Source organism: Wylensekiella montiformis, assembly GCF_009697385.1.
Taxonomy (GTDB): Bacteria; Bacillota; Negativicutes; order Selenomonadales; family Selenomonadaceae; genus Selenomonas_A; species Selenomonas_A montiformis.
In genome coordinates, this window is the sequence record NZ_VUNL01000002.1 from 171330 (window position 1) to 228809 (window position 57480).

The window sequence follows — 57480 nt, forward strand, 5'->3', positions numbered from 1 at the left end:
AATAATCCCTCTGGCAATCCGCGTCCGCTGTACGCCAAACAAATAGCGGACAATCTTGTTGCTGATTGCGCGGGAAAGATGCTGAAAGGATGCGCCGACATGATATACCGCAACGCCGTCTTCCCTGTCAATCCGGGTACAACGGGCGATCTGGCACATCAGCTCGCCGGCCTCGATGTCGGGAATAGCACTCAACTCGACGGCAGCTTTCGAACCGATTTTCACCGCATGATCCAGCACGAAGCAGATCCCGTTGCCGCTGAGATCCACCATACGGGTGGAAATCGGCTCCATTATGGTACCTTCCTCGTCAACCAGACGCACACAGACAGGCAGGTTCAGCTGAATTCGCACAAACTCCCTGTTCTGATGGCGCTCGACTTCCTGCGGTCTGGAAATATACCAGACCGGTATCTGATTGTCGCTGCTGCCAGCGCCATAGAATTCCGAAAAAAAGCGATAACGGCACTGCTCACCGACAGCCAGCGCATACAAGCGCTCGCCCCTCCGGGGGATAACCGGAATCCGCTTGCTGTCCATGGGCATTGCCACGATCAGACGGTCATCCGTCATATCCTCAATCCGGCTCGCATACCGCACGTCGCTGTCTTCCACAAAAAACTCCACGCGCTGACCGATCCTTAAAACTTTCCCTGCTTTAATTAATTCGCCCGCCATATAAAAGTTCCTCCACGTTTAACGCGCAAAATTAAAAATTTGTCGCAAAAAACCTCTCCATCCCCTCGTCACAGTCATAGGCCGATCATAGAGCAAAGAGGCGGCCATCGCCTGAATGCAGCGGGAGGCCGTCCCGCCGGGACTGGCGACCAAAAACGGAATCTGACGGCGCACAGCCTGCATGACGGACCGATCCTCAAAGACATAGCCGAGACAGTCAATGTTCATGTGAAGGAATCGCTCTGAGGTCTGCTGAAGCTTCGCTGCGACGTCACGGCTCTCCGATTCATCATAAACGCGATTGATCACCAGACGGATTGCCTGCCGGGAGGCATACATACTGTATGCTTTCATGACGGCATACGCATCCGTAAGCGCAGTCGGCTCCGGCGTCGTAACCAGCAGCACCTCATCCGCTGCCAGAACAAAATCCATGACATTTCGCCCAAGCCCTGCACCAGTATCAATGAGGATCACGTCCGCCATCTCCCCGCAGTCCGCCAGCTTCTGCATGAGACACTGACGCTCCGCTGCCGTGAAGTCGACGGCCTTTTCAATGCCTGATCCCCCTGAAATATACGTCACGCCATAAGGCCCCTGAATGAGGACATCCTTCAGCGAGGTCCCCTCATCCAGCAGGTGAAGCAGATGTTTTCCCGACCTTGTACCCAAAACCACATCGACATTTGCCATGCCAAGGTCGGCATCGATTACCAGAACGCGCTGGCCAGCCATCCCCATGGCAATGGCCAGATTAACGGTCAGGTTCGTCTTGCCGACGCCGCCCTTCCCGCTGGTAATAGCCAGCACTCTTGCCTCGCCGCTGGAAGCAGGCGGATTCCATCGCCCTGCTTCATACTCCGTTTTTCCGCCAACCAGCTGGCGTAATCGTTGCGCCTGATCTCCCATGTCATTCCCTCAGCAGAAGCTGTGCCAAATGTTTCGATGTTGCCGGCTCAATATCATCAGGGACGCTCTGCCCATTCGTCAGAAAGGATAATGCGATCTCCCTTTTTGCCAACAAATTGAGAATTAAGCCGACACTGCTCGTTTCATCCGTTTTGGTGAAAATCACACAATCCGGGCGGCAGACCGAAAATTTATCCAGAATATCCGAGGCATCCCGGCCCTTTGTCGTCGCACTCATCACCAGATGGCGCTCAATATGCGGATGGACAGCCAAAAAATCCTGCAGCTCCTTCATCTGATATTCATTGTGCTGACTGCGGCCGGCCGTATCGATAAGAATCAAATCTTTATCGCGATGTTTGTGGATCGCCACCTTGAGTTCATCCGGAGAATAGACAATTTCCAGCGGCAGGCCGATAATATCCGAATAGGTCTTTAGCTGTTCTACCGCCGAAATTCGATACGTATCCGCGGTAATCAATGCGGCCCGAACATGCTGCTCCAAAACAAAGCGCGCTGCAATCTTTGCCAGTGTCGTCGTCTTTCCCACGCCGGTAGCACCGATGAGTGCCACAATCCGCGGGCGGCCCTGACCCAGCTGTATCCCCTTGGAAAAATGAACGGTCTGTCCGAGATATGCCGCCAGCACGTCGACTGCCTTCCCGTCCAGACTATCGAGCAGGGTATCTCCTGCCGGCATTTTCGCCGCCATGTCCTTGAGAATTTCTTCATCGACTTCCTGCCGGCGCAGTGCCTCCTGAATCGATACCTCCCCCTGTGTCTGCTCCCGGCTCATAACCTGAGCCAGCAGGGTTTTCATCTGCGCCAGTTCCTCTTCCAGCTGCTGGATCTTTTCCGTATCTTCCGGACGAGAGGATGCCGCCTCTTTCTGACGGTTCATTTCCCGTTCATCTCCCCTCTGATTCTTCGGTGCATATTCGGTTTTGGGGCCTGTCGGAAGCGGCGGAGCCGCAGATGGGGACTGCGTCTCTGCCATATGTACACCCGTTTCGGTTCCATTCGTCTTGTACCGGGACAGAACCTGATTGGGAAGAACCGGCGCGGCCGGAGAAACGATATCCAGACGTCCGCCGGACGGCCGCCCCGCATGGTCGGTCCGCCCGGTCCGTGCTTGTACACGCTGCTTTTTCACCGTTTTGGTATCCTGATCTTCAATGGCCGCCGTTACTTCCACGACTTCACGGCTGTGATACCCGAGAAAGCCGCCTTCACGATACTTTTTGGTATGCAGGATAACTGCGTCGCTGCCCAGTTCTTCTTTCACCTGCTGCATAGCTTCCTTCATGGTCGGAGCCTTGACTACTTTAATCTGCACTTAAATCTTCACCACCCCAAGGATCTGGATTTCCACACTTTGATCAATTTCCGCATGAGAAAGGACAATCAGCCCCGGCACAGAACGCTCTACCAGCTTGCGGAAGTAAAGGCGCACAGCCGGACTTGTCAGCACAATCGGCTGATACCCCATATCCGTAAGCTTCGGCAGTGTATCATTGAGCGCCTGAATCAGCTTCTGCATGGAATCCGGATCAATGCTTACATAAGAACCATGATCCGTATGCTGCACAGCGCCGGCGATCCGGTTTTCCAAAGCCGGATCCAGGGTAATACACGGCAGCGTTCCATTCTGAACATTTTGCTGGGTAATCTGGCGGGCCATGGCATGGCGCACATATTCCGTAAGGATTTCCGTGTCCTTTGTTGCCCTTGCATAATCGGAAAGCACCTCGAGAATCGTCTCCATATCGCGGATCGAAATGCGCTCCCGGAGCAAATTGGCCAGCACCTTCTGAATCTCGCCCACTGTGAGAAGCTCTGGAACCACTTCGTCCACCAGCGCCTGATTGCTCTTCTTGAGATTGTCGATAAGGTTCTGCGTCTCCTGACGGCCCAAAATCTCATCGGCATGCTGTTTAATCACTTCGGTCAGATGCGTTGCCAGCACAGATACGGCATCTACTACAGTATACCCGTTGAGCTCTGCCTGCTCACGCTCGTTTTCCGGGATCCACAGCGCGGGAAGTCCAAAGGCCGGCTCCGTCGTCTCAATGCCGGGAACTTCCTCGAACACCGTTCCGGAATTCATCGCCAGATAATGGTCCAGCATGAGTTCGCCTTTGGCGATCTCAATGCCTTTCAGCTTGATAATGTAAGCATTGGGCTTGATCTGGATATTATCCCGAATCCGAATAGTCGGAACAACGAGTCCCAGCTCTAACGCGCACTGACGGCGAATCATGACGATACGATCCAAAAGGTCTCCGCCCTGACCCGTATCCACCAGCGGAATCAGCGAATAACCGATTTCCAGCTCCATCGGATCAACCTGCAGCAACGAGACAATATTTTCCGGCGTCGTCGCTTTCTTTTTCTCCTGTACCTTTTTGGCTTCCTGCTGTGTTTCTGCCTTGACTTCCGTACTCTTGCGCAGAAGGCGTCCGATCAGGAAGCAGCATGCCGCCAGAACAGTAAACGGAAGTCCGGGCAGCCCCGGCACCAAAGCAAAGAAAAGCAATACGCCGCTCAGAATGAAAAAGATACGATCATTGCGGAACAGCTGACCGACCATATCGCTGCCCAGATTGCCCTCTGCACCGGCACGCGTAACGATAAGGCCTGTCGCCGTAGAGATGAGCAGCGCCGGAATCTGACTGACCAGTCCTTCGCCGACGGTCAGCAGGGTATATGTCTGCAGGGCCTGAACTGCTTCCAGATTGCGCTGCAGCATGCCGATGACAAAACCGCCCGTAATATTGATGAACATGATAACGATCGCGGCAATCGCATCGCCCTTGACAAACTTGGAAGCACCATCCATCGCGCCGAAAAAGTCTGCCTCATGCTGTATCTTCTCACGCCGTATTCTCGCCTCGGCATCCGTGATCGCCCCTTGATTCAAATCCGCATCAATGGACATCTGCTTGCCCGGCATGGCATCCAATGTGAATCGGGCCGACACCTCTGCGACACGCTCCGAGCCCTTGGTGATAACGATGAAATTGATGGCGACAAGAATGATGAACATGATAAAGCCGACCACCGGATTACCGCCGACAACAAAATTACCAAAAGCCGTAATCACTTCTCCGGCATACCCATCCAGCAGAATCAATCTCGTCGACGAAATGTTCAGGGCCAGCCGAAACAGCGTCGTAATCAGCAGCAGCGAAGGAAAAATGGACAGATCCAACGCTTCCTTATTATAGATGACCGACATAACCACCAGCAATGCGATCGTGATATTCAGACAGATCAACATATCCAGCAGCAGCGTCGGCAACGGAATAATCATCATGACAACGATCGTTATAATCGCGACGGCAATCATAACATCACTGTATTTTTGAACGAAACTGCCTTTGCCAAATACATGGGGCGCGGCAGCTGCCTGTGGTGCAGCCATACACAAATCTCCTTATCCTGAATATGCTTGCGGATCATGCGCGCCGTCGATGTTTCAGACGGTAAACATAAGCCAAAACCTCGGCCACAGCCTGATAGAGCTCTGCCGGAACCAGATCTCCGACTTCCGTGCTCGCATAAAGCGCCCGGGCCAGCGGCCGGTTTTCAACGATCGGCACATGGGCCTCCCGCGCAATATCCTTAATCCGTCTGGCCACAAGGTCCTGCCCCTTCGCGGCGACGCGCGGCGCCGGCATCCCCTTGCTGTACTGGAGCGCAACGGCAAAATGAGTCGGGTTTGTGACGATAACGTCGGCCTTCGGCACTTCCTGCATCATGCGCGACATTGCCATCTGACGCTGCTTCTGCCGGATCTTGCCCTTGATCTGCGGATCTCCCTCCGTCTGCTTCATCTCGTCCTTGACTTCCTGTTTGGTCATCTTGAGGTCCTGAGTCGTCTGCCACTTCTGATAGCCATAATCCATCAGACCGAGCAGAAAAATCACACCGATCACCTGAAACGCCATATTGAAAACGATCTTGGACATCTGCCCGAGACTGGTTGCGAGATCAAAATAGATAAACTGAGGCATAGCCAGCAGCTGCCGGGATAAGAATCGGTAAAGAAAGTAGCCGATGATCAGAATTTTCAGCAAGGACTTAATCAATTCTACCAGTGACCGCTTGGAAAACATCCGGCCGAATCCATTGATCGGATTGAGTTTATCCGGCTTGAAGCTAATTGCCTCTGTATTAAAATTCAGCCCTACCTGAAAAAGATTGACCGCCAGACCGACGATCATAATAGCCAGCATGATCGGCAGTGCCGTCTGCGCCAGCAATTCGATGATACCGATAAAAATACGGATGATATTCTCGGTATCAACCGGCTGATTGGGATGGCTGAGTATATAGGTGGTATACGTCGCGATGGACGTATAGATATGCTCCCACAGCGCCTGAATGATCACAAATCCGATCAGCAGGACAAATGCTGTACTCAGCTCCGTACTGCGCCCGACCTGACCTTTTTTCTTCGCGTCAGATCGTTTCTTGGAGGTCGGCTCTTCGGTCTTGTCTCCGGCAAACCGCTGCAAATCGAAGCAAAACGGCGATTTATTGCAGGGCCTGCAATGCAATTCTGATGTTTCCATACATTTCATTGAACAACACATCCAGAAAAAGCACATAAAACGGCAAAATCATTGAAAGGATCAAAACGCCCACCGTCAGCTGCATCGGAATGCCTACGACAAAGATATTCATCTGCGGCATCGTACGAGCAAGAATCCCCAGCCCGACATTGGTCAGCAGAATGGCAAACGTCACCGGCATAGCAATCTTCATTCCCGTGAGGAAAATCCCCGTAGTGAAATTGGCAATGATGAGCGGAAGCGAAAGGTTCGGGCTCATGGTCAGCATCGGCACGGCCTTGAAGCTTTCAAACAAGGATGCGATAATCATATGATGCCCGTTTGTCACCAAAAACACGATGATGCTCAAATTATAAAGAAAACTTCCGATAAGCGGCATCTGCTGACCGGAAGTAGGATCCATGACATTGACAATAGCAAATCCGACCTGCATATCCATGACCTTGCCCGCCATCGTAATCGCAGAAAACGAAATATAGGCCACAAACCCGATCAGCCAGCCGATAAAAAGCTCCGAGAGCACTGTGCCGGTATAGGCCAGCACAGATGCCGGCGCCTGTATATCCGCCAGATGATCCACAACGGGAAACAGGACAATGGCAAAGGCCAGCGAAGCCGCCGCCCGGAAATATACGGGAATGTTCAGGCTGCCAAAAAACGGAGAAATGACAAAGATGCCGCTGACCCTCGTCAGCAGCAGCAGGAAAACAGCCGCATGCCCCTGCAGAAGCTCAAAGAAATCCATGCCTGCTTCCCTTCCTCATTCAGCCGATATACGACGGCAAATTCACCAAAACATTCGTCAGATATTCCACCATGATCCGCAGCATCCATGGGCCAAAGATCAAAATAGCGACAAACACCGCAATAATCTTCGGAATAAACGCCAAAGTCTGCTCCTGAATGGACGTCGTAGCCTGAAAGACGCTGACCATCAGGCCGACAATCAAGCCCAGCCCCAGCATCGGCGCAGAAACCAGCATAACAATGAACAAGGCTTCCTGCCCCATTTGGACGACGAGATCCCCGGACATTGCACACCGCTCTCCTTCCCCATACTACACTATTTGAAGCTAACAATCAACGACTTGATCAGCAGGTGCCACCCATCTACCATGACGAAAAGCAGAATCTTGAAGGGCAGCGAGATCATTACCGGCGGCAGCATCATCATCCCCATGGACATCAGCGTACTCGCCACAATCATGTCGATGACAATAAACGGGACATAGATCATAAAACCGATCTGGAATGCCGTTTTCAGTTCGCTGACGATAAAAGCGGGGATCAGCGTGAAGGTAGAAACATCCTCCGGACCATCCGGACGCTCCGCGTCGGACAGATTGACAAACAGCGCCAGATCGGATTCCCGCGTCTGTTTGAACATAAACTCACGAATCGGCTCCGCTACATTGTTCAGGGCCTCTTCTTGTGTGATCTGCCCGGCCAGATACGGCTGTATCCCGTTTTCGTTTGCCTGCCCCCAATAAGGTGCCATAATATAGAAGGTCAGAAAAAGCGACAGAGCGATCACCACCTGATTGGGCGGCACGTTCTGCGTAGAAAGCGCATTGCGCAGGAAGCCAATGACCACGACAATACGGACAAAGGATGTCGTCATAATCAAAATGCCTGGTGCAAGCGACAAAATGGTCAGCAGCGCCATAACCTGCAGCGTCACCGCAACATCCTGCGGTTTGCCCGCAGTTCCCACATCGACGTTGACCGTTGGAATCAATGGAGCGGCACATGCGTTTTTTGCAATCAGCAGCAGGAAGAAAACTCCTCCCAGCAGGATCAGAATATCCCGACGTTTCAAGCACCTACAACCCCTTTTTAAGCGCAACTCACGTAAGTTATCCATGTCGGCTATTTCCTGAACAGCGGCGGCACCTTCCGCACCAGCTCAGATAACGTGCCAAACTGCTGGGAAAACATCTCAGGAACAGGCGGACCGCTCCGACCCTCCCGCCGCAGCCGGTCAATCTCCTCCGGATCCGTAATCTCAGACAACAAAGTTATCGAGTGTTCTGTCACCCCAAGAAGAAAGACGCGCCCTGCCATCTCCACCGCACAAACGGAGCGGTTCGGGCCCAGAGGAAGATGCGACAGGATCGCCCCTCCATACCCCATTTTCTGACGGGCAAAATGACCGCCCAGGAAACGGGCAGCAAAATAAGCCAGCCCCACCACAAATGCAAAAATGGCAAAAAGGCTGACCAAATAAGCAATCGTTGACCACCAGGAAATGGACGACGGACGCGGATCCGCATTTTCATAGCCGGCAAGATAGCCCCCGCTGGCGGCCGTATCAGCCGCCAAAGCAGGATCTACCATGAGGAGGAGCAAAAGCCCACCCGCAACAACCGTCAGTACAATGGTTTGCTTCTTCATCAGCCTACAGCTTTGCGAACTGCCTCCAGCACGCGGTCCGCCTGGAACGGCTTAACAATGAAGTCACGGGCGCCGGCCTGAATCGCCTCAATGACCATAGCCTGCTGTCCCATTGCACTGCACATCACGATCTTGGCGTTCGGATCTACTTTCTTGATCTCTTTGACAGCGCTGATGCCATCCATCTCCGGCATCGTTATGTCCATGGTTACAAGATCCGGTTTGAGCTCCTGATATTTTTCCAAAGCTTTCATCCCGTTCTCGGCCTCGCCGACGACCTCATAGCCATTCTTGGAAAGAATGTCTTTAACCATCATTCTCATGAATGCCGCGTCATCAACGACCAATACTCGTACTGCCATGTTTCATCTCTCCTCATCTAAAAGAATTCCAATCAACGTGATCCCATCACAATCTGTTTAATTATATCGAAAAGTCTTGTGGAACACAAGCGCTTCTCTTTTATCTTTCATCCCGACAAACCGGATTACTGCAGCTTGGCTGCACGTTCCGCCGGACTGGCAATTTCCGTGATCCGGACACCGAAGTTTTCGTCGATGACCACGACCTCCCCTTTTGCCAGGAATTTGCCGTTCACCTGAATATCCACAGGCTCACCGGCCAATTTATCCAACTCGACAATCGATCCATTCGTCAGTTCCAGAATATCCTTTATGGATTTTCTGGTGCGGCCAAGTTCGACGGTAATTTCCAAAGGAACATCCAATATCAAGCCGATATTGGCATCATTCACCTGAACCGGCTGCGCATTAAGCGGCGTAAACTGCGCCGACTGAACAGGAACATTCGTCGCAACATGCGGCTGCATCGCTGTCCCATAAAGTCCAGCAGCCGGCGCCGGCGCTGCGGCAGGCGCGGGCGTTGGTGCTGGAGCCGGCGTTGGCGCTGGCGTCGGTGCCGGAGCAGCGGCAGGCGCGGGTGTTGGTGCCGAAGCCGGTGCAGCAGGCTCTGGAGCAGGCTCCGCCTCTCCTGTCGCGCCGCTTGTCAGCGCCTCCACCATTTCCTTTGCCACAGGGACAGGCAGAATCTGCATGATCTCGCTGTCGATCAGCCCGTCCACCTCCATGCGGAACGAGGTCCGCACGACCGGATCATCCTTGCCGACCAGTTCAGTGACCTTATCTTCACTGCCAAAGTCGATCAAATTCACCTTCGGCGGCGAAATATCAATCTTTTTATTGAACATCGTAGACAGGGAAGTCGCTACGGTCCCCATCATCTGATTCATCGCTTCGCCCACAGCGGACATGGCGATTTCATTGATTTCCGTATCCGGATTCGTTCCATCGCCGCCCATCATGAGATCCGCAATGATCGCAGCATCCTGTGCCTGGATAGCGAGAACATTATTTCCCTCAATCCCGATCGTATATCCCACTTCCACAATGAGATACGGCATCGGATACTGCTTCTGAATGATATTCATGGTCGCAACCGAAACCGACGGCGTCGTGATGCTGACCTTATGCCCCAGAAGCACGGACAATGTCGTCGCTGCGCTTCCCATGGAAATATTGCCGATTTCCCCCAGCGCATCCCGCTCAACATCCGTAAGGACATCATCCAACTGAGATGAGTTACTGTCTGCGGCCGGTTCTGCATCGGCAGCCCCTGACTCTCCCGCCGATGTTTCATCGCCGCCCGCACCGGGTATCGCACCGCCGTTCAGCAGGGCGTCAATCTCCTCCTGCGAGATCATATCGTCACTCATCAGTATCTTCATCTCCTTCGTTTATTACTTTCGTAATCTGAACTGCCATCTTTTTGCCGGAGGTACCGGGACGACAGTAAAACTTCGGCCTGTGTCCGACCAGGCAAACCAGATTGTCATCCACCTTCGTATCCATCTGCAGGACATCGCCAAACCCCAGCGTAAGGAACTCATTGATAGTAATATCCACCTTTCCAAGCTGGACAATGAACGGCACATGTGTCCGTTCAATCTTTTTCTCCAGAATCTTGACCTGTTCCGGATCATCATCCTTCGTCACCGAAGAGGCCACCCAGAAGGTCGTAGTCAACTTGGACATGACCGGTTCCAGTACCAGATACGGAATGCAGATATTCATCATGCCTTCCACGTCCCCGACCTTCATCTGGATCGTCACAATGACGACCATATCGCTGGGCGGGACAATCTGGGTAAACTGCGGATTGGATTCCGTCGCCTCAAGCGAGGGCGTAAAATCCACCACTGTCGACCATGCTTCCTTCAGCTGATGGATCGCCGTATCGATGAAGCGGCGCATAACCACCTCTTCGATCTCTGTCAGAACGCGCGGTTTGATACTGGTCGTCCCTTCACCGCCGAACACGCGATCGATAAACGCAAAGGCGATTTCCGTATTGACCTCCATGATAATGTTGCCCTTAAGCGGAGGCACCGCCAGAATGCTGATCACTGAAGGGTTTGCCAGAGACTGAACAAACTCCTGATAAGTCAGCTGCTCTACCGACGCAACCTCCACGTTTACCAATGTACGGAGATGCGTAGACAAATACGTGTTAAGCAGGCGGGAAAAGCTCTCGTGAAGCATGAACAATGTGCGTATCTGATCCTTGGAGAACTTGTCCGGACGCTTGAAATCATATACTTTAATTTTTTTCTGTTCTTCGTCTGCTTTGACTTCCTCTGCAGAAACTGTTCCGTCGGACAGCGCCGAAAGCAGTTTATCTATCTCGGATTGAGACAGGACATCCTCTGCCAACCTTCGTCCTCCTTCCTGCCTTGTTTCATTGTCTTACTGGAGCAGGAAGCTCGTAATATAGACATCATAAACAGAGCCTGCCCCGAGTTTGGCATTGAGCTCATCCTTCAATTTCTTCTTTAAGGCATCCTGTTTTGTCGCATCAAACTCATCCAGCTTGGCGCTCCTCAGGATCTGCATCGTCGTATCCAGAATCTTTGTCTCAGCCATGGGCTGAAGCTTGCCGTCTGCCAGATTGTCCTTTTTGCCGGGATTCATTTCCAAAACGATTCCCGCTTTCAGGAACTTGCCGGCCTTTTGGCCGCCTACATTGACCGTGATCCCTTCCTTGGCATCGCCGAGCTTGATGAATATACCCGGATCATGATGCTCGCTTACCGAATCCGTGGCGGTATCCTTCATCACCTTTGTCGTAATGAAAAAGGAAATCCCTCCCGCCAGGACCAGCCCGACCAGCACCAGCACAATGACAAGGATAATCGGCGATTTCTTCTTCGGCTCTGCTGCGGCCTCTGTATCCTTCTGTTCGTCCGCCATAAATTACTCCCCTCCATAATCTGCTACGTTCTCATTATACCAAGACTCCGGGAATTGTCCACATCAAAATTGATGGAGCGCCCGGCGGTACTTCATGACGCGCCGCACAATCTCATCCATCGGCTCATCTACGATGAGCTTCTTGCCGTTCGTCAGCGTCACAACCGTATCCGGTGTCTCCTCAATCGTTTCTATTATTTCGGCATTGAGCACAAATTCTCCTTTTTTATTCGTCTTGGAATTGAACTTCGTCAGCTTGATCATCGCTCTCCCATCTCCTCATCCTTACTCTGCTCAACACATCGTCATTCTTTTATTTTTCGTCACTTGATGTTCATTTCCCTTTTATTTTTTTCATTTTCTCTAAAAATCCGCTAAATTTTTCCTTATTCTGCTTCCCCAAAAAAGAAAAGAGCCGATACGCTCCTGTACCGGCCCGAAAGAAGTACTGCACCAAATCACTCAGCGCTTCATATTGATCAATGTTTCCAGCATTTCATCCCCGACCGTAATGATCTTGGAATTGGACTGGAATCCGCGCTGCGTGATAATCATATCAGAAAACTCGTTCGCAATATCGACGTTGGACATCTCAAGCGCGGACGGGGTGATCGTAACGCCGAGATCCGAAGCCGTTTTGACATTGGCTGTGCCCGAGTTGTTCGACTCCTGATACAGGCTGCTGCCCGTCTTCGTCAGACCGGCCGCATTCGTAAACTGCGCTACGGCGATCTGCGCCTCGGACTGGCGGACGCCGTTCGTATAGACGCCCGTGATGACGCCGGACGCATCAATCGAGACGCTCTTGAGCGTACCTGCGGCATTGCCGTCGGCATTGCCTTTCACCGTGCTGTTGCCCGAGTACTGCGTCAGCGCGGAAAGATCCAGCGTGACCTGCTGCGTACCGGCTGCGCCATTATTAAGCGTCAGCGTCGCCGTCTGCGGCGAACCGGAATTGTATTTGCCAGACGTCGTAAAATTCAGCTTGACATCGGTCATTTTCACCGCCGTAGTCGAACCGTCACTTTCACTGATTGTGGATGTCCCTGATCCATCCGTATTCACCGAAACGGTCCAGGTATTCCCGTTTGTACTGTCTACGCTGGACTTCGTAAAATAGATGGGAATGCTGTGCGTATTGCCCAGCGTATCGTAGACCGTAACCGTCGTCGTCACCGGCAGACTGGAGCCTTTGGTATACGTACCGGAAGTCTCCGTCACCGTCGTGCCGTCGCTCATGGTCAGTGTGACCGGATTGGACGTTGACGCTGTCGCTGTATCGGCTGCAGCGGACTGTGTGATGGTTTTGATTTTACTCGCGCCATACGTATCGCCCACATTGTAGGTCGTGCCGTTTGTCCCTGTTGCCGTCGTGCCGTCTTCCAGTGTCAGCGTCACCGTATTGTCTGCGCTTGCCGTTGCCTTCGATACCGTACCGCCTGAAATATTCGTAATGGTGAGGGCCGCCGCATTCAGATTGTTCTCGTAGGTCACCATCGCCGTAGCCGCAGAGGCCATGCTCTTGCCGGACTGAATCACGATATTCTGCGTCGAGCCGTTTGTCGTGAGTACACCGTCCGAGGCCATCCATCCCTGTACATAAAGCCCGCTGCCCGGCAGGACATAATTCCCGTCCGCGTCAAACTCAAACGCGCCGTCACGCGTATAATAGGTCTCATTTCCCTGTTTGACCACAAACAGGCCGTTTCCCGAAAGGGCCACATCCGTATTCTTGCCAGTAGACTGCGTACTGCCGTCGGTAAACAGGGTATCAATACTGGCGACTCCGGTTCCCAGTCCCACCTGCTTCGGGTTCGTTCCGCCCTTAGTATCAGCCGGCGCCGACGCGTCGGTCATGGTCTGGGAAAGCGTATCGGCAAAGGTAACGCGGCTGGACTTAAACCCGGTCGTGTTGACGTTGGCGATGTTGTTGCCGATGACATCCATACGGGTCTGATGAGATTTCAGGCCGGATACACCGGAGAAAAGTGAACGCATCATAATGAATCTACTTCCTTTCCTTACATGAAAGAATCTGTTTCTTCACCAATGATGCAGCTTGAGCGGCATCGGTCATTCCGCCGCCCGAAGTTTCCCTGACGGGTCCAACTTCTGTTTCAAAGAATCGCTGCACTATCGATATTGGTGATTATGTTTTCGTTTCCACGCATACCATCCATGGCGGTAATCACGGTCCGGTTCGTCACACTGACCACCAGTGCCACATCATCCAGACAGACGAGTGATTTCCGTGCTCCCTTTTGCGCAAGCCGGTCAACGGTATCTTCCAAACGATGGATCATGTCCTCGCTGACTGGAAGCCCCCGCTGCTGCAACCGCTCCTGTGCATGCCGGGAAAATACAACCTGTCTGCCGGCCTCCCTCAGGAGATCCGAAAAGCTGGCTGTTTCCCGGCTTTGACCGGAGCACTGCAACTTGCCCTTGTGATTGCCGAGGGGCTGGATAGGCTGCGTGTTCAGATAAATTCTGGGGTCAGCCATAACCGGATTCCCTCCTCATTTCATCAGGAATTCGTCGTACTCTGAGATCCTGTTCCGATGCGGGTAAGATCGCCGATCGACACCTGATAGGTCTTGCCGCCGGATTCCGCAATGACCGTCGGCGTGCCATCCGAAATGCTTACCCCGGTCACCTTGCCCTCCAGCTTCGTCGTTGTCTTAGTCGTGTTGCCGTCTTCATCGGTCGAACTCGTCGTCATCGTCCACTGCACGTTTTGACCGATCATATTGCTGAGCTGCCCGACCAATACCGACGTATCAATATTACTGACCAGCTTGGAAACGCCTGTCAGGCTTTCCGCCACATTGGTCATCTGCTCCAACGCGGAGAACTGCGCCAGCTGTGCCAGATATTCGCTGTTGTCCTGCGGGTCCAGCGGGTCCTGATACTGCATCTGCGTAACCAGAAGCTGCAGGAACGCATCCTTTCCCAATGCGCTGTTTGAGGACGATGCGCTGGCGCTGGACGCCTGCGATTGATTATACGCTTCTACCGTCTGCGTCACACCGTCTTTGGTAATCGTATTCAGGGTGTTCGACATGTTGTCTCCTCCTTCATCCTTTGTGATCAAATCCGATAATCCACACCATCCGCAGCAGAACGCTGTGAATCCTGGACTGCAACGACGTTCAGCGGGTCATCGTCCTCATATACTCCGGCATCCATGGCTGCTCCCCGAACCAATCGGCGGTTTCCGCCCTGTCCGTTTTGCCACGCCTGCTGTCCCTGCTCCTGCGGAAGCTGTCCATCTGATAATCCGGCATAGACTTCCACGCTGTCCACCTTGAGCCCCTGCTGATTCAATTCCTGACGAAGCTGAACCAGCGAATTCTCTATAATCGTCCGGACCTGTGCGTTATCGCTGTGGAACGACGCATTCACCGCGCCGTTCTCACTGACGGACACCTTGAGTGTCAACTCTCCGAGATGCTGCGGATTCAGCTTGATCACCATCTGCGTATCGCCGGTGTTCCGGATCAGGCGCGCATGTTCGACAATCTGGCGCGGCACGCCATAATCGCTTTGCATTTGCTGCGGCACGGACTCCGCCGGCGCCGATGACGAAAGGCTGCTTTGAAGGGTCTGCTGAAACGTGCCGGCCGAAACCGTATGCGACGCTCCCGCCTCCGAACGCACCGCGGACGGTGCCGCCTCGCGGAGCGAACGCTCCGGTAAAACCACCGCATCGCCGGTTTTGACCGCCGGATTCTCTGCATCCGCAGCAGCCGGTCTGTCGTCTGCAATCGGCGTCAGTCGGGTATCCTGCCGCCCGTTGCTTTGCTGCATTTCCTGCTGCTCACTCTGCGCATCGCCGTTTCCCTGAGGCATATCCCCGTCAGGCATCACCCTGCGCCGGTCTTCCACCGAAACAGCCGCCGTCCCGAAAAAGCCGGAAAGGTTCTTTCCCTCCGCCTTTTTTTCTGTGTCCGGCGAATTTCCGGCGGATTGCTGCTGTAACGCAACAGCATCCTGCAGCATGCCAATAACGCTGGCATCACCCGCGACGGAATCCGTCTGCAGATTTTGCAATGCAGATGCCGTTATGCTCGCCTGTTGCTGAACCGGATTTGTTTCCACAGCCCCCGCAGCGGAGTTTTCCCTTGCGGCAGGCAGCGCCTGCTGGTCGGACAGCAAAAGGTTCTGCAAAGAAACCGGGTCAGACAGAACCGCTGTATTTGGCAAAGCATCGGCCGCCGGAGAAAGAGAACCGGTTTGTTCGGCCGTCAGCGGCTGTCCGGAAAGCATGGCCAGAAAATTTTGCTGGCGAAGCTTTTGGCCGGCCGGCTGTGGAATCAGGCTTTGAAGATCCCCTGTCGTATTTTGCATGGCGGCGACGCCGTTCCCGGCCGTGTTCATACCCGGCAAAAACGATTCGGAGACCGCGCCGTTTTCAGTCGTCAGGGCCGTGTTTTCCTGCGTCATGACCGTCCCCGTCTCCTGCGGAACCAAGGCCATACCTGCTGCCAGAAGAGTCCGTACAGCCTGTTTCCCTTCATCCGGCTCAGGACTCTCTGCCTTGCCTTCCGCCGGCTTAGACGATTCCGTCGTCAGAGCCGCCGCATCTTTCTCCATGCGGCTCATCGCAGTATCAAAGGAATCCTGACCACGGCTGGTTCCCTTTCCGGTCCGGGCCGCCGCTTTTGTACTCTGCCCTTTTTGTGCGGCCTGCGGCTGAACGGAAACCGCCATCATATCTGCTGTATTCACTATCTCTCACCTCCCCACGATAGTATTATCGTAACAAATCATAAAATCCTTAAATAAAAAAACTCCTCCCCCGCCGGGAAGGAGTTCGTTTACGGAGTGACCGATGGTGAAGCGTCTCCCGTCTGGCCGTTCTGCTGCTCCATCATCTTGCGGATATCTTCTTCCGTATTGACTTTTTTTCTGGTTCCTTCATACATCAGCTGGGTCAGGCGGGCCGTCTTGGACGGCTCGAATTCCGACAAAACCTTCGCGGCATTCCCCTCGTCCATTCGCTGCAGAATGGCGATGCAGAGATCATCATCCAGAGAATCCATGGCTTCCGCTGCATCGCGCGGCTTCATCTCATTATAGAGACGGGCCAGCTTGGATACGCGTTTTCGTTCAGCCGCTTCGCGCTCTTTCATCTGCTTCTCGATTTCCTTTTTGGAGATCACCACTTTCGAAGACTGTTTTTTGTCCGGTTCCGGCTTGACATCCTCCACTGGCGTATTGTCCATATCCTGCTGGCTTGGTGCGGGCTTAACGAAAAGCTGCCCGATAAACGGCAGATTGTACAGTCCCAGCTTTTCATTCGCCGACTGTGTATCAAAAAGCCGCAGATAGATGCCAAGAGCAAATCCTCCAATCACAAGAACCAGCAGCAAAAACAGCATGAGCAGCAGCTTCACGATTTTTTTTCCTTTTTTCTTCGGCGTTTCCTCAGCCATCGTATTCCCTGCCTTTACCTAGAATCAATTCGCGATGCAGATCCCATCAGATCAATGATACAGATCCAGCACCTTGTTCACATAGTTCTGCGTCTCCCGGTAAGGCGGCACACCGCCGTAATCCCGGACTGCCTGCGGACCGGCATTGTAAGCGGCCACGGCCTTGCGGATATCGCCGTCGAACGAATCCAGCATCTCACGCAAATACTTGGCACCGCCCTCGATATTCTGCTTCTTATCATACGGATTCACACCGAGCGATGCCGCCGTATCCGGCATGAGCTGCATAACACCGACTGCTCCCGCTGACGAAGTCGCATCCTGATTGCCGCCGGATTCCACCTGAGCAATGGCCGACAGAAGTTTCGGATCAACCCGGTATTTTTTCGCAGCCCCATCGATCAGTACACCGAGGCTCCGATCGGCCAAGGGCAGATTTTCCGATACCGTCGGAAAAGAAATGCGCTGCCCTGTCTTTCCGCCATCCGACGAAATATTCACCGCAGCCGGATCATCCGGCGAAACGGAACGAGTCCCATCGCTCTTCTGCATTTCCCTCTGCAGATGCTGCTGAAACGTCACGCCCGGGACCCCTCCCGGTATGCCGAACTTCTCCTGAAGCTGAGCGATTCTTGCCTGTACATGACGTATTCCCGAAACATCGATCATGAAGCTTCCCCCACTTTCCTTCTCATCGTAAGCTGCAGCCCGATTTCATCGAGCATCTTCTGCTCTTCCTTCAAAGCTTCCTCCTGATATTCACTGAACCGTTTTTCCCGAAGCTGCTCGATGCTCTTCAGTTTGCTCATGGATTCCATGAGCTCCCTGAGCTTTTTTTGCTTTTCACCGCGAAGCTGCAGATTGATGTTCTGCTGCATCCCGATCTGCTCCCGTTTCCAGGCGAAGAAGCTGTTGAAGGTCATTAACCGTCCGACGGTAACCCTCGTCCCCTCAGAAGAAAGGGCTTCATAATCGCGCTGCCCCTGCTGCATTTCAGCCAGCAGGACAGCCAGCGCTTGTTTCCCTTCCTCCAGATTCCGGGAGGCTTCGGCAAAAGCGGTTTTCGCATCTTCTTTTTTCATGCGCGTTACCTTGAGCAGCGTTTCCAGCTGAAACTTGAATTTTTTCATTTCTTTCACCCGGATATCCCGATCAGCTTTTTCTCCGTTTCTTCATAAGTATCCAACTCGAAAATCCCCTGACAGAGGAATTCGTTGATCGCATCGATTTTCTCAATGGACTCGTCGATTTTGGCACTGGAGCCCTTGACATAAGCACCGATATGAATGAGATCTTCCGCGTCGCGATATACAGCCATGAGCTGACGCATCTGCTGCGCCGCTTTGAGATGTTCCGGCGAGACCACTTCATTCATCACACGGCTGACGCTCGTCATGATATCGATCGCCGGAAAATGATTCTGTGCGGCAATGTTTCGTGAAAGAACGATATGCCCGTCCAAAATACTTCGCACTGCGTCGGCGATCGGTTCATTCATGTCATCGCCGTCCACCAGCACCGTGTAGATTCCGGTGATCGAGCCTTTCCCGCTGGTTCCTGCCCGTTCGAGCAGGCGGGGAAGCATCGCAAACACAGAGGGCGTATAGCCGCGCGTCGCCGGCGGCTCGCCAATGGTGAGTCCCACCTCGCGCTGCGCCATCGCAAACCGCGTAACAGAATCCATCATCAAGATCACTTTGTGCCCCTGATCACGGAAATACTCCGCAATCGCCGTGGCGGTCATAGCTCCTTTGATGCGGACAAGAGCAGGCTGATCCGATGTCGCTACAACGACGACCGACCGCTTCATGCCTTCTTCGCCCAGATCCCGCTCGATAAAATCACGGACCTCTCGTCCGCGCTCACCAACCAGGGCAATGACGCTGATGTCTGCCTCTGTGTTGCGGGCAATCATGGAAAGCAGCGTCGACTTGCCCACGCCGGACCCAGCCATGATACCGATACGCTGCCCCTCGCCCATCGTAATCAGCCCGTCAATGGCCCGCACTCCGACATAAAGATGATTGCAGATGCGGGGTCTGGTCAGCGGCGGCGGCGGATCCGCCTGCAAAGGATATTCCTCCTTGCAAAGCAGCGGCCCCTTGTCATCCATGGGATTGCCCAATCCATCCAGCACGCGTCCCAAAAGCTCCGGCCCTACCTTGGCTTTCAGCAGCTTCTGCGCAGACACGACTTCACAGCCCGGGCCAATGCCCTGCATCTCGCCGACCGGCATAAGCATGACGCGTCCATCCCGAAAACCGACCACCTCAGCGGGAACAGGCGGAACACCCGGAAAATGGGAATGAATATAACAGAGCTCGCCGACGCTGACGAGCGGTCCCTGCGATTCAATGACCAGTCCGATAACCTGTGTAACTTTCCCCGTCAGTTTCATAGACGGGCAGGAACGAACCGCATCCGTGAATTTGTCCATATTCAATTTCCATGTATTGCTGCCGACATTTTCACTCATAGCATTACTTCCCGAACTGCCTGCTTCAGCAGTTCCATCCGGGTCGCCAGACGGGCATCTACACTGCCGTTCGGCGTTTCAATCAGACAATCCCCCGGCTTCAGACTGTCATCGGACTTGACGGACAGGATCGCATCGCCATAGGTCAGAATGGAGCGAAACTCCTCCCTGGCCATTAACACCAGATCGTAGCTGTCCGGCGGAACATGAACGATCAATTCCTTCTGATCCTTAACCTGCTCGATCGCCTCCCGCACCACAGGAAGAACGACCTGCGGCACATCAATAAAATGCTGCGGCAGAATCTTATCGACCACACTCATGACAACAGAAACCACATCCTGCTCCGCCTGACGGACATAATCCTGCGTGGCCTTTTTGGCATCCTGCAGAGTCTTTTCCGCCTTGGCGTTCGCCTCTCGTATCGTCCCGGCCATTTCTTCCCGTACCTTCCGGCTGCCGTCCTCATGTCCGGCTTCATAGCCTTCGCGGCGGCCCTCCTGCCGGGCGTTTTCCCGAAGCGCTTCGATCTCCTGCTGCGCTTCCTGAATCAGGCGGTCATGCTCTGCCTGCGCCTCCTGCCGAAGCACCTCGGCATGAATCCGTGCGTCCTCCAGCATAGACGAGGCGCGCTTTTCCTTTTCTGCAATCTCTGCCAGCATATTATTCATGGATTCATCATCCATAGGGGCAGGAGCCGCCGGCTCCGGTTTTTGGGGAACCGGCGTATCAATATAATGAGGGTTGTCTTTCCAGACGGCTGCTTTGATAACCTTAGACAATCATCTCGTCTCCCTGTCCACGCGAAATAACGATCTCGCCCTTGTCCTCCAAAGTGCGGATGACATTGACGATCTTCTGCTGTGCTTCTTCCACGTCGCGAATCTTGACCGGTCCCATAAACTCGATCTCTTCACGCAGCATATCGCCTGCGCGCTTCGACATGTTCTTGTATACCTTGTCGGCCACTTCCTTCGGCGTAGCCTTGAGCGCCAGCGACAGATCCTTCGTATCGACCTCGCGCAGCACAAGCTGCAGCGAACGGTCGTCCAGCTGAACAATATCCTCGAATACAAACATAAGGCGCTTGATCTCTTCGGCCAGCTCCGGGTTGTCCACCTCGAGCGTCTCGATAATGGACTTCTCTGTGGTGCGGTCGACACGGTTGAGCACCTCGACAATCGCCTTGACACCGCCTGCCGTTGTGAAATCCTGCGTGACCAGCGTAGAAAGCTTGCGTTCAAGCACGCGTTCAATTTCGCGGATGATGTCCGGAGATGTGCGGTCCATCTGCGCGATACGCTTGGCCACATCGGCCTGCGCATCAGGCGGCAAAGACCCGAGTACCGTAGCGGCCTGATCGGGATCCAGATACGCCATAATGAGCGCGATCGTCTGCGGATGCTCGTTCTGAATAAAGTTCATCAGCTGTGACGGATCCGTCTTGCGAAGGAAATCGAACGGGCGGACCTGCAGGCTGGTAGTCAGGCGATTGATGATATCCATCGCCTTTTCGGCTCCCAGCGCCTTTTCCAGCACGCTTTGCGCATATTCCAGACCGCCAGTCGAAATATAATCCTTGGCCATGGCCATCTGATAAAATTCACTGACAACCGCCGCCTTCTGTTCCGCGCTGACTTGCTTATGATTGGCAATCTCCAGCGTGATCCTTTCGATTTCATCATCATCCAGATGCTGAAACAGCTTGGCCGAATATTCCGGGCCGAGCGCAATGAAGAGAATGGCCGCTTTTTCCTGATTCGTCAGCTGCTCCTCACTGTCTCCATACATATCATATGCCATTTATTCATCCTCCGAAAGCCAGGTCTTGATAAGCATAGCCACCTCGGCCGGCTTCTGATCGATGAGCTCCTGCAGCGTCTGCTTTTCGGTAAGATGTCTCTGTTCCTCTTCGGTGAGTTCTTCCTCTTCCAATTCGCCCGACTCCACTTTTTTCGCCCGCTCGGCGGCCAGTCTCTGCCGTTCTTCCTCTTCCAGACGCTGCTGCTCTTCCAGTGCAGCCTGCTCCTGCAGTTTTCTGCGGCGGCGCATCATAAGAGCACCGATAATCAGTGCCAGCACAAGCAAAGCAGCGGCAACTTCCATGTAGAAGATGCGGTCCGCCTTATCCTTGGCTGCCTTTTCCTCCGCGGCACGCTTGTCCTTCAGTTCTGTGCTGAACGGCAGCGGTTCGACAGAAATCGTGTCGCCCCGATCCTGATTGATGCCGGCCGCGCTGCTGACCGTACGCATAATGCTGTCCTGCTGCGTCGCGTTCACATCATCGTTGACCAGTACCGCTACATTCAGCCGCTTAATCGATCCGGGCGCTGCCACGACCTTGGATTTTTCCTCATTAATCTCGTAATTCTTCGTTGACTCTTTTTTCTCGTAGTTCGCATTGGCATTGCCGTTCTGCGCGACATACCCCGGTACGTTCGACTGCACACCGGCAGCGCCGCCCGGCTGGGTGGACGTCCCGCTGTACGTTTCGTTGATGTCCTGCTGGCTGCGAATGATGCCCGCATCATCGACCACCGGAGTGAAGGTTTGTTTATCGGTCGTACGGTCATCAAAATCCAGTTCCACACTGACCCGCGCAAACGCTCTTCCCTCGCCCAGCGACTGATCCAAAAGCGACTGGATGTTTTTCTGAATCCCATCCTGCACCTTTTTGGTCATATCCAGCTGGGTCATGGTCTTGGCGCCGACGCTGTTTTCCTCATTGTCATCCGGATCATTGAGAATCTTTCCCGTATCATCAACGATCGTGATATTCTCCGGCTTCAGCCCCTGGATACTGTTCGCCGTCAGATTCACGATTCCTTTGATTTCCTTTTTAGAAAGCTCAGCCTGCGGTTTCAGGCGCAGCATGATAGAAGCCGTCGCCGGCTTCTCATTTTTTTTGTACAGGCTGTCCTCTGGCAGGACGATATGAACCCTTGCCTTCTCCACCGACTCGATCTGCTCGATGGTACGGGTCAGCTCTCCCTGCAATGCCTGAAGATAATTGACCTTATTCTGAAACTCGGTAACACCGAGTTTACTGTCATCAAAGATCTCAAACCCTTTATTGCCGCGGGGAAGGCCCTCCGAGGCAAGCTGCAGGCGTGCATCGTGAACGTTTTTGGACGGAACCAGTATCGTCGTACCCTGCTTGTTTTCCTGTACCTCATATTGTATTTTCTGTTCTTTCAGTTTTGCTGCTACTTCGCCGGCATCCTTTGTCTCCATGTTCGTGAACAAAGGCACCATATCCGGCTTATTGCCATACCAGGCACTTATACCAATAATGGCAACGAGAATAGCCAAAGCGGACCCCAGCATAATATAACGCTGGCGTTTACTGAACCTGTTCCACAGGTCCTTATACCGCTCTTTCCAATCTCCCATGATCTCAATCCCTTCACGCAATGATTAACGAATGGCCGACGTACTTATACCTGCATCCTCATAATTTCCTGATACGCTGAAAGCGCCCGGTTTCTGAGCTGCAAGGTCAGCTGAAGGGCAATATCAGCCTTTTGGCTGGCTACGACCACCTGCGAGATATCCTCCACACGGCCCGCAGCCAGCAGCGCATTCTGCCGGTCTGATTCCAGCTGCAGGTCGTTGGTCTTTTTCAATGCTTCCGTGAGATATTCCCCAAATCCCTTGACCTCTTCCTTTGGCCGGGTTTCACCTAAATGACTCTCCGCGTGCATGGACACCGGCGTCATCTGCAGTGCTTGCATCTCCATAATCGTTATCCTTTCCCTCACTATGTCCGGAATCGTTCACCGGTTCATTTTCCCATTTCCAGTGCTTTCGTCGTCATAGACTTGGCAGCATTGATCGTCGTCGTATTGGCTTCGTACGCGCGGGAAGCCGTGATCATATCTACCATTTCCGCTACAATATTGACATTGGGGCGTTCTACATATCCCTGCGCATTGGCATCCGGATTGCCCGGGTCGTACACCAGAGGCCCCTGTGTATCGTCCGCGCGGATCTCCACGGCGCGAACGCCGTCTCCGGCAACGGATTTACGAAAGGCTCCCTGCAGGAAATCGGCAAAGCTGCCGCCCTTCCCCGACCTCGGTTCAAAGACAACATAGCGGCGATGATATGCGCCGCCCTCTCTCGTACGAGTCGTGTTGGCATTCGCGATATTGTTGCTGATGACATCCATCCGCAGGCGCTCGGCTGTCAGGCCGGACGCTGCTGCGTCAATCCCCAAAAACATACTCATCCTGCTTCTCCTCTGCTCATTTCCCGTCAGCTCTGACCGCTTGTAATGACGTTTTTCATTTTATTGATAAAACCGCCCAGCTGCGTTGCCATGGCATTATAATACAGCTGATTTTTTGCCAGTCCGGCCATCTCGATATCAATATCGACATTATTATTATCCACCCGCATCGTCGTGGAACCATCCTCTTCTATGACCGCATGCGCCTTATCCGTCACATCCATCGGCAAATGCCGGTCATTTGTGCGAACCAGCTGCAGCCGCCCTTTCTCATCTCCTAGATGAAGTTCCTTGGCCAGCAGATCTTCAAAATTAACCGCGCTTCGTTTAAAGTTCGGCGTATTTACATTGGCGATATTATTACTGATGACTTCGTGACGCATCGTAGCAGCGGAAAGTCCTCTGGACAGATAGTCAAAATTCGCGGAATTCATGATTTGTTCCAGCATCCCGGACTCACACCCCTTCCTTACTTCCGACACGGTTCCTGTCGTTACCTTTTATTTATTTTCTACATTATGCTCACAACTCCTTCAAATTTTATCATTTTTTCCCCATTTTTAGAAGAGGCTTCTTCATTTTTTCACAAAACAAACAAAAAAGCCAGTACGGAATGTACCGGCTTAAATCGTTCGACCTGCAACGATCAGTCCTTCATCTTCTGGACTTCATCCAGCAGATATTCATTGAGTACCTTGATATAGGTACCCTTCATGCCCAACGATTTCGATTCGATCACACCTGCCGACTCAAATTTGCGCAGGGCATTGACAATCACGGAACGCGTGATTTTCACTTCATCGGCAATCTTCGAGGCAACCAGCAGGCCTTCTGTATCCTGAAGAGCGGAAAGAATGGCAATGGCCGCCTTGCGCTCCGAGAAGGACAGGGTATTCAGCGCAATCTGCACCGTCGCTTTCTTGCGCGCTTCAATTTCAATCTTCTCCGCATGATCCCGGAGCATCTCCATACCAACGACCGTTGCTCCATATTCGCAAAGCAGCAGATCGTCATCATCGAACTCTTCGTCATATTTTGCGACGATCAGCGTTCCGATTCGCTCTCCTACGCCGTAAATCGGGACAATCGTCGTATTTTTCCCGTTAAACAGGCATTTGGTATTTTCTTCATACGCACACATGCCGGTCTTGGAGCGGAGATTTGCGTTGGTTTCATCCATGCGCATCAGCCAGTTGACATAATGCTTCGGAAACTCGCCCTGATTGATGACCTTGTCGACCATGAGGTCGCACTCGAAATCATCGACGAACGCATAACCGAAAATCTTCCCCTTTTTATTGGTAATGTAAACGTTAGCGCCCAGCACGTTGCTCAGTACCCGGGATATTCCATCGTATTCTACATTTTCCGACCGCTGAAGCAGACGATTGATTTTCCTCGTTTTCTCTAATAATGATGCCATATTCATTACTCCTTTTCAAAACATTCCGTTATTCCATGTCCCGGTCATAACCCTCTCCATTCAAACATCAATTTTATTTTATCATATTTTTCAAAATAATCATAGATATTGAATAATCTTTTAAATTAAATTTTCTCAATTTTCAGGGATGTGCCAGAGGAAAGGCACTGACTCACCTCCCCCGGCTCAGAGAATAAACTGAGAAAGATCGCGGTCTACTACGATATCCGCCAGCTGCTTGTCGACATAAGCAGCGTCGATCCTTACTTCCTCTTCATCCATATCCGGTGCATTAAAGCTGATTTCCTCCAAGAGTTTTTCCAGCAGAGTATGCAGACGGCGAGCGCCGATGTCTTCTGTCCGCTCATTGACGTCACAGGCCAAACCGGCAAGACGGGCAATAGCATCCGGCTGAAAGGAGATCTTTACGCCTTCTGTCGCCATCAAAGCTTCATACTGCTTCAGCAGGGCATTGCGCGGCTCAGTCAGAATTCTTTCGAAATCCGCTTTGCGCAGAGATTTGAGCTCCACACGGATGGGAAAACGCCCCTGAAGTTCAGGAATAAGGTCCGATGGCTTGGCCATATGAAATGCTCCGGCGGCAATGAAAAGCACATGATCGGTCTTCAGCGGTCCGTACTTGGTCATAACAGTCGAGCCTTCAACGATCGGCAGAATGTCGCGCTGGACGCCCTCGCGAGAAACGTCTGCGCCGCCCGACGAATTGCCCTTTACCGCTACCTTATCGATTTCATCCAGAAATACGATACCGCTGCGTTCCGCGACTTTGATCGCTTCTTCCGCCACCGATTCCATATCGATAAGTTTCTCCGCTTCTTCCTGACGGAAAATTTTTCTCGCCTGTTCCACCGTAACCTTGCGTTTTTTGTGACGCTTCGGTATCAGATTGCCGATCATGTCCTGAAGATTGTCCCCCATGCCCTCCAAACTGGAGCCGGCAAACATGCCAATCATCGGGCGGCCGCCCTCCTCTATCTCTACATCGATAGTCTCCTGTTCCAATTCTCCGTTCCGAAGCCGTTTGCGCACCCATTCGCGCCCGGCCTGATACTTTGGTTCCGGCTGCGCCTCCTGCTCCGGTTCTTCCTCGCCGCCAAAGAGGCGTCCTAATGGATTCTGGCTCTTTTTCGGTTCCGGTACAAATGCATCAAGGATGCGTTCTTCTGCCATAGCCGCCGCCTTATCCTGAACGGATTCCATGCGCTGCTGCCGCACCATGCGCACAGCGGTTTCAGCCAGATCACGGACAATCGACTCGACATCGCGTCCTACATAACCAACCTCCGTGAACTTCGTCGCTTCCACTTTGATAAAGGGAGCCTTGACCAGCTTCGCCAGCCGGCGGGCAATTTCCGTCTTACCGACACCAGTGGAGCCAATCATCAGTATGTTTTTCGGAATCACTTCCTCCTGCATCGCATCGCTGAGCTTTCTGCTGCGCCACCGGTTGCGCAGAGCGATCGCCACGGAGCGCTTTGCTTCATCCTGGCCGACGATATATTTATTCAGCTCCTCCACAATCTGACGCGGAGTCTGCTCGTTTACGCCAATTTCTTCCATTTATTCCAGTTCCTCCACTTTGATGTTATGATTCGTATACACACAAATATCGGCTGCAATCGACAGCGCCTCCCGGGCAATCTCTCCCGCGCTCATCTCAGTATGCCGAACCATGGCCCGCGCCGCAGACAGCGCGTAAAAACCGCCGGACCCGATTGCCGCCACGTCACCGTCCGGCTCAATGACTTCGCCATTGCCGGACAGCATCAGCATCGTTTCCTTGTCCGCCACCAGAAGCAGCGCCTCCAATTTGCGAAGGACACGGTCCGTGCGCCACTCTTTTGCCAGCTCCACCGCAGCCCGCTGCAGATTGCCGTTATAGGATTCCAACTTCGCCTCAAATTTTTCGAACAAGGTAAACGCATCCGCCACCGATCCCGCAAAGCCGGCCAGAATCTGGTCATGATATAAGCGGCGTACCTTTCGGGCATTCGCCTTCATAATGGTATGCTCGCCAAACGTCACCTGCCCGTCTCCGGCGATCGCCGTATGTCCGTTCTTTCGCACCGCGCAGATTGTCGTTGCATGAAATTGTGTTTCCATTCGTCCCCATCCTTATCCTGTTACAGCCCTAAAGGAGCTCATTTTGTCAGCGCATTCCGAAACGACTCGATCGCCGCCAGGGCCCGCTGGGCCAACAGCTGTTTCTTTCGCTTTTTATCCTTGATATATCGGCCGCGCTCATCGCGCAGCTCTATAGGCGGCAAAATGCCAAAATTGACATTCATCGGCTGAAAATGACGTGCCTCACTCGTTGTGATGTAATGACACAGCGCGCCATGACAGCTCTCCGCCGGGAATATCAGCGGATCCTGCCCGCCCGCCAGACGAGCCGCATTGATGCCGGCCACCAGTCCCGACGACGCGGACTCAATATAGCCCTCTACACCGGTCATCTGCCCGGCAAAGAGCAGTCGGTCCTCCCCGCGGAACTGCAGGGTAGGCCGCATGTGCTTCGGGGAATTCAGAAACGTATTGCGGTGCATTACCCCATAGCGCAAAAACTCAGCCTGTTCCAATCCCGGAATCATCTGAAAGACCCGGCGCTGCTCCGGCCATTTCAGATGCGTCTGGAACCCAACAATATTATAAAGGGTTGCGCTGGCATTATCCTGCCGCAGCTGCACGACGGCATAGGGCCGGACCCCCGTCTCCGGATGCTCCAGCCCGACCGGTTTAAGCGGGCCGAACAACAAGGTATCTTTGCCGCGGCCGGCCATCACCTCGACCGGCATACATCCCTCAAAAAATTTTTCCTTCTCAAAGGCTTTTGTCGGAGCCTTCTTCGCCTGCACGAGTTCCGTCCAGAACGCCTCGTATTCCTCCCGGGTCATGGGGCAGTTGATATACGCCGCCTCTCCCTTGCCATAGCGCGAAGCACGATATGCCTTGCTCATGTCGATGGAATCCATGCCGACAATCGGCGCCGCCGCATCATAGAAATACAGCGAATCGCCGCCCGTGCGGGCCGCGATGTCCTCAGCCAGACTGCCGTCCGTGAGCGGACCGCTCGCTACGACTGTAACCGCGTCTTCCCGCAGCGGAATCCTTTCTACCTCTTCGCGTATCACGGTAATCCGCGGATGAGCAGATACATATCGCGTAACATAATCGCTGAATCCATGGCGGTCTACAGCCAAAGCGCCTCCGGCCGGGACCTTCGTCGCATCCGCTGCTTCCATGATCAGGGACCGAAGGCGCCGCATTTCTTCTTTCAGCACCCCCACCGCATTTTCCAAGCCGGCGCCGCGCAGCGAATTGCTGCATACCAGTTCGGCAAATCCATCGGTCTTATGTGCCGGTGTTGTTTTTTTCGGCCGCATTTCATAAAGCAAAACTTCCGCCCCATGCTCAGCAGCCTGCCAGGCGGCTTCGGATCCTGCCAGACCGGCTCCGATAACAATAACTTTCTTCATGCCTCTCCCTTGTCTTCATGTTCTTCCGCTGCCCGGGCCGCCTCTTTGGCTTTTTTCGCCTCTGCCCGCTGACGGATTTTTTCCAGTTCCTTGTTGATCGGATGATCCACACGCGTCTCGCAGGCATCGTTGCTGCAATAAAGCATCGCACGGCCATTCTTATAGTGATGTTTCAGCAGAAAAGCCCCGCATTTCGGACAAGTCTCTTTCTGCGGCTGGTCCCAGGTCGTATAATCGCAGTCCGGATAATTCCGGCAGCCATAGAAGCTTCGCCCGCGGCGCGTCTTTCGCTCGACGATCGCCCCGCCGCATTTCGGGCACTTCACGCCCGTATCGATCAGCAGCGGCTTGGTATTGCGGCATTCCGGGAATCCCGGACAGGCCAGGAATTTGCCGAAGCGCCCCTGCTTCACCACCATCATGCGGCCGCAAAGCTCACATTTCACATCCGAAACCTCGACGGACAGCTCCACGTGCCCGATGGCCTCGTCCGCTTTTTCCAGCGTGTCCTCAAACGGACCATAGAACTCCCGAAGCAGCTCGTTTTTTTCCACTTTTCCTTCTGCGATCTCATCCAGCTCATTTTCCAGATTCGCCGTAAAAGTCACATCGACGATGTTTTTAAAATATTCCTCCAGCATGTCCACCACGACAAAACCGAGTTCTGTCGGCTGAAAATGCTTGTCGATGCGCTGGACATAACCGCGCGCCTGAATCGTTTCAATGATCGGCGCATAGGTGCTCGGACGCCCGATTTCCTTTTCTTCCAGCGTCTTGACCAGCGAAGCGTCATTGTAGCGCGGTGGCGGCTCGGTAAAATGCTGCTGCGGCAGGATACGGGCCAGCGTGAGTACATCGCCCTCAGCCAGATCCGGCAGAAGAACATCCTTCTCCTTTTTCGATGTATCCGCTCCGGCATAAACCGCTGTAAACCCCGCAAACTTCAGCTTTGAGCCGGCAGCGCGCACGAGATAGCGCTCCCCGGCCTGAATGGCAATGCTCATGGTATCATAAACGGCCGGCGTCATCTGGCTTGCCGCAAAGCGCTGCCAAATCAGCGTGTAAAGCTTCAGCTGATCCTTATTCAAATATTTCGCCAACTGCTCCGGCGTCAGCCCGATATTCGTCGGCCGTATCGCCTCATGCGCGTCCTGAGCCTTTTTCCCCGCCGCGTAGACATTCGGCTTCGCCGGAAGATACGGCTCGCCGAACTGATCGCGGATAAACGCGCGTGCATCATCCTGTGCCAAATCGGAAATCCGCGTCGAATCCGTACGCATATAAGTGATCAGACCCGCTGCCCCATGATGCCCCAGCTCGATCCCTTCATAAAGCTGCTGGGCCAGCATCATCGTCTTGCGGGACGTAAATCCCAGCTTACGCGCCGCATCCTGTTGAAGGGAGCTGGTTGTAAAAGGAGCAGACGGACGGCGCTTGCGCTCGCTCTTTTTCACTCCGCGCACGACCATCTCCTGCTGCTTCAGATCCTGTGTAAGCGCGGCCGTCTCCTGCTCATTGTGAAGATCCAGCTTTTTCCCGTCTGCCTGCGTGAGCTCGGCATCAAACATCGCGGACTTCGCCTTGCGCAGCTTAAGACCGACCGTCCAATATTCCACAGATTCAAAGGCCTGAATCTCTTTTTCACGATCGCAGATCAGCTTAACCGTTACAGACTGCACGCGACCAGCGGAAAGGCCTTTTCTGACCTTACGCCAGAGAAGCGGCGACAGCTTATAGCCGACGATCCGGTCCAGCATACGGCGGGCCTGCTGAGCATCGACCTGATCCAGATTGATGGACCGAGGATGCTTCACGGCTTCCTGAATGGCCGGTTTCGTAATTTCATTGAATACAATACGGCAGTCCTCAGCCGGATCCAGACCCAGTATAAAGGCCAAATGCCAGGCGATAGCTTCTCCCTCGCGGTCCGGATCGCTTGCCAGATAAATTTTATCGGCGTTTTTCGCGTCCTTCTTCAGCGCCTTGATTAGCGCGCCTTTTCCACGGATATTGATATACTTGGGAGCAAAATCATGATCCACATCGATCCCGAACTGACTTTTCGGCAAATCGCGCAGATGTCCCATCGAGGCCCGCACCATATATTTGCGCCCCAGATATTTTTCTATGGTTTTCGCCTTGGCTGGAGACTCGACGATAACCAGCGTTTTTTTGCTCCGTGCTTTTTTCGCTTTCGTTTTTGTCTTGGTTTTCGTTGCTGTTGCAGCCAAACCTTCACTCCCTCTCAGCACGCCGGTAAGCGTGCAGCTCATTCTCAATAACCAGTCCCTTTAACTCCATCTGCAGAAGAATAAAAGCCAGATTCGGCAGTTCTCCCTGCGGCATGCTCTGGATGATCTCATCCACGGTCAGCGAATGCTCGAAAGAAAGCACCTGCCAGACCTGACGCTCCTCAGCAGTAAAAGAATGGGACGACTTTTTTTTCGGCGGCGCCGACACCCCATACGTCTCCAAAATATCGTCCGGCGACTGCACGAGTCTGGCTCCCTGCTGAATCAGATGGTTACATCCCCAGCTGCTGTCCGAATAAACGCTGCCGGGGATCGCAAACACGTCACGCCCCTCAGAAAGCGCCATCTCCGCCGTAATCAATGACCCGGAACGGCGGGCCGCCTCAATCACTAACGTTCCCTCGGACAATCCGCTGATGATGCGGTTGCGAGCCGGAAAAAATGCAGGAAGCGGCCTCGTTCCCGGACCGTATTCAGAAATCACCGCGCCGCCGGAAGATGCAATATCCTCCAGCAATCGCCGGTTTTCCGCCGGATAGGCAACATCGACCCCGCAGCCCAGCACAGCAACCGTGCGCCCGGCTTTCCGCGCACCGCGATGGGACGCCGTATCGATACCTCTGGCCGCCCCGCTGACCACCGTCAATCCGGCAGCAGCCAGCCGCTGTCCAAAGTCCAGAGCCAGTCCTTCTCCATAGGGGGTAAAGCGCCGCGACCCGACCATAGCGATCCGGCGGGCATCCGGCTCAATAGTCCCCCGATAAAACAAAACCACCGGCGGATCATAAATTTCCTTCAGCGCGACCGGATATACATCGTCTTCTATTGTACACAGCTTGCACCCTGCCCGGCGGCAGGATGCTTCCAGCTGCTCCGGCAGACCTTCCTGTTCCCTGCGAAACAGCATCAGACGCTGTACCGCTCCCGGCGTCAGCTGTCCCTGAACAGCCAGCTCTTCCGGGCCGGATTCCCATATATCCCGGGCCGTCTGGTAAAAAGCCAGCAGCTTCCGCAGCGTGCGGCTGCCGAAGCCTGGACACCGGGTCAGCGCAGCCAGATAAAATCGACCTTCCGATTTCATGCCATCGCCATCCTTAGACCTGTACAATTATTCATCTTAGCGAACTTTTCAGCCAAATGCAACACTTTCCACTGGATTTTCAGAAAAATTTTACGGCGGTGTATCGGCATCCTTTCAGCAAAAAGGCCATCAGCTGCAACTCCGGCTGATGACCTGAAAATACTATTACGCCCGCGTACGAGTCATTTCCGCTTCCACATAATCGATCGGACCGGATATCGGAACAGACGGTTTCCGTATCCGCGTCGTAACAGCCCGGAAATGCGAATATTTATCCAAAAGACTGTCCCCGATATGTGCGGCCAGCGTCCCGAGCATCTGGAACCGCTTATTCTCGGTCACGTCCTTGACGATATCATAGATCGCTGCCGGATCCACTCCATCCTTCACATCATCCGTCTCCGCCACCTTATCATTTTCTGTCTCGATTTCCACGTCGATATAAAACTTCTGTCCCTGTTCGCGTTCGTATTCATAAACGCCATGAAACCCATAGAACATCATGTTTAAAATCCTTACTTTTGCCATTCCGGTCACTCCTCACTACATAAGTCCCTATTCCAATGCCGCATACCATGCAGCCCATCGCTTATGTATTTCGTGGACAGACAGAAAAATCCTGCTGGATCGCATCGAATATTTCTGAGTCAGTCCGTAAACCATTCATCCCAGAACGTATAGGTCATCATGAGGACAACCAAAAGCAGCAGAAACAAATCACCCATGATTCCTCCCAAAACCTGATTACATAACCATTCCGTCTTTCCTCTGTATAAGAAAAAAGCGGAGAGGCAGCTGCCTCTCCCAAAAAGAGCACCGGTTTTACATCACGCGGCGCGCGCCAATGTAGCAGGAGCCCCAATAGGAGCTGTCCAGCGATGCCACACTGACGCCGCGGCTGGATGATGCGTTGATGAACTGGCGGTCTCCCAGATAGATCCCTACATGGGAAGCCCCCGGCGCATACGTCGTGAAAAACACCAGATCGCCCGGCATGAGTTCGCCGGAGGATACCGGCGTGCCGCACTCATACTGAACATCTGCCGTACGCGGCAGATAGACGCCAGCATGAGCGAACACATACTGAACATACCCGGAGCAGTCGAAGCCATTCGGCGTCGTACCGCCGAACACATATGGCACTCCAAGGTACTGCATAGACTCGGAAATGACCGTGCGGTTGATGTAATTGGAGCCATGCGACACAGCGGGCATGGACTTGCCCAGCAGAGCCGTATAGGTCGAATCTCCGACCTGACCATCCGCATTCATTCCCTTGGACGTCTGGAATGCTTTCACTGCCTCAGCCGTAGCGGGACCAAACTCACCATCAGCCGATACATCGTAGCCGAGACGGACCAGTTGTCCTTGTATCTCCGCTACGTCCGTGCCCTGATCGCCTACACGGAATGCCGAAGCACCACATACAGAAAACCAGCACATAAGGATCATGGACAGCGCAAACACACGCTTTGCTTTACTCAAAAAAGCCACTCCTCTCTCTTGTCGCCTACGAGGTTAGCTGCCGGGCTCGGGTAGAGAAGACCACCCGCTTCAATTTCACGAAACATCGTGAGCCTGAGGTTCGCCCCAAAAAACTGGTTCCCCCGCTCCTGGGCTGGATTCGGCTTATCCTTATATAAAACCCAATTTATTTAATACGACATGAGTCGTCGTATTACTGCCTTTTCTTTTCTATTGTCTTTTTCTATTTCTGTATATTCTTTTTATTCTTTCAGATTTATTTCAGAAACCATCCGGAAATGAAAATGGGCTGTCAAAGCTGACAGCCGCGATATTTCCCTTGCGTTGCTATAAGCAATCAGTAAGCCGAGTTCTGTACCGCACACGCGGTGACAATCATTTATCTAGGCGCGGCAGTTGCCTGCCGGCTCAAGCGACTCAACCCGGAAGGTTCCGCGGGCCGCATCATCCCTTCCCTATTTGGTCTTGCTCCGTGTGGGGTTTACCGAAGCCAGCCAGTCACCTGACTGCTGGTGCGCTCTTACCGCACCTTTCCACCCTTACCTGACAAGTCAGGCGGTCTGAATCTCTATGGCACTTTCCCTAAGGTCACCCTCGCTGGACGTTATCCAGCACACTGCCCTGCGGAGCCCGGACTTTCCTCATCTGCCCTCATAGGAGCAGCCGCGATTGTCTTGACAACTTATATCAACGCATGTGATTATAGCACTTTAGCAGTACTTTGTCAAATCAGGTACCAAAACCGGCAGGCGATGCCCGCGTCTGCCGGTTTTGGTACCTGATGATTTCCCCGATGCCAACGGGTGTTAAAGCGCCCCCTGGCCAGGTTTCATTTTATTCAAACTCGATCGTTGCAGGCGGCTTGCCGGTGCAGTCGTAAAGCACGCGGTTGACGCCTCTGACCTCGTTGACGATACGGCTTGTCGTCTTCTGCAGGACCTCCCAGGGAAGCTGTGCGCTCTCGGCGGTCATGAAGTCGCTCGTCATAACGGCGCGCAGGGCGATGGCGTAATCATAGGTGCGTCCGTCTCCCATGACGCCGACACTGCGCATATTGGTCAGCGCAGCAAAATACTGGCCAAGCCCCTCAACGCCGGCCTTCGCGACTTCTTCACGATAAATGGCATCCGCTTCCTGCACAATCCGTACCTTCTCTTCCGTGACCTCGCCGATAATACGGATGCCAAGGCCAGGCCCGGGGAACGGCTGCCGGTTGACGAGATAGTCGGGGATTCCGAGTTCACGCCCGGCGGTGCGCACCTCATCCTTGAACAGCAGGCGCAACGGTTCGACGATCTCCTTGAAATCCACATAATCCGGCAGTCCGCCGACATTATGGTGACTCTTGATGACGGCGGATTTACCGAGACCGCTTTCGATCACATCCGGATAAATCGTTCCCTGCACGAGATAATCGACCGCGCCGATCTTTTTCGCTTCTTCCTCAAAGACGCGAATGAACTCCTCGCCGATAATTTTTCGCTTTTGTTCCGGGTCTGTTACGCCAGCCAGCTTCTGATAGAAGCGATCCTTTGCATTCACGCGGACAAAATGAACGTCGTACGGTCCATTCGGTCCAAATACGGCTTCCACCTGATCGCCCTCATCCTTGCGCAGCAGGCCATGATCGACGAACACACAGGTCAGCTGACTGCCGATTGCTTTCGAGAGCAGCACGGCCGCGACGGATGAATCTACGCCGCCCGAAAGCGCACAAAGCGCCCGTCCATTGCCGATTTTTTCCCGCAGTTCGCAGATGGTCCGCCTGACAAAGGAATCCATCTTCCAATCGCCGGCACAGCCGCATATCGCATAGACAAAATTTTTCAGCATGACCTTGCCCTGTACCGTATGCATGACTTCCGGATGGAACTGCACGGCATAGAGGTTCTCTGCTTCGTTTTCCATCGCTGCGACCGGGCAGACCGGGGTATCGGCTGTGATCTGAAATCCATCCGGCGCTGCAGCGATATAGTCCGTATGACTCATCCAGCAAATCGTTTTGGTATCTACTCCGGCAAACAGTTTCGACCGCCCGGAACGAAGCGTGACCTCCGTCTTGCCATACTCGCTGGTCGGCGCCGTCTCCACCCGGCCGCCGAGGAGATATGCCATAAGCTGCGAGCCATAGCAGATGCCAAGTACAGGAATGCCCAGCCGGAAAAGCTCCGGACTGCAGCTGGCAGAGTCCGCCTGATAGACGCTGTTCGGTCCACCAGTCAGGATAATGCCCTTCGGCGCCATTTCCCGGATGCGGTCAAGGCTCATCGTATGCGGATGCACTTCGCAGTAAACATGGTTCTCACGAACACGACGGGCAATCAGCTGATTATACTGACCGCCAAAATCCAAAACCAGAATCATTTCATTTGCCGGCTTGCTCAAATTTTTCTTCCTCCCCGAGTAACAGTTCACAATAAAGCTTTGAACCAATTATAACATAACCCTTCGCATTGTAAAAGCCTGCCCGGGTTCCGGGCAGGCTGAAGGGATCAGTGTTCAGGGGAAGCGGCGAACGCGTCCACGGCGGCGCGAATCACAGAAGAATCAAAGCCTTTGGAATAAAGGTTGGCCTTCATCTTCTGCTGGTCGGCAGAAGGCTTGAATCGCAGAGATAAAACACGCAGGGCCGCCTGCGTTTCCCGCTCAAAGGAATCCGGGGGAATGCAGTCCCGGACCAAGCCTGAATCGAATCCGCGCTGCATGAGCTTGACGCAGATCTGGCGGACGGAGCTCCGGCTTTCTTCATACAAGAACGCAAACTGACGGGCGCACGCTTCCGCATCATTTAAATAGTGCATTTCTACCAGCCGATCTACGGCCCGCTGAATCTCACCATCCTCATATCCTTTGCGCGCCAGCTTTTCCCGGAGCTTTTTTTCACTCTGTTCCTGCCGGGCCAGAATATCCACCGCCGCCATCAGTGCCGTTTTCTTTGAGCGTTTTTTTGGGGAAGCAGTATCGTTTCCCTCTTCCCTTTCATACTTCATCCGGCGCATGAATTACTCCCCGCTCTCCGCCGGAGCCGGTACGGCATCTTCCTCTGCCGTCTCTCCTGCGTCAATCAGGCTGGCGCGAATTTTGGCTTCGATTTCCGCACAAAGCTCCGGCTGTTCTTTCAGGGACTGCTTGGCATTCTCCTTTCCCTGTCCAAGGCGCGTACCTTCATACGAGAACCATGCGCCGCTTTTATCGACAATGTCGAGTTGGACGCCCATATCGATAATGCTGGACAGTTTGGATACCCCTTCTCCGTACATGATGTCAAACTCCGCCGTTTTAAACGGTGGAGCCACCTTGTTTTTGACCACCTTGATCCGTGTACGATTGCCGATGACGTCCTGCCCCTGCGTGATCTTATCGATCTTGCGGACATCCATGCGGACCGACGCGTAAAATTTCAGTGCGCGCCCGCCTGTAGTCGTCTCCGGATTGCCAAACATGACGCCGACCTTTTCACGAATCTGATTGATGAAAATCGCCACCGTTCGTGACTTGCTGATAATTCCTGTCAGTTTGCGCATGGCCTGACTCATCAGGCGGGCATGGAGGCCGACATGGCTGTCGCCCATCTCCCCCTCGATCTCCGCCTTTGGCACCAGCGCAGCGACCGAGTCGACAACGATGATGTCGATGGCTCCGCTGCGCACCAAGGCTTCGACGATATCCAAAGCCTGCTCGCCGGTATCCGGCTGTGAAATCAACAGATCGTCGATATCTACGCCAAGTTTCTGCGCATAAACCGGATCCAGCGCATGCTCTGCATCAATGAACGCGGCAATTCCGCCAGCTTTCTGCGCTTCTGCAATCATGTGAAGCGCCACCGTCGTCTTACCGGAGGATTCCGGACCGTAAACCTCAATAATACGGCCGCGCGGCACCCCGCCCACGCCCAGGGCAATATCGAGGGGGAGAATTCCCGTCGAAATGACCTCCACATTCATGTTCGCTTTGGCGTCACCAAGACGCATGATCGACCCCTTGCCGAAATCCTTTTCGATCTGTTTCAGCGCGTTGGCCAGTGCTTCTTTCTTATCCGTTGCCATGCTCGTATCCGCTCCTTTCGCTGCTGCGATATCATTCTATCTCATTATATAAAACAATTGTTCTTTACGCAAGCGCTATTTGCGCCGGAAAAAAATTCCCCGCCGGGCGGAAGAATGAGAAAACATGCCGTTTTCTCCGCCGTCTGAAACGGCTCTTCCCCGGCAGGGAATTCGAAACGATATCTTACATATAATCTGCAGTAGTTTTCTTCTTCTGCTGCTTGAACAGGCCGAGTTTGGCGGCAATCCACTCCATCGCGACAAAGAATACCGGTATCAGGAAGATACCCATTGCCGTCGCAAAGAGCATACCGCCGACAACGGCGACACCCATGCCGTTACGCGCCGCAGCACCGGCCCCCGTGGCAACAGCCAGAGGAATACAGCCGATAATGAACGCAAACGAGGTCATGAGAATCGGGCGCAGACGAAGGCCTGCTGCCTCAATCGCCGCCTTGACCGGCTCCATGCCGCGGTCAACACGGACTTTGGCGAATTCAACGATCAGGATGGCATTTTTCGCCGCCAGACCGATGATCGCAATGATGCCGATCTGCATATAGACACTGTCCTGCAGTCCTGCATTCTGATGCCCGAACATCGCCTCAAGGATAGACAGCCCGTATTCCGAAACCAGCGCGCCGAAGATACCAGTCGGCACGGTCAAAAGAACCGCAAACGGTACGCTCCAGCTTTCATAAAGAGCCGCCAGGCAAAGGAATACAAAAACAAGGGACAGCACAAGAACCTGCAGCGTCGAACTGGACGCTTTGGCTTCCTCGCGGCTCTGGCCGGACCATTCAATGTTGAATCCGGTTCCCGCGTTCTGCTGAACGACTTCCTTGATGGCATTCATAGCCTGTCCGGAAGAATATCCGTTGCCGGTCTGCCCCGTGATCTGAATGGACCGTGTGCCATTGAAGCGGGAAATCGTCGACGGGCCGGAAGTGAACTTCGGCTTCAGCAGGGTATCGAGCGGCACCATCGTCCCGGAACTCGACCGGACGAAGATGAACTTCATCGAATCGGCCGAGGTGCGGTAGTCATTGTCCGCCTGCATCATGACCTTGTAGCTGCGGCCGAAGCGGTTGAAATCATTGACCTGATAACCGCCGTAGTTGACCTGCATCGCCGTGAATACATCGGAAAGCGCAATGCCGAGATTTTTGACTTTCTCGCGGTCTACTTCATACTGAACGATCGGCGATCCAACCGAATAGGTCGAACGCACACCGGCAAGCTCCGGGCGCTGATTGGCCTCAGAGACAATCTTCTTCGTAATATCGTTAAGCTCTGCTTCCGTATGACCCGTCATATCCTGCAGCTGAAGCGTCCAGCCGCCCGTCATTCCGAGGCCCGGCAGGGCCGGCGGGTTCATGGCAATGACCGTTGCTTCCGGCGCCACCTTCGCACCAATGCCAAAGGCCGTGCGCACTGCAGCGCTGACCGATGCGTCAGCATCCTCACGCTGAGACCAGTCCTTCATACCGACAACGATCATGCCGGCGCTTGACGAGGCGCCGCCGGAAAGCGGCGAAAAACCTGTAATAGCCATCGTTCCGTCGAGCCCTTTGATGTTATTCATAAACGCCGTATTCAGCTTATCCACTACTGCCTGCGTACGATTGGCCGAAGTGCCGTCCGGCATCTCAACTGCCGCAAACCAATACCCCTGATCCTCCGACGGAACAAAGGTAGACGGCAGGTTCTTGTAGATGATTCCGGCACAGCCCGATACGATCAGCAGGAAAATAAGCGCCAGGCGCGAATGACGGATAAACGTTGCAACAACGCCGACATAGCCGCGTTTCGTACGCTCAAACCAATCGTTGAACCGGCCAAAGAACCGGCCCAGCAGGCCTTCATCATCCTTCTCGGTATGACGCTTGAGCATCTTAGCGCAGAGCGCCGGCGTCAGCGTCAGGGCCACGAAGGCCGAAAGGCAGACCGATACGGCAATGGTCAGCGCGAACTGCTTATAAAGGACACCCGTCATACCGCCGAGGAAAGCAACTGGGACGAATACAGCCGACAGGACAACAGCGATGGCCACAACCGGCCCCTGAACTTCGTCCATCGCGCGCTCCGTCGCATCGATCGGAGTCAGGCCCTCTTCCATATGCTTCTCAACGTTCTCAATAACGACGATCGCATCATCGACAACGAGGCCGATCGCAAGGACCATTGCAAAGAGCGTCAGGGTATTGATCGTAAAGTCAAGTACGATAAATGCGCCGAGCGTACCGATCAGGGAAACCGGGACAGCAAGCAGCGGAATGATCGTCGCGCGCCAGTTCTGCAAGAAGATGAAAATAACAAGGACAACCAGCAGCAGCGCTTCCACAAAGGTCATCAGCACCTCTTCAATCGACGTGCTGATATAATCGGTCGAATCGAAGATTGTCGACATCTGCATGCCCGGAGGCAACGTGTTTTTTGCCTCATCAAAAACCTTACGAACTTCGCTGATCGTCTTCATTGCATTCGCATCGCTCGTAAGCTTGACGCCGAAGCCGACCGCCGGATATCCGTTATATTTGGAAATAATACTCTCCGACTGCGCTCCTGTCTCGATTTTAGCGACATCCTTGAGGCGTACAAACTGGCCGTCGCCATTCGACTTGATGATGACATTGCCGAATTCCTCCGGCGTCGTCAGGCGTCCTTCGATCTTGCCAGACATCTGTTTTTCCTGACCGTTGTTGACCGGCATCGCACCGACCGTACCGGCCGGTGCCTGAACATTCTGCTCCTTGATCGCGGCCGAAACGTCAGCCACCGTCAGTTTAAGCTCGGCCAGTTTGTCCGGATTGAGCCAGACACGCATCGCGTAATCGGAGCCGAAAACCTGGACGTCACCAACTCCATCGATACGCTTTAGTTTATCCAAAAGATAAATCGTCGCGTAGTTTTTCATAAAGGCACGGTCATACGTGCCATCCGGCGAATAAAAGGACATCATGTATGCCATATCATTCGTCGATTTTTTTGTCGTAACACCGACCTGCTGTACCTCGGAAGGCAGCTGGCTCGTCGCCGAAGCAACATTGTTCTGTACCTTGACCGAGTCCATATCGCCGTCCGTACCGACATTAAACGTGACAGACAGGCTGTAACGCCCCGTATCATCGGAGCTCGATGACATGTAATCCATGCCCTGCGTACCATTGACCTGATCCTCAATGATCTGTGCCACCGTCTGATTCACGACAGCAGCACTGGCACCGGTATAGTTGGTGCTGACACTGACGGTCGGCGGCGAGATCTGCGGATACTGCGCAATCGGCAGCTGCGTCGCCGCGATAGAACCCGCAATAACGATAATCAGTGAGATGACAATCGCGAAGATCGGGCGGTGAATAAAGAATTTAGACAAAATGCCGCCTCCTTAATTGTTCCCGCTGTTCGCATCCGAAGAAGTCATCGTGTCAAACGGCGTCGTATCTTCATCAAACGAGAAGCCCATCTCTTCCGGCGTGACCATCGTGACATGAAGATCCTTTCCTTCCGTCAGGCTGGAAAGTCCTTCCACAATAACCGTATCACTGGCGGAAAGACCGCTTTTTACAATATAATAGCTGCCGACCTGCGGTCCCAGCACAACAGTGCGCGCCTCCGATTTTCCATCGCTGCCAACAACCATCACAAAGGTTTTATCGAGCACCTGCTGAATGGCACGCTGCGGGACAAGAATCGCATTCGGCACCGTCTCGCCGGTCAGGCGGACGCGGGCGAACATCCCCGGAAGAAGCAGGCCGTTCGGGTTCTGGAACAATGCCTTTATCGTCAAAGTACCGGTATTCTGCGCCAGCGCACGGTCAGTCTGTACGATTTTTCCGTCCAGCGGATAGATCGTGCCGTCCGACAAGCGAAGACTTGCATGGATGGCACTGTCCGACGAACCGCTCTGCATCTGCTGAATCTTTTTGAACTTCAGGAACTCCGCTTCGGATATGCTGAACTGCGCATAGACCGGATTGGATGAACCGATCGTGACCAGACTGGTATTGCCGGCGGCGGCAAACGTGCCGACTGCCACATCATCCACGCCAAGCTGGCCGCTCAAAGGCGCACAGATCAACGTATCATCCAGATCCTGCTGGGCCTTATGAAGCAGCGCTTCATTCGCCGCCGCAGCCGCACCGTACGCATTCACATTCGCCTGCTGCGTAGCAACCGTCTGCTCGGCAATGGCCTGTGAATTCAGCAGCTGCTGATAACGGGACAAATCCGTTTCCGCATTGCTCAGCGTAGCCTCAGACTGCGCTAAATTCGCCTGAGCCTGAAGAACGGCCGACTCATACTGGCGGGAATCGATTTTATAGAGCGGCTGGCCGGCCTGTACATACTCGCCGCCCTTTACATATTTTTCCACAATATTGCCGGAAACCTTGGATTGGACCTTAACCTCATCCTTGCCCACAATCTGGCCGGCAAACTCGCTCGTCAGAGGCGCATCCTGCTGCAGTACCTGCATCGCCTTGACCTGAACGCCCTGCTGCTGAGCCTGCTGTTTATTCCCACAGCCCGCAACGACAAAGCTGGCTGAAACAGCCAAGGAAATGCCGATCAGCAGTGCTCTCGTCTTCTTGTTTTTCGAAAAAAACAAATAGATAACCTCCTTTGACAAGCGGACAGAGCCATAGTCCGTCCCTGCCCGCAGACATTCTCTTCCCATTCCGCTACGGAAGGATACTTCCGCATAAAAGGCTTTAAAGGCGCTTGTCCCCCGCCTGAAAAGGCGGGAACCTCAGCGACTCTTAGCATCGGATAAAATAGTAAATAAATGTTTACTATTGATGGATTATATAGTATATTATATTTGAACAAAAGTCAAGAACTCACGGCTGAGACCGGTAAAATCCGATACGATTTAACACGACTTTAATTTTGAAAAAGGAGTCAGACTATCCATGAAAGATTCGCCTGCGCAGGAAGCATCCCGCGCATTTGTTGAAACCTTTATCGAAACATATCTGTTGGTTCGCAACAACTTCTATCGTCAGACTCAGGTTCCTATTCCGGTTAACCAGTTCGTCGTGTTGATGGCGCTGATCAATGATCCCTCCGCTTCCATTTCCGAGATCAGCCGTACATTGAATATTTCCAAGCAGCAAATGACCACGATTATCGACAAGCTGGTCAAATCAGGTCTGGCGCAGCGTCACCCGGACATCAATGACCGCCGGCGCACCGTTATCACCATTACCGACGCAGGCATGGCCATTCTGGACCAGCAGAAAGAAACCGTCCATCTTATGTTCCATGAACGCATCTCCCGTTTGTCTCCAGAGGAAATCGGACAACTGGCGCAGGCTACCTATACCTATAACCGGCTGGTCAGGAAAATGTTTCTCTGACAGACTGGCCGCGCAGATCAAAAGGGATGCAGCAGAATGAACCATCATTCCGCTGCATCCCTTTTTCGTATATATGGCTGTTTAAAAGGCAATGCTTTCCAGATCGTCCGGCACATAAACCGTTCCATGATAATACTGTCTGGCCTCATTCGTATACTCCCTTTTTCGGGCAGCCAAATGACGGTCTTCCGTATGATACAGGACCAAATTTTTTACACCGAGCTGCTCTGCCAGTTCGCTGGCCTCCCGGACTGTGCTGTGATTTTTTTCATAAGGATGGAATATCTCCCGGTCCTCATAGCGGCAGAATGCCTCCGCCAGCAGCCAGTCCGCGTTCTCGGCATACGGGCGGTTGCGTTCATTGAACGGTTCATCGCCAAGGCATGTAAACCGCGTACCGTCGTCAAATTCCAGCAGATATCCGAATTGTTTGGCTTTCGTGGACCGGATATCAAAGGCGGTAAGGCGGAACTGCGGGAGATCCGCACATTCCCCGTCTTTCAGTTCGTGGAGCAGAATATCCTGACCGACATGTGCAAAATCCTTCTTCTTCAATGTCATGCGCGTCATGGCAAGCAGCATGTCACGGACGACATCATGGCAATAAATATGAAACACACCGTCATACTTTCCCTTATTCATCTGATCCGCAATCTTCCGAATCACCCATATCGCGCCAAGAACATGATCGGTATGTCCGTGCGTAACGAACATGTGATGACAGTCTTCCCAGCGGAAGTCCGTCTGTTCCAGCTGGCGCAGGATTCCATTGCCGCCGCCGGCATCCGTCAAAAAGAAGCTGCCGTCTTCCAGTTCCAAAAAGAAGCACGTATTAAAGCATCGGGTCGCCATGGCAAAGCCCGTGCCAAGAATCGTCATTTTTCGCATCGCTGTCTCTCCTTTTCGTTGAATCACCCATATATTGCAGATAAAAAAACAAGGCGCGGCATCAGCCGGCACCTTGTCCTTTTTCTGTCATCTTTTCCAGCGCCATGCGGGCTGCCTGCTGCTCTGCTTCTTTTTTGCTGTGTCCGGTTCCCCGTCCCATGACCTTGCCGGTAATGCGTACCTGAAAAACAAAGGTCTTGTCGTGATCGGGGCCATTTTCAGCTAAAAGCTCATAGGCAATGTTCTGTCCTTCCCGCTGATAAACCCTTTCCTGAAGAATCGTTTTATAATCCTTCAAAGCCTCTCCATGCGAAATGCGGGAAAATTCCGGTTCCAGCTGACGCAGAACATAATCGCGGGCAGTGTCCCATCCCTGATCCAGATATACTGCACCGATAACCGCTTCGAAGGTATCTTCCAAATTCGTCTGCCGGGTTCGTCCGCCACCAAGCTCCTCTCCGTGTCCAAGCAAAAGATATTCACCGAGATGAAGATTCGCGGCCAGTCTGGCCAGTGTCGCAGAGCAGACAATCCCCGCTCTGGTTTTTGTCAACTGCCCTTCCGGCATCTTGGGAAACCGTTTAAAGAGATACGTACTGGACGCGAGTTCCAGAACCGCATCCCCCAGAAACTCAAGGCGCTCATTATGGACGATGCTTACTTTGGATTCATTCGCATAGGAAGTATGGGTCAGCGCCTGCTGGAGCAGGGAAAGGTCCCGAAACTCCACACCGAGGTCAGCTGCCAAATGAAGAAGCTCCTGCTTCCGTTTTTCCGAGAGAATGTTCTGCATCGCCAGCCTCCGTCACTCCGCGTACTTTTTCAGCAGCAGGCAGGCATTATGTCCGCCGAAGCCGAACGAATTGGACATGGCGGCACGAACTGTCTTGGCCTTCGCCTTGTTCGGTACATAGTCAAGATCCAGTCCTTCATCCGGGGTTTCGTAATTGATCGTCGGCGGCAGCATGTCGTTTTCCACTGCCAGTGCCGTAGCAATGCACTCTACACCACCAGCTGCGCCGAGCAGGTGTCCCGTCATGGATTTAATGGAAGAAACCGATACGTCCTTTGCCGCATCGCCCCAGACCGTCTTGATGGCCTCGGTTTCTCCCTGATCATTCAGATGGGTGGACGTGCCATGTGCGTTGACATAATCCACATCCGAAGCCTTCATGCCGGCATCGTCCAAAGCCAGCTGCATGCACTTCGCCTGATACTCGCCATGCGGAGCCGGGCTCGTGATGTGATAGGCATCCGAATTGGCACCGTAGCCGACCAGCTCGGCATAAATGTGTGCGCCGCGCGCTTTGGCATGATCCAGACTCTCCAGAATCACCAGGCCGGCTCCCTCGCCCATGACAAAGCCACTGCGTGCCTTATCAAAGGGACGGGAAGCATGTTTCGGATCATCATTATGATCCATGCAGAGCGCTTTCATCGCGCAGAATCCGGCTACGGCCGCCTGCGAAATAGAAGCCTCCGTTCCGCCTGCAACCATGACATCGGCATCGCCGCGCTGAATCACACGGAAGGCATCGCCAATGCAGTTCGACCCCGTCGCACAGGCTGTAACAACACAGCTGGACGGACCATGCAGCTTATAGTTGATGGCAACCTGACCGGCAGCCATATTGGCAATCATCATCGGGATGAAGAACGGGCTGATGCGGGCCGGACCCTTGTCGAACAGTTTTTCATACTGTGCGTGCATCGTCTCAATGCCCCCAATGCCGGCGCCGACAAACGTACCGACGCGGTCAAGATTCTCTTTTTCCAAATCCAGACCGGCATCTTTAATCGCCATACCGGCAGCAGCTACGGCAAACTGCGTATAGCGATCCATGCGCTTCGATTCTTTCTTATCAATGTAATCGGCCGGATCAAAATCCTTTACTTCTCCGGCAATTTGCGAATGATACTCTGACGCATCAAACCGCGTGATCTTATCGATCCCGTTGCGGCCTTCCATCAGGCCCTTCCAAAATTCTTCTTTGCCTGTACCGATCGGGGTAATGGCCCCGATACCGGTAATTACAACGCGATTACTCAAATGAATGACTCCTCTCCTGTGCTACTCTTCTCAGGCGTTTCACACCCGATCATTCCGCAGCCTCTGCCTCAGCCTTGAGCTGCTCAAAAATCTCATGAACGGTCAGTATCTTATCAATCTGCGGCATATATTCACCGGTGAACACCAGTCCCGTCTCGACATCCCCCTGCTGTGCCCGTGTGAGCGCGCGGATGATGCAGAAATTATGCTTGCAGGCTTTCAGGCAAGCATCGCACTGCTTAGGCGGTACCGGCCCTTCCATGACTCTGGCCGAAAACGGCGTCCGCACGGCCCGGCCGGGAAGTCCGACTGGACTGTGAATAATGACGATATCCTCCGGTTTGGATTTCAGATAATAGTCCTTGAGGGCCGGCGCTGCATTGGATTCCACACAAGCAGCAAAACGGGATCCCATCTGGACGCCCGCAGCGCCCATCTTTATCATATCAACGATGTCCTGGCCATGCAGTACGCCGCCGGCTGCAATGACCGGGACGCTGACTGCCGCGCTGACATCGGCAACGAGATCACGCACCGACGTGCTCGTGCCGAGATGTCCGCCAGCCTCTTTCCCTTCAAGGACGATAGCTGCTGCGCCAAGACGCTCTGAAATTTTAGCTAATTTAACGGAAGAAACAATCGGAACAATTGGGGTTCCGGATTCCTTGCCGAGTCCGAACATGTCACGGGAGAAACCAGCTCCGGCCACCACCAGGTCGATCCCTTCGTCGATCGCAGTCCTGACGATGCCAGCAAAATCCCTGGCTGCTACCATGATGTTGATGCCGATGATACCAGACGTAAGCGAACGTGCGAGCCGGATTTCATAGCGCAGTTCGTCATGGCTCATACCAGATGCGGCAATGAGGCCGATACCGCCCTCGTTCGCTACAGCTGCCGCCAGACGGGCCGTTGACAACCGAATCGCCATGCCACCCTGCTGTATAGGGATCCTTGCGATCTTATTGCCAATTTTCAGCTCTGGAAGTTTCAATGTCACTCCTCCAATCAATCCTACCTTGAGAAAATCCCGCGAAACAAGTTTCACGGGATTTTCAAACAGGTAAGACGCTCAAACTTATTTGTTCTGGTCTATGTAGGTAACTACGTCCTGAACGCTCTTGATCTTCTCAGCAGCTTCGTCCGGAATCTCGATATTGAATTCCTCTTCAAAAGCCATGATCAGCTCAACGATATCCAGGGAGTCAGCTCCTAAATCATCGATGAAGGTAGACTCGAGTGCAACCTCGTCAGCCTCAACGCCCAACTGCTCAACAACGATATCTCTTACTTTTTCAAAAGTCGACATGAAGTTCACCTCCTTAAAATGATATCCCTATATAGTTATATCACATAACCATGCCGCCGTCTACATTGACGACCTGCCCCGTGATATAAGCCGCTTGATCCGAAACCAGGAAAAGCACCGCGTTGGCAACGTCCTCCGGACGCCCCATACGCTTGAGCGGAATGTTCGCCAGCGTAGCTTCTCTGGCCTTGTCCGTCATGGCTGCAGTCATATCCGTATCAATGAAACCGGGCGCAACCGCATTGACCGTAATTCCGCGGGAAGCAAGTTCCCGGGCTGCCGACTTGGAAAAGCCGACCACACCGGCCTTGGCAGCTGCGTAGTTGGTCTGACCGGCATTGCCGGTAAGTCCAACTACTGAAGCCATATTCACGATACGGCCGCTGCGCTTTTTCATCATAAGCTTGGAAACCGCTTTCGTGCAATAGAACACACCGCGAAGATTGGTATCGATCACCGCGTCAAAGTCTTCTTCCTTCATGCGCATGAGCAGGCCATCCCGCGTGATTCCCGCATTGTTGACGAGAATATCGATCTGGCCGAATCGTTCTGCGACCTGAGAAACCATCGTCTCGACCGCCTTGCTGTCCGATATGTCAGCCTGAACCAGAAGCGCTTCGCCGCCCCTGCTTTCAATCTCCTTCCGGACTTCTTCCGCTCTGGCCGTATTGCCCGCATAATTGATGGCCACTTTGGCTCCCTCTTCGGCCAGCCGAAGAGCAATCGCACGGCCAATGCCGCGGGAAGCGCCGGTCACCAAAGCAACCTTTCCATCTAAAAGCATATTAGCGGACCTCCTTGAAATAGTCAAGCGTTTTTTGCAAAGTCTCAAGATTTTCTACGTTCATGCTCTTGAGGGATTTATCAATGCGGCGGTTAAACCCGCAGAGTGTTTTCCCGGGGCCTGCCTCGACAAACGTATCGGCCCCAAAGGCACTCATCGTGTTGACACAGGCGATCCATTTCACGGGATGATCTGCCTGAGCGACGAGATTTGCTTTGATCTCATCCGCTTTCGTTTCCAGTTCGCCCGTAAAGTTCGAAACGACCGGAATCTTCGCGTCGCGAATCTGCACCTTGTCAAGCTCTGCCGCCAGTTTTTCTGCAGCCGGCTTCATCAGGGTAGAATGGAACGGCGCCGACACGGGCAGAATGACCGCTTTTTTTGCACCGGCAGCCTTGAGCGTCTCAACCGCAGCCTCCACGCCCTTCGTCGTCCCGGCGATAACCGTCTGACCCGGGCAGTTGAAGTTTACGGCCTGAACCTCGCCGGCCGTCTTTGTCGCCTTCTCGCAGGCATCGACGATGACCTCGTCAGCCAGACCAATGATCGCCGCCATACCGCCCTGACCGACCGGAACGGCTTCCTGCATGAACTGGCCGCGCTTATGCACCAGCGCGACAGCATCCTGAAAGTCCAGAACATCCGCAGCGACCAGAGCCGAATATTCGCCCAGACTATGTCCGCCCGTCACATCCGGCTGAAGCCCGTGTTCCTTGAGAATCTCGTTGGCGATCACGCTCATGGTCAAGATGGCCGGCTGCGTATTCGCCGTCAGCTTGAGATCTTCTTCCGGACCTTCGAAGCACATCTGTCGGATGGAATACCCGAGCGCTTCATCAGCCTGCGCAAAAAGCTTCTCCGCCACTTCATACTGCGCACAAAAATCCTTGCCCATACCGACGGTCTGCGCACCCTGTCCCGGGAATACAAATGCAAGCTTGTTCACCGTAACTACCTCCATAAAATCCGAATATCCGCTTTACAGCACCCTATGATTCGTTATTCGCAGTCCTGCCGGATCGTACCGATAACGCCCGGCAGTCCCTTTATCATATCCTCAATGATCTGGCTGACCGGCTTGATATCATCAAGCATACCGGAAATTTCGCCAATCATGACCGAGCCGTTCTGTACATCGCCCTCATGCGTAGCACGATGCAGACTGCCCACACCCAGTTTCTCCAGTTCCTCAGCCGGAGCGCCGGCCGCTTCCATTTCCTGGAACTTACGGGTAAGCTTATTCGCCAGAACGCGCGCCGGATGTCCAAGCGTACGCCCGGTAACAACCGTAGAACGATCCTTTGCCTTCAGGATCATTTTCTTATAATCCGGATGTGCGATGCACTCCTCACTCATCACAAAGCGGGAGCCCATCTGTACGGCTTTTGCGCCAAGGGCAAAAGCCGCCGCCATACCGCGGGAATCTGCGATACCGCCGGCACCGATGACAGGGACGTCCACAGCATCGACGACCTGCGGCAGCAGAGCCATGGTCGTGATTTCTCCGATATGCCCGCCCGATTCCGTACCTTCGGCAATGACCGCATCCGCTCCCGAGCGGACCAGACGTCTGGCCAGCGCAACGGAAGCCACGACCGGAATCACCTTCGTGCCGATTTCTTTCAGTGCAGGCACATACTCACCGGGATTGCCCGCTCCGGTTGTCACAACCGGTACCTTCTCATCGAGTACGACCTGCATGACTTCCCTGACATACGGACTCATGAGCATAATATTAACGCCAAACGGCTTATCCGTCCAGCCCTTGCATTTCTGAATCTCATTCCGCAGAATTTCAGGCGGCATATGACCGGCACCAATGATGCCTAATCCGCCGGCATTGGAAACAGCAGAAGCCAGTTCCGCCGTGCCAATCCAAGCCATTCCTCCCTGGAAAATCGGATACTTTATGTTTAATAATTTACAAATCGCATTGTTTTCAAACATTAAGATTAGTCCTCCTTCGCCCATTTCATGATGCAGGACGCCCAGGTCAGGCCTGCACCAAAGCCGGCCAGAGCCAGCACATTGCCTTTTTTGAAGCGGCCTGCGTGAGCCGCCTCTGCCAGCGCCACAGGAATGGACGCAGCTGACGTATTGCCATAATTGCCAATATTGACGATAACCCTATCCATCGACAGGTTCAACCGTTTGGCTGCCGCCTGAATAATACGGATATTCGCCTGATGGGGAACCATCCAGTCGATTTCTCCCTTGTCCATACCAGCTTTTTGCAGGGAAGCTTCCACGGTTTTTCCCATGATCCTGACCGCGAAGCGGAATACGGCCTTGCCGTCCATGTGAATAAAATTCATCCGCTGGTCAAGCATCTCATGCGTCACAGGATGCAGGCTGCCGCTGGCGGGAATATCGAGAAAATCCGCGCCGGATCCATCGCTGCCGAGATCAAAGCTCTGCACACCCAGCCCGTCCTCTACCGCACCATAGACTGCCGCACCGGCACCATCGCCGAACAGGATACAGGTATTGCGGTCCGTCCAGTCCACGACCTTGGAAAGCGTCTCCGCACCGATGACCAGAATCTTGCGGTACATCCCCGTTTCAATAAACTGGCAGGCAATCGCCGAGCCATAGACAAATCCGGAACACGCCGCCGACAGATCAAACGCTCCGGCATGCACAGCGCCAAGACGATGCTGCAGCACACAGGCCGTTGAAGGAATAATCCGGTCCGAAGTCAGCGTAGCAACAAGGATGAGATCCAGATCTGCCGGATCAACCTTTGCATCCTTCAAAGCCATACAGGCGGCGCGATAAGCCAGTTCCGAAACCGGCATATCGTCCGGTGCCACATGGCGCTGATGAATTCCGGTACGCTCAACGATCCAGGCATCATTCGTGTCCACCATCCGTTCCAGATCCGCGTTGGTCACCACCTGCTCCGGCGCTGCCCAGCCCGTTCCCAGTATTCCGGCACTATTTTTTTTCTCCGTCATTCGTCAATATCTCCTCCTTTGCCAGCGCATCGCGGATATGATCGAGAACATTACCGTTGACATAATCATTCGCGACTCCGATAGCACTGCAGATCGACTTGGCGTTGGATGACCCATGACTGATGATGCAGACACCATTGACTCCCAGCAGCGGTGCTCCGCCGTATTCCGAAACGTCCAGACGCTTGCCGAGCTTCTTCAACGCCGGCATGAGCAGGAAAGCACCCAACTTCGCCAGAACACCACTCTCCCGGATTGCCTCTTTAATCAGCTTCATGATGGTTTTGGCCAGTCCCTCTGCAAATTTTAGCACAACATTGCCAACAAATCCATCACAAATTACAACATCAAAATTCCCCTTGGGGATATCGCGCCCTTCGGCATTGCCGCAGAAATTGATCGTATGCATGGCCTTGAGCAGCTGATACGTCTCCTTTGCCTGCTCGTTTCCCTTCGTTTCCTCTTCACCGATATTCAAAAGGCCTACTTTCGGTGCCTTTATGCCAAATACATATTCCGCATAAATAGCGCCCATCATCCCGCTCTGAACCAAATGAACCGGACGAGAGTCCACATTGGCCCCAGAATCCAGAAGCATGGTAACCCCTTTCGGGGTCGGGATCGGCGTAGCAATCGTCGGTCGGCCGATCCCCCGAATCCGCTTGAGAATCAGCTGCGCTGCCGTAACGGCTGCTCCCGTACTGCCGGCGGAAAGCACCGCATCGCATTCGCCTTCCTTGACCAGCCGTGTAGCCACAACAATCGAAGAGTCCTTCTTCATCCGCACGGCGTCGGCCGGATGCTCCCCCATCTCGATGACTTCCGAAGCATGATGTATGCGGATTCCCAGCTCTTCCCAGCCCCGTTCGCGACGAAGCACCTCACGGATCCGCGGCTCATCACCGACCAGCACGACCTCACAATGATATTTTCTGGCGGCGCGCACGGCGCCGAACACAATCTGTTCCGGTGCGAAATCGCCGCCCATTGCATCCACTGCAATTTTCATACGCTCACTCCTCTTACTTCTCACCCCACGAAACCATGATGAATTTCGCGCGGAAAACTTCCTGAGTGTCATTATGGGTCTTTACCCACACAAAATATTTATTCCCCCGTACACGGACAATTTCCGCCTTGGCAATCAGTTTTTCCCCTACATGAACAGGCACTTTGTATTTGACATTCGCTATACCGGTAACGGCCATCGGTGCATCGATAATGGCCAAAGCCAGAGAATTGGCCTGGGAAAACATGTAATGCCCCTTGGCAATCTTCGTCTTGGCAAAGACCATATCATCCGTAATCCGCAGCAGCGAGATGCCCGAGCGGCCGAGCTCCAGATCGATGAGTTCACCGACCACTTCGCCGCTCTGGATCGATTTTACCTTGTTCTGCGCATGCTCTGCCATTTTTCGAATGCGGCCACGCAACTCCGGTATGCCAAGCTCCAGACGATCCAGACGAATCGTCTGGACACTGACCTCCAGCTGACGGGCCAATTCTTCATCAGTCAGAAACGGTTTTTTCTGAACCTGCTCCAAAAGCAACTGATGCCGTTCCTTTTTCTTGACTCTTGCCATCTCTGCACCCCCTGACACGGATTGTCCGACGCACCATTAGTACCAGCTACTACAATCTCATATAATGGTCTATTATAAAGGGTATGTCACAAAAATGCAAGTACCGGATTCCGCTGAAATCGGCAGAAATACCCGGCGTACGCGCGGGTATAAGCCATTTCTTTCTATATATATGATAGACAGGTACAGGGAAAAACGCTGAAAACAAATAAAAGAAGCAGGACAAACGAACGTCCTGCTTCTAAGTCTCCCTTTACTCTGCGGCCTTGACCACTTCTTTACCATCATAATAACCACATTCCGGGCATACATGATGAGGCATCTTCGGCTCGTGGCACTGCGGGCAAGAAACAAACCCCGGTGCCTCCAGTTTCCAGTTTGCGCGGCGCTTATCGCGGCGTGCTTTGGACATTTTACGCTTTGGTACTGCCATGTCGGATACACCTCCTTAAATCGCTGGTTCCTATAGGACCTTACTTTTTGTTCAATAATTGCTGTAATGCTGCCATGCGCGGATCCGGAACAAAGCGATCGCAGCCGCAATCGCCTTCATTCAGATTATGGCCGCACACAGGACAAAGCCCCTTGCAGTCAGGCTTGCAGATATTACTGAGCGGCTGAGATGCGATCAGAGTATCCCGAACCAGCGTCCGGATATCGATCATATCCCCTTCAAATACGTTAACCTCTTCCTCATCGTCCGCTTCGCGGGCGAAATCTTCCGAAAAGGGCTGGGACTGTGCATTCCGGCACTCCGTCAAACACCGGTCGCAGACAAATGTCTTAACGGCCTCTATCGTTCCCGTCACACGCCAGCATGAACCCGTATACACCACAGTTCCAACAATCTGGATCAGTCCGTCAAACGCATACTCCCCGCTCCGAATCTCCAGCTCCTCAGCCGTCGTCGAAAAAGAAAACGGAAGCCTCTGACCCGGATTGCGATTTAATTCAGCAATATTAACCTTCATTCAGCATCAACCTCAATTTATTATAACGGTCGTCCTTATGTTTGTCAATCCAGACCGCCCTTCTCATATGGTTCACCCCCGATGCGTGCATGAAACGCATGAATCGCTTCCCGCTGAACGGCCTTCAGCGGAACATTGTTTTTTCGGGCCAGCTGACAGCAGTCCTCATATTCCGCCGATACCTGCGTCAGCTGTCCATGCCAGGCGCTGACTTTGCAGTGTACAGGACCGAAGCGTGTTTCAACGACAGCCATATGACGCGCGGCTTCCAGTCTGGCATCAATCGGAATAACCCGGATTCCGATGCTCGTTGTCTCCCGAAACAACAGATCCGCACAGGCCTCCCGGCAGGAGGAATCCACCAGAACCGAGAGCTGATGGGCCGGCCGGTTTTTTTTCATAAAAATCGGCGTTGTCCAGACATCCAGTGCGCCTGCATCCAATAATTTTTCATAAAGGTATCCGTAAATCTGAGGATTCATATCATCGATATTCGTTTCCAAAAGAACGGGCTCTTTCTTTGCCTGTCCCCGATACTCCCCGAGATAAACGCGGAGAACATTGGGAAGCTCCAGCTCCCATGTCCCCGCGCCATAAGAAATGGATTGAACAGCAAATCCATCCGGCAGAGAAGCACTGTAGTCCGCCAGCGCGGTGACCAGAGCGGCGCCGGTCGGCGTCGTCAGTTCTTTTTCCGCGCCATAACAAAAACGGGGCCACTGCCTGAGAAGATCCGCAACAGCCGGCGCAGGAACCGGCATGATGCCATGCGCGCAGCGTACAAAACCGCTGCCAGTATTGAGCCGTGATGCAAAGATGCGTTCCACGCCGAGATATTCCAGACACCATGCCGTCCCGATGATGTCCACAATAGAATCCACTGCGCCAACCTCATGAAAGGCCACCTCGTCCGAAGGCCGTCCATGTACACGTCCCTCCGCCTCCGCAATGGCCTGAAACACAGTCAAAGCGTTTTCGCGTACACGCGAAGGCATCCCGGCCTGATCGATCATTCGCCGGATATCCTTCATCGTTCGATGCACATGCGTCTCATGTTCATGATGCCCGGACCGGTGCTCTGCCGTCTCCGGCAGGACCACTTCCACATAAACGGAACAAATTCCATTGCGCCGGACCTCTTCTGCCCGCATCACAAACGCATCTGCTCCCAGCGGCAGTTCCCGGAGTTTTTCTTCCAGCCAGGAAGCCGGTACACCGGCCTGAATGAGCGCCCCCAGCATCATATTGCCGCTGATCCCCGAAAAGGCATCCAGATATATTGCCTTCATTCTATCACCTCATACGATTGATCTTGCTGGCCAGAACTCCGGCGCCGAATCCATTGTCAATATTCATAACGGATACCCCCGATGCGCAGCTGTTCAGCATGGAAAGGAGCGCTGCCAGACCTTGAAAGGACGCGCCATAACCGACGCTCGTAGGCACGGCAATAACCGGTTTATCGGTCAGTCCGCCCACCACGCTGGCCAGGGCTCCTTCCATTCCGGCAATGACGATGATCACACGAGCTTCTCGGATTTCCGGCAAATGGGCAAACAATCGATGAATGCCGGCAACACCGCAGTCATAGCAGGTTTTGACACAATTCCCCCAGAGATACGCCGTCAGACGGGCTTCCTCCGCCACAGGAATATCGCTGGTCCCCGCAGTCAGAATAAGGATTGGACGGGAAGGGTCCCGATCCAGTGAAGTATCACGGTCCACATAGATCATGCGGGCCGTTTCATCGTATACAACCTGAGGCAGCCGCCTGTGAACAAACTGATACATTTCCCGGTCAGCCCGCGTCGCCATCAGGTTCCCCCTGCTCCGCTGACAAAGGGACTGCATGATAGAACTCACCTGCTCTTTGGTTTTCCCCGCTGCATAGATCACCTCGGGAAACCCCTGACGCAATTCGCGATGATGATCGACTTCTGCAAAACCCATATCCTCAAATGGAATACTGCGAATCTGATGAACGGCTTCCTCTTCCGTCATATCTCCTGCCTTATAGCGCCGCAGCAAATCTTGAATATCCGGCTCCGTCATGCTTTTTTCCCCCCGATCTTCCGCCGGCGCTGGAGCAGGGTCTCCCGTTCCAGCGCGAAAAAAAGCAGACCGCGTTTTTTCGCGCCTGCCTTTTGATTGTTCACTGTTCCGCCGGAGCCATCTCCCCGCCGGCATTCTGCTGAGCCTGCCGGGCCGCCTGCTGATTCATCTGCTCCTTGGCCTGCTGAAGCACGCTGAGCGCCTGCTGAAGACCTGCTTCCGCCTGGCGCACCCCCTGAAACGTTCCGTTCACATGCGAAATCAACTGATCAAACACCTGATTGGCATAAGCATCGGCATCATTTTGCAGCTGCGCAGCGTTTTTCCTCGTGCGTTCCATAATCTCACGCTCCTGCTGCTGCGTCTGCTGCAGGATGGTTTTGGCCCTATCCTTGGACTGCTGTACGATCTCGCTCTCCTCGGTCATACGATTCGCATATTGTTTGGCTTCCTTACGAATCCGCTCCGCTTCCTTCTCCGCTTCATGCAGAATCTTATCCCGCTGTTCCACGATCTCATTGGCCCGCCGGAGTTCCTGCGGCAGATCCTTACGAAGTTCCTCGACGCAGCGGATGAGTTCCTGATCGTTGACAAACGTTTTTTCTGTAAAAGGCAGCCGGGTCGCCCCCACCACCATATTTTCCAACCTCGTCAGAGTATCGCGTACCGACATATTCCGCCTACTTCCTTTCTTTTTCTTTCATTTCTGTAAACGCCTGCTCGACACATTCCGGCACCAAACCGCGGAGCCGCCCCTGAAAACTGTACAGTTCCCGAACACCGGAAGAACTGATAAACGAATATTCCGGGCGCGTCAGCAAAAAGACCGTATCAATATCCGGGTCCAGATGGCGTATCATATACGCTTCGTTTTCCTCATATTCCAAATCCTTCACAGAACGCACGCCACGAACAATAATGCTGGCATCATGCTGCTTCATAAAATCCGTAAGCAGGCCGGAAAACGACAGGACATATACATTGGGCAGATGCTTCACGGACTCCCGCAGCAGCTCCACCCTTTGTTCTACGGGAAAAAACGCTTTTTTCTTCTGATTATGGAACACGCAGACAATCAGCTCGTCAAACATCCGGCTGGCCCGCTCGAAAATATCTATATGCCCGTTGGTAACCGGATCAAAGCTTCCTGAACATACCGCCCGCTTCATGAACCCGCCTCCTCAAGATAGGCACGCCATTGAAAAAAACTCAGCTGCGTCGTGTGTCCGTAGCGCCGGTTCATCACCCGTACCAGCCGATGCAGCGATGGGACCTCCATCTCATCAGCGCCATGTTCCACGACCATTATCCCCCGCCGATCCATCAGCCCATCCGACTGATCGATTGCGGTCAGAGCCTGCTCCCATAGTCCGCGATGGTAAGGCGGATCGCAAAAGATCAGATCGAACCGGCGCTGCTGCGCGGCCATTTGCGCCATGGCCGCAAAAACATCGCCGCTATAAACCGATACCCGATCCTGCAGATGCGTCAGCACAGCATTCGAGCGAATCAATGCTGCGGTAGACCGATCGACGAACACAGCGGACGATGCCCCCCGGGACAATGCTTCCAGCCCGAGATTTCCCGTCCCGGCAAAAAGATCCAAAACACAACGATCCTGAACCTTTCCGCCCAGAATATTAAACAAGGATTCCTTCACCCGGTCGGCCGTCGGCCGGGTCGTCTCCTGTCCTCTCGGTGTTTTCAGACGACATCCTCGGGCCGAACCCGTGATGATTCTCATGGCGTCACTCCATCCCGCAATGAAAAGCTTAC

The 57480-nt window shown here is 53.5% G+C and carries 60 protein-coding genes, 1 other RNA gene and 1 riboswitch (1 of these 62 cut by a window edge); of the genes, 1 reads left to right on the forward strand and 60 read right to left on the reverse strand.

All coding sequences use genetic code 11. From position 1 onward, the window contains the following. The 42 genes from FYJ78_RS02375 to FYJ78_RS02580 form a co-directional block, all read right to left on the reverse strand. Nucleotides 1–678: the 5' portion of a flagellar brake protein gene (locus FYJ78_RS02375; protein WP_154619778.1), read on the reverse strand. The gene continues 6 nt to the left of window position 1, outside the view; 678 of the gene's 684 nt are visible here — the first part of the coding sequence; it begins with the start codon at nt 676–678; its stop codon lies beyond the left edge, outside the window. An 18-nt stretch (nt 679–696) separates the two neighbouring features. Then, complete coding sequence (locus FYJ78_RS02380) at nt 697–1587, reverse strand: MinD/ParA family protein (protein ID WP_154619779.1); 891 nt, start codon at nt 1585–1587, stop codon at nt 697–699. 1 nt (nt 1588) lies between these two features. Then, entirely contained in the window at nt 1589–2923 is a 1335-nt protein-coding gene (flhF, locus tag FYJ78_RS02385; protein WP_328597616.1) for a flagellar biosynthesis GTPase FlhF, read from the reverse strand. After that, complete coding sequence (gene flhA, locus FYJ78_RS02390; RefSeq protein WP_154619780.1) at nt 2924–5011, reverse strand: flagellar biosynthesis protein FlhA; 2088 nt, start codon at nt 5009–5011, stop codon at nt 2924–2926. Nucleotides 5012–5045: 34 nt separating this feature from the next. Beyond that, entirely contained in the window at nt 5046–6173 is a 1128-nt protein-coding gene (gene flhB / locus FYJ78_RS02395; RefSeq protein WP_154619781.1) for a flagellar biosynthesis protein FlhB, read from the reverse strand. Then, nucleotides 6127–6909 carry a flagellar biosynthetic protein FliR gene (gene fliR, locus FYJ78_RS02400; protein ID WP_154619783.1) on the reverse strand — a complete coding sequence of 261 codons (783 nt, stop codon included), beginning with the start codon at nt 6907–6909 and terminating at the stop codon, nt 6127–6129. The genes flhB and fliR overlap by 47 nt, the downstream gene beginning before the upstream one ends. Nucleotides 6910–6928: 19 nt before the next feature. Next, on the reverse strand, nt 6929–7198 hold the full coding sequence (gene fliQ, locus FYJ78_RS02405; protein ID WP_154619784.1) for a flagellar biosynthesis protein FliQ: 270 nt from the start codon (nt 7196–7198) through the stop codon (nt 6929–6931). A 29-nt stretch (nt 7199–7227) separates the two neighbouring features. After that, entirely contained in the window at nt 7228–8028 is an 801-nt protein-coding gene (fliP, locus tag FYJ78_RS02410; RefSeq protein ID WP_154619786.1) for a flagellar type III secretion system pore protein FliP, read from the reverse strand. 5 nt (nt 8029–8033) lie between these two features. Beyond that, the gene (locus FYJ78_RS02415) at nt 8034–8558 is read right to left on the reverse strand and encodes a FliO/MopB family protein (RefSeq protein ID WP_154619787.1); all 525 of its coding nucleotides are present in this window, start codon (nt 8556–8558) and stop codon (nt 8034–8036) included. Further along, nucleotides 8558–8920: a response regulator gene (locus tag FYJ78_RS02420; RefSeq protein ID WP_014423701.1), complete on the reverse strand. Its 363-nt coding sequence runs from the start codon at nt 8918–8920 to the stop codon at nt 8558–8560. The genes FYJ78_RS02415 and FYJ78_RS02420 overlap by 1 nt, the downstream gene beginning before the upstream one ends. 125 nt (nt 8921–9045) lie before the next feature. Further along, a complete protein-coding gene (gene fliY, locus FYJ78_RS02425; RefSeq protein ID WP_154619788.1) occupies nt 9046–10290 on the reverse strand; it encodes a flagellar motor switch phosphatase FliY in 1245 nt (414 codons plus the stop codon). Next, entirely contained in the window at nt 10283–11287 is a 1005-nt protein-coding gene (gene fliM / locus FYJ78_RS02430) for a flagellar motor switch protein FliM (protein WP_154619790.1), read from the reverse strand. The genes fliY and fliM overlap by 8 nt, the downstream gene beginning before the upstream one ends. Before the next feature lie 33 nt (nt 11288–11320). After that, nucleotides 11321–11824 (reverse strand): flagellar basal body-associated FliL family protein, encoded by a 504-nt coding sequence (locus tag FYJ78_RS02435; RefSeq protein WP_154619792.1) that lies wholly within the window; start codon nt 11822–11824, stop codon nt 11321–11323. A gap of 63 nt (nt 11825–11887) precedes the next feature. Next, nucleotides 11888–12088 (reverse strand): flagellar FlbD family protein, encoded by a 201-nt coding sequence (locus FYJ78_RS02440; protein ID WP_019542471.1) that lies wholly within the window; start codon nt 12086–12088, stop codon nt 11888–11890. Nucleotides 12089–12286: 198 nt separating this feature from the next. After that, complete coding sequence (locus FYJ78_RS02445; protein WP_154619793.1) at nt 12287–13825, reverse strand: flagellar hook protein FlgE; 1539 nt, start codon at nt 13823–13825, stop codon at nt 12287–12289. A 116-nt stretch (nt 13826–13941) separates the two neighbouring features. Continuing rightward, nucleotides 13942–14325: a TIGR02530 family flagellar biosynthesis protein gene (locus FYJ78_RS02450; RefSeq protein ID WP_154619794.1), complete on the reverse strand. Its 384-nt coding sequence runs from the start codon at nt 14323–14325 to the stop codon at nt 13942–13944. Nucleotides 14326–14348: 23 nt separating this feature from the next. Beyond that, nucleotides 14349–14885, reverse strand: a complete 537-nt coding sequence (locus tag FYJ78_RS02455; RefSeq protein ID WP_154619795.1) for a flagellar hook capping FlgD N-terminal domain-containing protein — start codon at nt 14883–14885, stop codon at nt 14349–14351. 26 nt (nt 14886–14911) lie between these two features. Further along, nucleotides 14912–16552 (reverse strand): flagellar hook-length control protein FliK, encoded by a 1641-nt coding sequence (locus tag FYJ78_RS13115; protein ID WP_154619796.1) that lies wholly within the window; start codon nt 16550–16552, stop codon nt 14912–14914. 89 nt (nt 16553–16641) lie between these two features. Next, on the reverse strand, nt 16642–17259 hold the full coding sequence (locus tag FYJ78_RS02465; RefSeq protein WP_154619797.1) for a MotE family protein: 618 nt from the start codon (nt 17257–17259) through the stop codon (nt 16642–16644). A gap of 51 nt (nt 17260–17310) precedes the next feature. Beyond that, on the reverse strand, nt 17311–17928 hold the full coding sequence (locus tag FYJ78_RS02470; RefSeq protein ID WP_154619799.1) for a lytic transglycosylase domain-containing protein: 618 nt from the start codon (nt 17926–17928) through the stop codon (nt 17311–17313). Beyond that, nucleotides 17925–18389 (reverse strand): flagellar export protein FliJ, encoded by a 465-nt coding sequence (fliJ, locus tag FYJ78_RS02475; RefSeq protein WP_154619800.1) that lies wholly within the window; start codon nt 18387–18389, stop codon nt 17925–17927. Before fliJ ends, FYJ78_RS02470 begins: the two co-directional genes overlap by 4 nt. Before the next feature lie 5 nt (nt 18390–18394). Further along, nucleotides 18395–19735 carry a flagellar protein export ATPase FliI gene (gene fliI, locus FYJ78_RS02480; RefSeq protein WP_154619802.1) on the reverse strand — a complete coding sequence of 447 codons (1341 nt, stop codon included), beginning with the start codon at nt 19733–19735 and terminating at the stop codon, nt 18395–18397. Beyond that, nucleotides 19732–20517 (reverse strand): FliH/SctL family protein, encoded by a 786-nt coding sequence (locus FYJ78_RS02485; protein WP_154619804.1) that lies wholly within the window; start codon nt 20515–20517, stop codon nt 19732–19734. Before FYJ78_RS02485 ends, fliI begins: the two co-directional genes overlap by 4 nt. Then, nucleotides 20510–21526: a flagellar motor switch protein FliG gene (gene fliG / locus FYJ78_RS02490; RefSeq protein ID WP_154619919.1), complete on the reverse strand. Its 1017-nt coding sequence runs from the start codon at nt 21524–21526 to the stop codon at nt 20510–20512. The genes FYJ78_RS02485 and fliG overlap by 8 nt, the downstream gene beginning before the upstream one ends. Nucleotides 21527–21538: 12 nt before the next feature. Further along, nucleotides 21539–23128: a flagellar basal-body MS-ring/collar protein FliF gene (fliF, locus tag FYJ78_RS02495; protein ID WP_154619806.1), complete on the reverse strand. Its 1590-nt coding sequence runs from the start codon at nt 23126–23128 to the stop codon at nt 21539–21541. A 44-nt stretch (nt 23129–23172) separates the two neighbouring features. Continuing rightward, on the reverse strand, nt 23173–23475 hold the full coding sequence (gene fliE, locus FYJ78_RS02500) for a flagellar hook-basal body complex protein FliE (protein WP_154619808.1): 303 nt from the start codon (nt 23473–23475) through the stop codon (nt 23173–23175). A 44-nt stretch (nt 23476–23519) separates the two neighbouring features. Further along, nucleotides 23520–23966, reverse strand: coding sequence for a flagellar basal body rod protein FlgC (gene flgC / locus FYJ78_RS02505; protein WP_154619809.1), 447 nt, complete (start codon nt 23964–23966; stop codon nt 23520–23522). Between the two features lie 26 nt (nt 23967–23992). Then, entirely contained in the window at nt 23993–24415 is a 423-nt protein-coding gene (flgB, locus tag FYJ78_RS02510) for a flagellar basal body rod protein FlgB (protein WP_154619811.1), read from the reverse strand. Between the two features lie 197 nt (nt 24416–24612). Next, nucleotides 24613–25389, reverse strand: a complete 777-nt coding sequence (gene codY / locus FYJ78_RS02515) for a GTP-sensing pleiotropic transcriptional regulator CodY (RefSeq protein ID WP_154619812.1) — start codon at nt 25387–25389, stop codon at nt 24613–24615. Nucleotides 25390–25575: 186 nt separating this feature from the next. Next, entirely contained in the window at nt 25576–26970 is a 1395-nt protein-coding gene (hslU, locus tag FYJ78_RS02520; protein ID WP_154619813.1) for an ATP-dependent protease ATPase subunit HslU, read from the reverse strand. Continuing rightward, on the reverse strand, nt 26971–27513 hold the full coding sequence (hslV, locus tag FYJ78_RS02525) for an ATP-dependent protease subunit HslV (protein WP_154619814.1): 543 nt from the start codon (nt 27511–27513) through the stop codon (nt 26971–26973). Between the two features lie 38 nt (nt 27514–27551). Further along, nucleotides 27552–28886 (reverse strand): methylenetetrahydrofolate--tRNA-(uracil(54)-C(5))-methyltransferase (FADH(2)-oxidizing) TrmFO, encoded by a 1335-nt coding sequence (trmFO, locus tag FYJ78_RS02530; protein ID WP_154619816.1) that lies wholly within the window; start codon nt 28884–28886, stop codon nt 27552–27554. Continuing rightward, nucleotides 28883–31159: a type I DNA topoisomerase gene (gene topA, locus FYJ78_RS02535; RefSeq protein WP_154619920.1), complete on the reverse strand. Its 2277-nt coding sequence runs from the start codon at nt 31157–31159 to the stop codon at nt 28883–28885. Before topA ends, trmFO begins: the two co-directional genes overlap by 4 nt. Further along, entirely contained in the window at nt 31122–32219 is a 1098-nt protein-coding gene (dprA, locus tag FYJ78_RS02540; RefSeq protein WP_154619818.1) for a DNA-processing protein DprA, read from the reverse strand. Before dprA ends, topA begins: the two co-directional genes overlap by 38 nt. Nucleotides 32220–32384: 165 nt before the next feature. Continuing rightward, nucleotides 32385–32747: a dihydroneopterin aldolase gene (gene folB / locus FYJ78_RS02545; RefSeq protein WP_154619819.1), complete on the reverse strand. Its 363-nt coding sequence runs from the start codon at nt 32745–32747 to the stop codon at nt 32385–32387. A gap of 294 nt (nt 32748–33041) precedes the next feature. Further along, nucleotides 33042–33671: a C40 family peptidase gene (locus FYJ78_RS02550; RefSeq protein WP_195847836.1), complete on the reverse strand. Its 630-nt coding sequence runs from the start codon at nt 33669–33671 to the stop codon at nt 33042–33044. 39 nt (nt 33672–33710) lie between these two features. Then, nucleotides 33711–33859: riboswitch (cyclic di-AMP (ydaO/yuaA leader) on the reverse strand. Nucleotides 33860–34030: 171 nt separating this feature from the next. Then, nucleotides 34031–34389: RNase P RNA component class A (gene rnpB, locus FYJ78_RS02555), an RNA gene on the reverse strand. A gap of 149 nt (nt 34390–34538) precedes the next feature. After that, nucleotides 34539–36068, reverse strand: coding sequence for a glutamine-hydrolyzing GMP synthase (gene guaA / locus FYJ78_RS02560; protein WP_154619921.1), 1530 nt, complete (start codon nt 36066–36068; stop codon nt 34539–34541). Between the two features lie 128 nt (nt 36069–36196). Continuing rightward, nucleotides 36197–36694, reverse strand: coding sequence for a regulatory protein RecX (locus FYJ78_RS02565; RefSeq protein WP_154619822.1), 498 nt, complete (start codon nt 36692–36694; stop codon nt 36197–36199). A 12-nt stretch (nt 36695–36706) separates the two neighbouring features. Further along, the gene (gene recA / locus FYJ78_RS02570; protein WP_154619824.1) at nt 36707–37750 is read right to left on the reverse strand and encodes a recombinase RecA; all 1044 of its coding nucleotides are present in this window, start codon (nt 37748–37750) and stop codon (nt 36707–36709) included. Nucleotides 37751–37934: 184 nt separating this feature from the next. Beyond that, nucleotides 37935–41126, reverse strand: coding sequence for an efflux RND transporter permease subunit (locus FYJ78_RS02575; protein WP_154619825.1), 3192 nt, complete (start codon nt 41124–41126; stop codon nt 37935–37937). Nucleotides 41127–41138: 12 nt separating this feature from the next. Continuing rightward, entirely contained in the window at nt 41139–42359 is a 1221-nt protein-coding gene (locus tag FYJ78_RS02580; protein ID WP_235899773.1) for an efflux RND transporter periplasmic adaptor subunit, read from the reverse strand. A gap of 304 nt (nt 42360–42663) precedes the next feature. Here FYJ78_RS02580 and FYJ78_RS02585 point away from each other — a divergent pair, with 304 nt between their 5' ends. Then, nucleotides 42664–43110, forward strand: a complete 447-nt coding sequence (locus FYJ78_RS02585; RefSeq protein WP_154619828.1) for a MarR family winged helix-turn-helix transcriptional regulator — start codon at nt 42664–42666, stop codon at nt 43108–43110. Nucleotides 43111–43191: 81 nt separating this feature from the next. Here FYJ78_RS02585 and FYJ78_RS02590 read toward each other — a convergent pair whose 3' ends face one another. The 18 genes from FYJ78_RS02590 to rsmD all read right to left on the reverse strand — a co-directional run bounded on the left by FYJ78_RS02590 (nt 43192) and on the right by rsmD (nt 57448). Next, the gene (locus FYJ78_RS02590; RefSeq protein ID WP_154619829.1) at nt 43192–43998 is read right to left on the reverse strand and encodes an MBL fold metallo-hydrolase; all 807 of its coding nucleotides are present in this window, start codon (nt 43996–43998) and stop codon (nt 43192–43194) included. Nucleotides 43999–44059: 61 nt separating this feature from the next. Next, on the reverse strand, nt 44060–44791 hold the full coding sequence (gene rnc, locus FYJ78_RS02595; protein ID WP_154619830.1) for a ribonuclease III: 732 nt from the start codon (nt 44789–44791) through the stop codon (nt 44060–44062). 12 nt (nt 44792–44803) lie between these two features. Next, complete coding sequence (gene fabF, locus FYJ78_RS02600) at nt 44804–46048, reverse strand: beta-ketoacyl-ACP synthase II (RefSeq protein ID WP_154619832.1); 1245 nt, start codon at nt 46046–46048, stop codon at nt 44804–44806. A 49-nt stretch (nt 46049–46097) separates the two neighbouring features. Beyond that, on the reverse strand, nt 46098–47042 hold the full coding sequence (locus FYJ78_RS02605; protein WP_154619833.1) for an NAD(P)H-dependent flavin oxidoreductase: 945 nt from the start codon (nt 47040–47042) through the stop codon (nt 46098–46100). An 84-nt stretch (nt 47043–47126) separates the two neighbouring features. Further along, complete coding sequence (locus FYJ78_RS02610) at nt 47127–47357, reverse strand: acyl carrier protein (protein WP_154619835.1); 231 nt, start codon at nt 47355–47357, stop codon at nt 47127–47129. 40 nt (nt 47358–47397) lie between these two features. Further along, the gene (gene fabG / locus FYJ78_RS02615; protein WP_154619837.1) at nt 47398–48141 is read right to left on the reverse strand and encodes a 3-oxoacyl-[acyl-carrier-protein] reductase; all 744 of its coding nucleotides are present in this window, start codon (nt 48139–48141) and stop codon (nt 47398–47400) included. Between the two features lies 1 nt (nt 48142). Next, a complete protein-coding gene (fabD, locus tag FYJ78_RS02620; protein ID WP_328597617.1) occupies nt 48143–49087 on the reverse strand; it encodes an ACP S-malonyltransferase in 945 nt (314 codons plus the stop codon). A 53-nt stretch (nt 49088–49140) separates the two neighbouring features. Further along, complete coding sequence (gene fabK, locus FYJ78_RS02625) at nt 49141–50088, reverse strand: enoyl-[acyl-carrier-protein] reductase FabK (RefSeq protein WP_154619840.1); 948 nt, start codon at nt 50086–50088, stop codon at nt 49141–49143. Between the two features lie 5 nt (nt 50089–50093). Next, complete coding sequence (locus tag FYJ78_RS02630) at nt 50094–51098, reverse strand: beta-ketoacyl-ACP synthase III (protein WP_154619842.1); 1005 nt, start codon at nt 51096–51098, stop codon at nt 50094–50096. Further along, a complete protein-coding gene (gene plsX / locus FYJ78_RS02635) occupies nt 51079–52107 on the reverse strand; it encodes a phosphate acyltransferase PlsX (protein ID WP_154619844.1) in 1029 nt (342 codons plus the stop codon). Before plsX ends, FYJ78_RS02630 begins: the two co-directional genes overlap by 20 nt. A 13-nt stretch (nt 52108–52120) precedes the next feature. Beyond that, entirely contained in the window at nt 52121–52681 is a 561-nt protein-coding gene (gene fapR / locus FYJ78_RS02640; RefSeq protein WP_154619845.1) for a transcription factor FapR, read from the reverse strand. A 253-nt stretch (nt 52682–52934) separates the two neighbouring features. Beyond that, on the reverse strand, nt 52935–53114 hold the full coding sequence (rpmF, locus tag FYJ78_RS02645) for a 50S ribosomal protein L32 (protein WP_154619846.1): 180 nt from the start codon (nt 53112–53114) through the stop codon (nt 52935–52937). A 40-nt stretch (nt 53115–53154) separates the two neighbouring features. Continuing rightward, nucleotides 53155–53652 (reverse strand): YceD family protein, encoded by a 498-nt coding sequence (locus tag FYJ78_RS02650; RefSeq protein WP_154619848.1) that lies wholly within the window; start codon nt 53650–53652, stop codon nt 53155–53157. 44 nt (nt 53653–53696) lie between these two features. Further along, the gene (larC, locus tag FYJ78_RS02655) at nt 53697–54941 is read right to left on the reverse strand and encodes a nickel pincer cofactor biosynthesis protein LarC (protein ID WP_154619850.1); all 1245 of its coding nucleotides are present in this window, start codon (nt 54939–54941) and stop codon (nt 53697–53699) included. A gap of 4 nt (nt 54942–54945) precedes the next feature. Beyond that, nucleotides 54946–55704 carry a nickel pincer cofactor biosynthesis protein LarB gene (larB, locus tag FYJ78_RS02660; RefSeq protein ID WP_154619852.1) on the reverse strand — a complete coding sequence of 253 codons (759 nt, stop codon included), beginning with the start codon at nt 55702–55704 and terminating at the stop codon, nt 54946–54948. Nucleotides 55705–55804: 100 nt separating this feature from the next. After that, on the reverse strand, nt 55805–56377 hold the full coding sequence (locus FYJ78_RS02665; protein ID WP_154619853.1) for an ATPase: 573 nt from the start codon (nt 56375–56377) through the stop codon (nt 55805–55807). 7 nt (nt 56378–56384) lie between these two features. Continuing rightward, nucleotides 56385–56873 carry a pantetheine-phosphate adenylyltransferase gene (coaD, locus tag FYJ78_RS02670; protein ID WP_154619854.1) on the reverse strand — a complete coding sequence of 163 codons (489 nt, stop codon included), beginning with the start codon at nt 56871–56873 and terminating at the stop codon, nt 56385–56387. Beyond that, nucleotides 56870–57448, reverse strand: a complete 579-nt coding sequence (rsmD, locus tag FYJ78_RS02675) for a 16S rRNA (guanine(966)-N(2))-methyltransferase RsmD (protein WP_154619855.1) — start codon at nt 57446–57448, stop codon at nt 56870–56872. The genes coaD and rsmD overlap by 4 nt, the downstream gene beginning before the upstream one ends. Nucleotides 57449–57480 lie beyond the last annotated feature (32 nt).

What these genes read in the sequence shown, in the direction of transcription:
- flgB (WP_154619811.1), bottom strand. Translation starts at nt 24,415, where the DNA reads ATGCTGGAACAAATCATGAATTCCGCGAATTTTGACTATCTGTCCAGA.
- hslU (WP_154619813.1), bottom strand. Translation starts at nt 26,970, where the DNA reads ATGGAAGAAATTGGCGTAAACGAGCAGACTCCGCGTCAGATTGTGGAG.
- fapR (WP_154619845.1), bottom strand. Translation starts at nt 52,681, where the DNA reads ATGGCAAGAGTCAAGAAAAAGGAACGGCATCAGTTGCTTTTGGAGCAG.
- FYJ78_RS02465 (WP_154619797.1), bottom strand. Translation starts at nt 17,259, where the DNA reads ATGGCTGAGGAAACGCCGAAGAAAAAAGGAAAAAAAATCGTGAAGCTG.
- FYJ78_RS02450 (WP_154619794.1), bottom strand. Translation starts at nt 14,325, where the DNA reads ATGGCTGACCCCAGAATTTATCTGAACACGCAGCCTATCCAGCCCCTC.
- fliQ (WP_154619784.1), bottom strand. Translation starts at nt 7,198, where the DNA reads ATGTCCGGGGATCTCGTCGTCCAAATGGGGCAGGAAGCCTTGTTCATT.
- FYJ78_RS02565 (WP_154619822.1), bottom strand. Translation starts at nt 36,694, where the DNA reads ATGAAGTATGAAAGGGAAGAGGGAAACGATACTGCTTCCCCAAAAAAA.
- rnc (WP_154619830.1), bottom strand. Translation starts at nt 44,791, where the DNA reads ATGCAGAACATTCTCTCGGAAAAACGGAAGCAGGAGCTTCTTCATTTG.
- FYJ78_RS02550 (WP_195847836.1), bottom strand. Translation starts at nt 33,671, where the DNA reads ATGATCCTTATGTGCTGGTTTTCTGTATGTGGTGCTTCGGCATTCCGT.
- FYJ78_RS02650 (WP_154619848.1), bottom strand. Translation starts at nt 53,652, where the DNA reads ATGAAGGTTAATATTGCTGAATTAAATCGCAATCCGGGTCAGAGGCTT.
- rsmD (WP_154619855.1), bottom strand. Translation starts at nt 57,448, where the DNA reads ATGAGAATCATCACGGGTTCGGCCCGAGGATGTCGTCTGAAAACACCG.
- FYJ78_RS02445 (WP_154619793.1), bottom strand. Translation starts at nt 13,825, where the DNA reads ATGATGCGTTCACTTTTCTCCGGTGTATCCGGCCTGAAATCTCATCAG.
- larC (WP_154619850.1), bottom strand. Translation starts at nt 54,941, where the DNA reads ATGAAGGCAATATATCTGGATGCCTTTTCGGGGATCAGCGGCAATATG.
- flhA (WP_154619780.1), bottom strand. Translation starts at nt 5,011, where the DNA reads ATGGCTGCACCACAGGCAGCTGCCGCGCCCCATGTATTTGGCAAAGGC.
- FYJ78_RS02665 (WP_154619853.1), bottom strand. Translation starts at nt 56,377, where the DNA reads ATGTCGGTACGCGATACTCTGACGAGGTTGGAAAATATGGTGGTGGGG.
- plsX (WP_154619844.1), bottom strand. Translation starts at nt 52,107, where the DNA reads ATGAAAATTGCAGTGGATGCAATGGGCGGCGATTTCGCACCGGAACAG.
- FYJ78_RS02415 (WP_154619787.1), bottom strand. Translation starts at nt 8,558, where the DNA reads ATGAAGAAGCAAACCATTGTACTGACGGTTGTTGCGGGTGGGCTTTTG.
- larB (WP_154619852.1), bottom strand. Translation starts at nt 55,704, where the DNA reads ATGACGGAGCCGGATATTCAAGATTTGCTGCGGCGCTATAAGGCAGGA.
- FYJ78_RS02610 (WP_154619835.1), bottom strand. Translation starts at nt 47,357, where the DNA reads ATGTCGACTTTTGAAAAAGTAAGAGATATCGTTGTTGAGCAGTTGGGC.
- hslV (WP_154619814.1), bottom strand. Translation starts at nt 27,513, where the DNA reads ATGGAAACACAATTTCATGCAACGACAATCTGCGCGGTGCGAAAGAAC.
- FYJ78_RS02470 (WP_154619799.1), bottom strand. Translation starts at nt 17,928, where the DNA reads ATGATCGATGTTTCGGGAATACGTCATGTACAGGCAAGAATCGCTCAG.
- flgC (WP_154619809.1), bottom strand. Translation starts at nt 23,966, where the DNA reads ATGAGTATGTTTTTGGGGATTGACGCAGCAGCGTCCGGCCTGACAGCC.
- rpmF (WP_154619846.1), bottom strand. Translation starts at nt 53,114, where the DNA reads ATGGCAGTACCAAAGCGTAAAATGTCCAAAGCACGCCGCGATAAGCGC.
- FYJ78_RS02380 (WP_154619779.1), bottom strand. Translation starts at nt 1,587, where the DNA reads ATGGGAGATCAGGCGCAACGATTACGCCAGCTGGTTGGCGGAAAAACG.
- recA (WP_154619824.1), bottom strand. Translation starts at nt 37,750, where the DNA reads ATGGCAACGGATAAGAAAGAAGCACTGGCCAACGCGCTGAAACAGATC.
- FYJ78_RS02590 (WP_154619829.1), bottom strand. Translation starts at nt 43,998, where the DNA reads ATGCGAAAAATGACGATTCTTGGCACGGGCTTTGCCATGGCGACCCGA.
- fliF (WP_154619806.1), bottom strand. Translation starts at nt 23,128, where the DNA reads ATGGGAGATTGGAAAGAGCGGTATAAGGACCTGTGGAACAGGTTCAGT.
- fabK (WP_154619840.1), bottom strand. Translation starts at nt 50,088, where the DNA reads ATGTTTGAAAACAATGCGATTTGTAAATTATTAAACATAAAGTATCCG.
- FYJ78_RS02630 (WP_154619842.1), bottom strand. Translation starts at nt 51,098, where the DNA reads ATGACGGAGAAAAAAAATAGTGCCGGAATACTGGGAACGGGCTGGGCA.
- topA (WP_154619920.1), bottom strand. Translation starts at nt 31,159, where the DNA reads ATGAGCTGCACGCTTACCGGCGTGCTGAGAGGGAGTGAAGGTTTGGCT.
- trmFO (WP_154619816.1), bottom strand. Translation starts at nt 28,886, where the DNA reads ATGAAGAAAGTTATTGTTATCGGAGCCGGTCTGGCAGGATCCGAAGCC.
- fabG (WP_154619837.1), bottom strand. Translation starts at nt 48,141, where the DNA reads ATGCTTTTAGATGGAAAGGTTGCTTTGGTGACCGGCGCTTCCCGCGGC.
- fliY (WP_154619788.1), bottom strand. Translation starts at nt 10,290, where the DNA reads ATGAGTGACGATATGATCTCGCAGGAGGAGATTGACGCCCTGCTGAAC.
- FYJ78_RS02435 (WP_154619792.1), bottom strand. Translation starts at nt 11,824, where the DNA reads ATGGCGGACGAACAGAAGGATACAGAGGCCGCAGCAGAGCCGAAGAAG.
- codY (WP_154619812.1), bottom strand. Translation starts at nt 25,389, where the DNA reads ATGGCATCATTATTAGAGAAAACGAGGAAAATCAATCGTCTGCTTCAG.
- fliR (WP_154619783.1), bottom strand. Translation starts at nt 6,909, where the DNA reads ATGGATTTCTTTGAGCTTCTGCAGGGGCATGCGGCTGTTTTCCTGCTG.
- coaD (WP_154619854.1), bottom strand. Translation starts at nt 56,873, where the DNA reads ATGAAGCGGGCGGTATGTTCAGGAAGCTTTGATCCGGTTACCAACGGG.
- FYJ78_RS02440 (WP_019542471.1), bottom strand. Translation starts at nt 12,088, where the DNA reads ATGATCAAGCTGACGAAGTTCAATTCCAAGACGAATAAAAAAGGAGAA.
- fliE (WP_154619808.1), bottom strand. Translation starts at nt 23,475, where the DNA reads ATGGAGATGCAAGCACTGCAGATGACGCCGGTGTCCATGCACGCGGAG.
- FYJ78_RS02420 (WP_014423701.1), bottom strand. Translation starts at nt 8,920, where the DNA reads ATGGCAGTACGAGTATTGGTCGTTGATGACGCGGCATTCATGAGAATG.
- fliI (WP_154619802.1), bottom strand. Translation starts at nt 19,735, where the DNA reads ATGAGTGAAAATGTCGGCAGCAATACATGGAAATTGAATATGGACAAA.
- guaA (WP_154619921.1), bottom strand. Translation starts at nt 36,068, where the DNA reads ATGATTCTGGTTTTGGATTTTGGCGGTCAGTATAATCAGCTGATTGCC.
- dprA (WP_154619818.1), bottom strand. Translation starts at nt 32,219, where the DNA reads ATGAAATCGGAAGGTCGATTTTATCTGGCTGCGCTGACCCGGTGTCCA.
- fliJ (WP_154619800.1), bottom strand. Translation starts at nt 18,389, where the DNA reads ATGAAAAAATTCAAGTTTCAGCTGGAAACGCTGCTCAAGGTAACGCGC.
- FYJ78_RS02585 (WP_154619828.1), top strand. Translation starts at nt 42,664, where the DNA reads ATGAAAGATTCGCCTGCGCAGGAAGCATCCCGCGCATTTGTTGAAACC.
- flhB (WP_154619781.1), bottom strand. Translation starts at nt 6,173, where the DNA reads ATGAAATGTATGGAAACATCAGAATTGCATTGCAGGCCCTGCAATAAA.
- fliP (WP_154619786.1), bottom strand. Translation starts at nt 8,028, where the DNA reads ATGGATAACTTACGTGAGTTGCGCTTAAAAAGGGGTTGTAGGTGCTTG.
- folB (WP_154619819.1), bottom strand. Translation starts at nt 32,747, where the DNA reads ATGGCAAAAGTAAGGATTTTAAACATGATGTTCTATGGGTTTCATGGC.
- FYJ78_RS02455 (WP_154619795.1), bottom strand. Translation starts at nt 14,885, where the DNA reads ATGTCGAACACCCTGAATACGATTACCAAAGACGGTGTGACGCAGACG.
- fliG (WP_154619919.1), bottom strand. Translation starts at nt 21,526, where the DNA reads ATGTATGGAGACAGTGAGGAGCAGCTGACGAATCAGGAAAAAGCGGCC.